Source organism: Pseudomonas quasicaspiana (assembly GCF_021147825.1).
Classification (GTDB): domain Bacteria; phylum Pseudomonadota; class Gammaproteobacteria; order Pseudomonadales; family Pseudomonadaceae; genus Aquipseudomonas; species Aquipseudomonas quasicaspiana.
Window position 1 is genome coordinate 1 of record NZ_JAGTPI010000021.1, and the last position, 57,671, is coordinate 57,671.

A 57,671-nucleotide genomic window follows, 5' to 3' on the forward strand; every position below is an offset into this window, starting at 1 on the left:
GTCTGATGTACCGCTATCGCGGCCTCGCGGTGCTCGTGCGCTCCTACAGATTCATTATCAAATTACATCCCGACTCAGAAGAGAAAAAGAGAGATGACCAATAAACCACGCCTGCTTCTCCTCTGCGCCACCTTCACCAGCCTGACCGCCTGCGCAGTGACCCCCACGACTTCGCCCGCCCCTGCGGCGCTAGCACCTCTGATGGTAACCATCAGCGAACGCCTTGCCATCGCAGACCAGGTCGCGCTGACCAAATGGGACAGCGGAAAACCAATTCAGGACAGCGCCCGTGAAGCTCAGGTCATCGCAGCTGCCGCAACGCTCGCACCGACCTACAATCTGGATCCACAGGACGTCAGCCAATTCCTCGCTGCGCAGATCGAAGCGAACAAGCTGGTGCAGTACGCACTTCTCGCGAAGTGGTACGAAGCCGGTAAGGCGCCAGACACCCCACGGCCGGATCTGGTCGGGCAGATTCGCCCACAACTGGATCAGCTACAGACCCGATTACTGCGCGAATACTCAGCCTTTGCGCCGTACCGTCAGGACCCGCAATGCCCAAACTGGCTGATTCAACAGTCCCGACTGCAAGCCAAAGACCCGATTCATGATATTGCACTGACTCGCGCAGTCGGCGAGTTGTGCGTTATCCGTAAATGATCACGAGCCGCTTAAGCTGATTTATGTTCTATGCTGCGCCCATTACACCGCCAACTGCATCAACGCCACGGAGCCTGCATGCACCGAAGCCTCATCTGTCTGCTGCTGTTGATCGCATTGCCCGCAGCGGCGCAGATCTACAAATACACGGACGCCAACGGCAACGCCGCGTTCAGCAATCAGCCGCCTGATGGTGTGAAGGCCAAGGTTGTCGAACTGCCGCCGCTCAATAGCGTTGATACCCAGAAAATGGCGACCCCGGTGACACCACCGCAAAATCCGCAACCCCAGGCTCAGGCGCAAGCGGGCTACGAAACGCTGGAGTTGGCCGATCTTCCGACCGACGAGGCGTTACGCGCCAACAACGGCACCTTCACCGTTGGCGTATCGATCAAACCAAGATTGATGCAGGGGCATTTGCTGCAACTGGTGGTCGACGGCGACCTCTATGGCCAACCGGGCAACGTGCCGCGCCTGCAGGTCGTCAATATTGATCGTGGAGAGCACAGCTTTGCAGTGGCTGTGCTGGATAACGGCCGCATCATCCAGCAAAGCCCAACCATCACTCTGACGGTGCAGCGCGTTCATGTCGGCAAACCTTGAATCCCGGCTGAGTATCAGCATGCTCGCCTGGCTGCTGATTACCCTGCCCACATCAGCGCTTGCGGAGGTGTATACCTATACGGACGCACAAGGTAACCGGGTCTTCACCGATCAGCCTCACAAGAACGCGAAGCGCGTGGAGATCCTGCCCAGCAATAACACCACCGGATCGCCCCCCAAACGCACCGTCCAGCAAAGCGCGCCGCCCAAGGCAAAACCCAAAGCGATGTTTCGTTACGACCTGCTACGGATTCTGGTGCCAGAACCGGACGCAACGGTGCGCAGCGCCCAGGGCGAACTCATTGTCACCGTCACCAGCGACCCCGCCTTGCAGCCGGGTCATAGCTATCGGCTCCTGGTTGATGGTCAGCCTTACGCCCAAGCCGGACGAAGCCCTGTCTTCCCGTTGAAGAATGTTGATCGAGGCACCCACCAGCTCGCGGTGGAGATTCTCGATGAGACAGGACGCGTGCTGGAAAAAACGCCGAATCAGCCCTTTCACCTGCTGCGTATTTCACTGGCGCAAAAGCGTCTCGCCAATCCCTGCAAAACCGCCGAATACGGCATCCGGCCTGAGTGCCCCATAAAGGACAAACCAGAAGAAGAGAGCAGCATCCTGCCTTTCTTTTGATTCAGATTCCCCTCCCCAAACACCAAAGCCCTAAATTGGTGCAAGATATTGCAAGCCAGCGGACCCACCACCCCATTTTGGTTCGAAAATGGTCCGCACCAATGAACCATTCAAACGCACTGTCCAAAAAAAGCCCGATTTTGCAGATTAAACGCTTCTTTTCGGAGCCTTGGTTTGGTTTTTGCAACTTGGCTATAACAGCACCTTTATCTGCACTGGATACAAACGTATCAGTGGCGTTACCCACGCTGGAGAAGACCAACCAGCGCCTGCGACCCGAGGCTCGCCTGGAATCGCAATGAGCCAAAAGAGGTCAACGACTTTAATGACTATCAGCGACGCGCTGCACCGTTTGTTACTCGACAACCTGACCACTGCCACCATTCTGCTCAATGCCGACCTGCGCCTTGAGTACATGAACCCGGCAGCGGAGATGCTGCTGGCCATCAGCGGTCAGCGCAGCCATGGGCAATTCATCAGCGAGCTGTTCACTGAATCTGCAGAAGCCCTGAGCTCCCTGCGCCAGGCGGTGGAACAAGCGCACCCGTTTACCAAACGCGAAGCCATGCTCACCGCCCTTACCGGCCAGACACTGACGGTTGATTACGCGGTAACGCCAATCCTCAGCCAGGGCGAGACCTTGTTGCTGCTGGAGGTCCATCCGCGTGACCGTCTGCTGCGCATCACCAAAGAAGAAGCGCAGCTGTCCAAGCAGGAAACCACCAAAATGTTGGTGCGTGGCCTGGCTCACGAAATCAAGAATCCACTCGGCGGTATTCGCGGCGCAGCGCAATTACTCGCCCGTGAGCTGCCTGAAGAGAGTTTGAAGGACTACACCAACGTCATCATCGAGGAAGCCGACCGCCTGAGAAACCTGGTGGATCGCATGCTCGGATCGAACAAGTTGCCTTCGCTGGCCATGACCAACGTGCACGAAGTGCTCGAACGCGTCTGCAGCCTGGTCGAAGCAGAAAGCCAAGGGTGCATCACGCTGGTGCGCGACTATGATCCAAGTATTCCCGACGTATTGATCGACCGCGAACAGATGATTCAGGCCGTGCTCAATATCGTGCGAAATGCGATGCAGGCCATCAGTAGTCAGAACGAGCTGCGTCTGGGCCGGATCAGCCTGCGCACCCGTGCGATGCGTCAGTTCACCATCGGCCATGTGCGTCACCGGCTGGTCAGCAAAATCGAAATTATCGACAACGGTCCTGGAATCCCCGCGGAGCTTCAGGAAACCATTTTCTACCCGATGGTCAGTGGCCGCCCTGACGGCACTGGGCTCGGTCTTGCGATAACGCAGAACATCATTAGTCAGCACCAGGGGCTGATCGAGTGTGACAGCCATCCTGGCCACACCACCTTCTCGATCTTCCTGCCGCTGGAACAAGGAGCAGCTTCGACATGAGCCGTAGTGAAACTGTCTGGATCGTAGATGACGATCGTTCCATTCGTTGGGTTCTGGAAAAAGCCTTGCAGCAAGAAGGCATGACCACACAAAGCTTCGACAGCGCCGACGGCGTGATGAGTCGCCTGGCTCGTCAACAACCGGATGTGATCATCTCCGACATCCGCATGCCGGGTGCCAGTGGCCTGGACCTGTTGGCGCGCATTCGCGAGCAACACCCACGCCTGCCGGTCATCATCATGACCGCCCATTCAGACCTCGACAGCGCTGTTGCCTCTTATCAAGGCGGCGCGTTCGAGTACCTGCCAAAACCATTCGACGTCGATGAAGCCGTTTCTCTGGTCAAGCGTGCCAACCTGCATGCCCAGGAACAGCAAGGCATGGACGTTGCGCCGACACTGACCCGCACCCCTGAAATCATTGGCGAAGCGCCAGCGATGCAGGAAGTGTTTCGGGCCATCGGCCGTCTGAGCCACTCCAACATCACCGTGTTGATCAACGGCGAGTCAGGGACCGGTAAAGAACTGGTTGCCCACGCCTTGCATCGCCACAGCCCACGCTCGGCCTCGCCGTTCATTGCGCTGAACATGGCTGCGATTCCAAAAGACTTGATGGAATCGGAACTGTTCGGCCACGAAAAAGGCGCGTTTACCGGCGCAGCAAACCTGCGTCGCGGCCGTTTCGAACAAGCGGATGGCGGCACGCTGTTCCTCGATGAAATCGGCGACATGCCTGCTGACACTCAAACCCGTTTGCTACGGGTTCTGGCTGACGGCGAGTTCTATCGCGTGGGCGGCCACACGCCGGTCAAAGTTGACGTGCGCATCATTGCGGCGACTCACCAGAACCTGGAAACACTGGTGCAGGCTGGCAAATTCCGGGAAGACTTGTTTCACCGTCTGAACGTGATTCGTATCCACATCCCGCGCATGTCGGATCGTCGCGAAGACATCCCGACTCTGGCCAAACACTTCCTTAGCCGTGCGGCGCAGGAACTGGCGGTCGAACCGAAACTGCTCAAGGCGGAAACCGAGGAATACCTCAAACACCTGCCTTGGCCAGGTAACGTGCGTCAGCTGGAAAATACCTGCCGCTGGATCACCGTCATGGCCTCGGGCCGTGAAGTGCACATCAGCGACCTGCCACCCGAGCTGCTGAGCCTGCCGCAAGATGCAGCGCCGGTGACCAACTGGGAACAGGCATTGCGTCAATGGGCCGATCAGGCTTTGGCCCGCGGCCAATCCAGCCTGCTGGACAGCGCCGTGCCGACCTTCGAGCGCATCATGATCGAAACCGCCCTCAAGCATACCGCTGGCCGTCGTCGCGACGCCGCCGTGCTGCTGGGCTGGGGCCGCAACACCTTGACTCGCAAGATCAAGGAACTGGGCATGAAGATTGATGGTGGTGACGATGACGAGGGTGATGAAGGCTGATTAAAGCCCTCACCCAAAAAGCCCGGGGTTGCGTATGCAGCTCTGGGCTTTTTTGCTTTTGCACGCTGCTGGATGCAGACACCGCGTTGTCTCGCATCAACCATGGGCGCCTGTAGGAGTGAGCTTGCTCGCGATTGCGATCTCACCGTCATAACCGGATTGTCTGCTACAACGCTTCACGAGCAAGCTAATCTCTCATCAAAAATGCAAAACAACTGGATTGAAATGCACTCTCTGAGCCGCCCCGGTGTCACTGACACCGTGCTGTCACACAGCAAACAGATATCAATGTGGGAGCGGTGTTTGCCCGCGATAAGGGCGACGCGATTTAAATGGGAATTGCGGTGTTCTTATCGCGGGCAAGAACCGCTTCCACAAAAAACCGCATCTACTCAGTGATTTATCTTGTTTGACGAGAGCTGCCTAAGGCAGCGAAGCATTTATCCTGACACGCCGCGATCGCAGCCTTCGGCAGCTCCTACAGGTCCTGTGTTTTGCTCAGGTTTACCCAACATCAATGCCAATCCATGCCTGTTTATAACTGCGTACAGCATGTAAAAGTATCGGCACATTCAAAATGGAGGTGGACCATGAATCAGAACAATCCTCGCAAAGTCGCCATTGTCACTGGAGCGTCTCGCGGCATCGGTGCAGAGATCGCCAAACGCTTGTCAGCCGATGGTTTTGCAGTGGTCGTCAACTACGCCAACAGCGCCAGCGAAGCTGACTCACTGGTGGCAGAGTTGATCGCCGATGGCGGTCAGGCCATCGCGGTCAAAGCCAACGTGGCCGACACAAACGAAGTCCGCGCCATGTTTGACCTGACCGAGCAAAAACTGGGCAAGATCGACGTGCTGGTCAACAACGCCGGGATCATGAAAACCATGCCCATTGCCGAGACCAGCGACGAACTGTTCGAACAGACCTTCGCCATCAACACACGCGGCACCTTCAACACATTGCGTGAAGCCAGTGCTCGAATGAACGACGGCGGGCGGATCATCAACTTCTCCAGCTCGGCGCTGGCGCTGAACATTCCTGGCTACGCGATCTACAACGCGACCAAAGCCGCGGTTGAATCATTCACCCATGTGTTCGCCAAAGAACTGCGCGGACGCAACATCACCGTCAACGCAGTAGCACCCGGTCCCGTAGCTACCGAGCTGTTCCTGAATGGCAAAACCGAAGAGCAAATCAAGAACTTCGCAAACATGCCGCCCCTGCAACGCCTGGGTCAGCCAGAAGACATCGCCAATGTCGTGTCCTTTCTCGCCGGGCCGGAATCGGGCTGGGTCAACGGGCAGATCCTGCGTGCCAACGGTGGGTTGGCGTAGATCGGTGTGAGCCGAGTTGCTAACTCTAAGCCCTGAAGGAGACTCTATGTTGGCCTGCAGAATGAATTCGGTCCCACAGGCTCATCATGAACCTGAAGCCGCACACAAATCCGTGGGAGCGAATTCATTCGCGAAGGGGCCGGTACATTCGATGTATCTGTGCTGTCAGGAATACCGCTTTCACGAATGAAGTGGAGCGCCACCCCGGTCGGTCCCACAGGCCCACCATGAACCTGAAGCCGCACACAAATCCGTGGGAGCGAATTCATTCGCGAAAGGGCAGGTACATTCGATGTATCTGTGCAGTCAGGAATACCGCCTTCACGAATGAAGCCCACCTATAAGCGGTGCTTGCCCGCAATGAACGGAGACACGGTTTGACTGGCAACCGCGTCCAAACTTATCGCGAGCAAGCTCGGCTCCCACAGAATCTACGCAACTCTGTGGGACCGAGGTTTGATGGCCTCACTGGCCTACCGCACCAAATGCAGGAACTGCATATGGCGTTCGTACTGGTCAAGGATGTCGTTGATGACCTGCTCTTTGGTGTAACCCACCAGGTCATAATCCTGACTGCCCTCGCTCAGATGCACTTCGGCGCGGTAATAGCGGCGATTGTTCAACTGCTTGGAGCCCATCCCGCCACGCGCAAACGACGGCGTGAAGAAGCCCTTCATCATTACCTGATAAATGAACGGCCGCTCTTCGCCATGGCCGATTTCCAGGCTGACGCTGTCGTTGGCCGGATCAGGCTGAGTGACAACGTTCAGGCCTTTCTCGACAAACACGGCAGTCACGTCTTCGATAGCCGGGCGCACGGTTTGGTCGAGGAAGCGGTACACCTCGTCTCGCGACGGATAATGCACGGCCTGGCTCAAACGCTGACGCCAACCGCCACGTCGAGCGCCTGACACCGGAGCCAACGAATACAACTGTGCGATCTGACGCTGGGACTCCATGAAGAACGCCTTGTGCAGCCCCCACATCATCAAAAGCAGAATCAGCGAGAACGGCAACGACGTCAGCACCACCGCTGATTTCAACGCATCGATGCTGCCAGAGAACAGCAAGCCACTGGTCACCAGCGCAGTCGCCACACCCCAGAACACACGGAGCCACTTCGGACCGTCTTCATCCGCGTTACCGCCTTTGGCCGACAGCGTCGAAAGCACCACTGTGCCCGAGTCTGCCGAGGTGACGAAGAATACAAAGCTGATGAACACCGTCACCGCAATAACGGTTTTGCTCCATGGATAGGTTTCCAGTAGCAAGTAGAGCGTGCGCGACGGATCATCAATGGCCGACTGGCCCAGCGCGACCATGCCGTGATTGAGCACCTGATCGATGGCGCTGTTACCGAAAATCGACATCCACGCCAACGTGAAGCCCAACGGAATCAGCAGTACACCGAACACGAACTCACGAATGGTCCGACCACGGGAAATACGCGCAATGAACAGGCCTACAAACGGCGACCAGGCAATCCACCAGGCCCAGTAAAACACTGTCCAGCCGCCCAGCCATTCACTGGGCTTGTCGTAGGCATACACATCAAAACTCTTGGTGGTGATCGCCCCGAGGTAATCACCGATGTTCTGCACCAGCGTGTTAAGCAAATGCTGCGTCGGCCCGGCAAACAACACAAACAGCAGCAGCGCACAGGCCAGCAGCATGTTGATGTCGGACATGACGCGCACGCCCTTGTCGACACCGGCTATCGCCACCAGGATCGCCGCGCCCATCATCAGCGTGATCAGCCCGACCTGAATCCATTGGGTATGGGGAATATCAAACAGATAATCCAGCCCGGAATTGAGGTGCAAGACCCCAAAGCCCATATCAGCACCGAGACCAAAAATGGTCGCGATGATACCGAAGCCATCCACCGCATAACCGATGGGGCCATTGATGCGCTTACCGATCAGCGGGTACAGCGCGGAGCGCAGCGCCAACGGCAGATTATGGCGATACGCAAAATACGCCAGCGCCATGCCGACAAACGCAAACACACCCCAGCCATGCAGGCCCCAGTGCAGAAACAGCAACTGCATCGCCTGACGCGCCGCCTCAGTCGTGCCACCCTCGCCTTGCGGCGGCTGCAGCATGTGAGTCAGCGGTTCAGAGACGCAGAAGAAGAACAGCGTGATGCTGATCCCGGCAGCGAACAGCATGCCCGCCCAGGACAGATAACTGAATTCGGGTTCGTCGTGGTCGGCACCGAGCTTGATCTTGCCGTAACCAGACAAGGCGGTGACCACCACGAAGACCAGATAGATCGTCATCGCCAGCATGTAATACCAGCCGACCGTATTGGCCGCCCAGTTCTGCGCCGCCAGCAACCACTGACCAGCAGTCTCAGGGAAGGAAATGACCAGCACACCGAACAGCAAAATAACCGTCGCCGCGAAATAAAACACCGGCGGATTCATACGAACCATACCGCTGGATTGGCTAGCAGGTGCACTCATGAGCCATGCACCTCAAGGTCGTAGGCAAAGACAGCAACAAACGGATTAAGCAAGGGTAAGCCTCCTGTTATGAGCGGGCAGCGAACCACCGGTTTTAATTGAACGAGCGTTCAATTAAAACATGGAAGCCCCGCGACGGCTAATCGCGAGGCCGATGGAGGCTGGCTCAAGGGAGGTTATGACGCCCGGTTCACGGGAATCGTTCCGTGGTGGGACCGCTTGTCGGGTTGGGTAATTCCAGGTGGCTGAGGGGTTACCACTTCCACTCGGCTTCGCAAAATTCAGCGTGTGGCATAACGGTCTTCAGGAAGGCAACGAAGTCATCGATTCTGGCCTTTTCGAGGTGGACTTCGAAGCCTGCCAAGGGATCGGCATGAAAGCTGGGGACGACCATTTTTCGCTTGCGATCGATGAAGACGAGGTCATAGCGCGCCCAGTCAGTGGCATGGTGCTCAACGGGGTTTTCCCAGTTGAGAAGCTTAACTGCCGCAGCGATGGAAATACCCGCTGGCCCCGCAGCGATCCAAATCAGGCTTGGATCTATTGAGATCATGGAGAGGATGGCAATGAAGGCGAAGATGGCGAGGCCTTTGAAGAATACAGATCCAGACTTGGGGAAGTTCAGCCAGTACTCGACTTCGCAGCCGGATTCGGTAAAGCGGTAGCTGTAAACTGTTTTTTGCCGAACAACAGTAATCCAAAAAAATATCGTGATGGCTAAACCCACCCAACCTGTCAGCGACATCACATGCCTTGTACTTTCCTCGGAGTAGAAAAAACCCTCGCATACCAAAAAACCGCAGAAAAAAAATCCCAAAGCTGCCATTCCTATATCCATCGGCAACGTCGGGTGTGGATAGGCTTTTATTTCCCAAGCCACAAACGTTCTGCGGAGACCAATTCCATCCTCAACAACTGCACTTGAATTTGACATATAGGTATCCAATAGCATATTTAGACAGACTACTACGACCATACCTTTCCCCTTCCATTGGCCTCCAAAATATGCGGAGTAATGGGCTAATACCCAGCATCACCCTCTTCAAAATCTACGGTGGAAGGGGCGTAATGCTTGCAAGCTCTAATAAACTCATCAAACCGCTGCTTGGGCAAAAAAACCTCGAAATACATGTAGTTTTGTTCAAAAGGAATATCGGGATCGTATCTTCGTTGAAGGACCACGAGACTTCTCTTTCGATCCGCCACTATCAACTGCACTCTACCCCACTCAAAACTGCCGCTATCAATCTCATTCTCCCAGGCCAGCAACTTCAACGCAGCCGGGATGGTAATAGCGCCGACGCCGACCAAAGCAAAAATCATCATTGGCATGATTGAGATTATGGCCAGCACGGTGACCAATACAAAAACCGCAATGCCTTTGAATATCCAACCGGCGCACTTTGGAAAGTACAGCCAATAGTCGACTTCTCCACCCTTCTCAGAAATACGGTAGGAATAGAAGGTCTTTTGTCGAACGATTACAATCCAGATGAAAAAAACCAGCGCCATGCCAAACGCACCTGAATTTATAAATGAGTGCCTTGTATTTTCGTTCTCATGAAAAAAACACCGTAGAGAAAAAACATAAACGGAAATGCGCCAAGCGCAATCATGGGTACGTCCCCATATAACGTAGGATGTGCATGGGCCTTTATCTCCCAGCGCATGAAAATCGAGCTGGCTTCAGTCTCCAGCGGTACATCTGTGCCGATCGACGCTTCACGTACTTGTGCATTATCTTTCGCACTCATTTACTTAACTACTCTCATATAAGAAAACTTTAGTATTCGAGCTCCCCCCAAGTGGGGCAGGCCTGACCAGCCATCAAGCTTTGTGAAAGACAGGGTGCTTTCCGCGAGCAAGTTTTTGCTCGCTCCTAGTACGCACTCGCAGTCACTACAGCGGAACGGGTAGCTGCAAAGCGTCCGCGCGACCGCCTAATGATTCAACCGTCAGAGAGTTTTTACTTGAACCCACCACTCGACTTTCACTGCCATCACTCTCTCCCTCTGGGGTCAGTTCAATCTGATAGCGATAACCTTGGTCGCCTTCTCGAATGGTCAAAATGTGTTCCGGGTACCAAACTTGCAGTTCCAGGTATTTTGCGCTTTCAGTCAGCGGAACCCAGGTTTGCCAGATAACGTCTTCGTCTGCTGGCGGCGAAATGGTTTGCGGCGGCTCGTTGAAGCGAGCCTGAGTTTTGAGCGGCGAGACTCTTCGCCACTGAGCAACGGCCTCAACTGTGCCGTAGCCACTAAAGCAGTCCTTCAAACTATCGCCAACTCTCTCTACCGGAAAGCCAGGAAGCGGTCGGCCGCTTGCAGTCAAATTCACATGCGCCAATTCGCCTCGAGTAGCGCCAGGCAGTCGCAATTGCACCCAGGCGCCGTTTTGGGTCTCAGTTGGTAGATAACCAATATCAGGGAAGTAATGTTGGCTGGCATGGAATGTTGGCTTTATGAAAAGCGCCGGAGCGAGTTGAATTTCAAGGAACGTTTGATTCTCCTCATTTTGGTCTTTAAACCGCTCATCCGGGTAGCGAGACCACCGGCACTTGTGAAGCCAATGTCCGACTACGTCACGCTTCAAATAGTTGAGAGCTAGCGTCGACAACAAGTAGACCAGCCCTACTACTACCGCAAATGCCAAGGACACCGGATGCATGGCGACAGCAGCGAGCCCTCCATAGCCTGCAGTGGCCAATCCGCCGGCCAAAACCTGTCCAACTCCAATTGCAAAAAAACCAATAACCGCGGTGATTTTTATATTCATGATTTTTTTTTCGATAACTGCATCATTATGGGTGGAGTCATCTTTTAGGTCCCACCACTCTAATGACGCGGCCACAACCGCAAAGCCGCCGAGCCCAACCATCCGTGCGCCGAACCCACGAATCAACTTTCCCCAAGACGCAGTCTTTCCTGTCGTAGCGGCCCAATAGCTAGCCGACTGCTGTGTGATTTTCACGGTCTTGCTGTTGATTTGGGTCTCCAGCCCCTTCATCGCCCCCCATCCAGTCTCGACAAACACCGCCATCAACGCATTCCCGGTATACGCCGCCGCCGACGCTACCTTCGCCCAATCCTTCTTATTCAACTCACCATCCCGGCTGGCCGTCTCGTAGGTAACGAAGGTGTTAAGCAGGTTGATGGCTGCAATACCCCAGGTGATAGCACCTGCATTAAGCCCATGTTCGGCGCTCCAGGCTTTGGCCTGTTTGCTCCATTCCTGGGTGAGCTGGCCGTGTTTGGCGAAGAAATTCGAGATCTTGGTCTGCATGACCTGACCGTAGCGCTTGCTGCGATAGTCAAACAGCAGCGGCTCGTTGAGCCTGTGCTGTGTCAACCGGTGCTGAATGTCTTGCATGATCGAAGCAAGAGCACGGCGGTCGTATTGTTTGGCCTGATAGAGCCAGCGATATTGAGCGGTTTTGTAAAGATCACGCCCCTTGTTGAGCTCGGTCTTCCAGGCAGCGTGTTGTTTGGTGAAGTCCTCGTCGATTTGCAGTTTCTCGGGGTGGTTGAGCAGTACATGCCCCATGAGCAGATTGCGCAGCATAAAGGCAGCGTTTTGATTGATGGCACCGCCGGCCAAACGACTGTCGACCGGAAAGAACGCCAGCTGGATATTTTCCAGGGTCGCCTTGCCTGCACCTTTTGCCAGATCAACCAAGGCATTCAGGGTCATTTGCGCCGGTTCGCTCAGCGCCTTGATCCACGGTTTTTCTGCCAAGGCATCGTGGGTGAGGAATCCGTTCAGTTCTCCTGCCCGCCCTACCAATGCCGTGACATCGGAAATGCCCTGCATCACGCGATTGGCTTCATTGGTCATGGCATCTTTGATCACATGGGAGAAGCCGAAACGAGCATGGCCGAACAGGGTTTTGCTGTTCTCTTCCTCCGCTTGCAGCCAGCGAGAGAACGTGAGGTCCTGACTCAGGTTGCAAAGCAGGTCGGACACCACTTCCAGCAAACACAACAGCGAGGTTGAATGAGTGGTGTCGATGAACAGCCGAATCGGATCGGTGCCGACATAGCCGACTAATGCCTTGATGTCATTCTGGGTTTCAGTGACGTGAGCACGAAAGATCTTCAGTTGCGCGTTCTGGGTGTCGGAGTATTCCCGCGCCGCTTCCAGATCGACCTCTCGACGCCACTTGCTGCGGTCCTGCCAGCTTTTGCGCAACGCTGGATCAGGCAAATCGCCGTACTTCCCCTTTATATCCTCGCCCAAATGCTGCGACGGGCGTTCGGCAAGACCATAAGTCAGCGTGTCCTGCCCTTCGGCGGCATCATCCTCGGCCTGAAGCTGTTCAAAGTATGCTTCCACATCTCGGATGTACTGCCGCGCTTTCGCCTCGTCATTAAGCACCGAAGCGGGCAGTAGAGACTTGTCCCCCGCTGCACCGCATAGTTTTTCTACGACGCACGCAATGTTCAGCGCGTGCTCATGCTCCAGCTGAAACGCATGAAGCGCGGCTTGATCAGTCGCGAGCTGCATGCCTAGGTCTTCGAGCATGGCAAGGGGGTCGTCCAGCGCGATCAATACCGAACTGGATTTGTCCTCGACGCTGCCGGTCCAGACAACATCGGCGGCAAGGGGAACAGAAGGGTATTTGCCCTCGTCGTTTGCCTTAGGGGGATGGGCGGAATCAGCAAAGCGCCCGTCGTGTTTGACGGGATGGGGATCTACGTCTGCCACTACCCCTTTGCTCAGGCGGGTCAAAGGCAGCGTATGCCATGCGCTCATCTGTCTGCTGTAGTCGCGTAAGTCCAGCTCCCGCAGCCACGATGCACGCTTCACGCCGCTGGCACTCATCAACTGGCACATGCGCCAGGTCCATTGAAACGGCGAGAAGGCCATGCGCAACTTGTGAGTGCGGGGATAAAGAAGGTGGCTGCGGCTTTCACCTGAGGCAGACCGGATATCTTGCTCGACTTCGCCCCAGACAATCCGAGTCAGACTCGCGTCATGCGCCTGAAAGCGGTACTCGTGCAGCACTTCATCCGTCTCGTCGTAGACGTACACAAAACCATCGCGCAGCTGTCGCAAGGTGTAGCCGCGGCTTTGCAGTTTGGGAGGGCATTTCCATTTGCCTTCTGCACTCAGTGGCGTGAGCTGACTCGGATCGACGTCATAGCGGGAGCGATCCAGCGCATAGCGCATGGGCACAATGGCGATGTCCGGACCTTTGAACGGGCAGACGCCCGGATTAGCCATGGGCTTATCGGAGAACTGAGCGTTGCGACACTGCTGAGGGTTGCCGTTTTTATCAGCCATGAGCGTTATCCTTTTGCGCATAGCGGTGCGCGTCGAAAGCTTTGATTCGTGCTTCGGGAGACAGGCGGGCGTGTGCCGGATCGAGGGTCAGCCAGTTTTGGTAATGGCCATGCGGGCGAGTGGCGAAGTCCTGACCATCGTCGGCGCAGGCCTCGATCCAGATAACCAACCCTCGCTCGCTTAAAAGTCCCCATTCCAGGCCTGCTGCCAGGCTTGAGTCCAACCAGTCAGTGATCTGCGGGCTACTCATGTCGAGAAAGAACGAAGGGGTTCGCTCACTGATCCAGGCGTGGACACGCCCAAGAAAACGCCAGTGTTGGGTTCGCTCAAGCGCGAGTATCTGGTCAGGGCCCAAGAGTGCGCAGCGGTTGTCCCAAGGCAATCCGGTATGGCGTCCGCTGAATGTCTGCCACGGCAACTGCGAACGCGGCGCCCAAGTCTGCTTTGGCGTGGCTACCCACCAATGCTGGATGGGTCCCAGATGCAGGTTTTCCGATCCAGAAAAACTCGACAGCCAAAAGTGCGCCACCAGCGGATCGGCGAAGCGCAGTAAACCGCTCCCACCGTTACAGTCGAGCGGGCTGATGAGCCGACGAAGGTGAGTGGCGACTTCCTGAATCGAAGCCTCGCTAAAAATCAGCGTGGAGTCTGCCCATAGCGCCTCATCAACGAGCCACTCCGACAGAAGCGTACTGCCCGACATAGGCTTGACCAGAATCGGCCCGAGGTCGTAAAGGTCTTTCCAGCGAGTCCCCAAATACAGCGGGTCGATTTCAAACATTTCATGACGCTGATAAAGGCTGGCCAGTGCGCCGGGCCTTAACGCGCCGTCGATCAATAGGTAATTGGCAAAGGAGGGGGCGTTGTTCATGACTAACCTCCCTGCGCCAGATCTTCTGCTTTGGCGGCTTCGCAGGCCTCGCAGCGGGCAGGAAGAACTTCGAACTCGTCACGGAGGGCTTGAACCGAGACGTCCATCACCGGTGTGGACGGACCGCCCGGAACCGCCACTCTTTTTTCGAGAGGCACCGGCGGGAGCGGAACCGCAGGCATGCCCAGAAAAGGAACCCCACCCAACAAAATCGGCACGCTGGTAAAAATCCCTGCTGGCGTAATCGATATCCAGTGACCGCCCGCCTTGATCGTCGTACTCAACGTGGCGTCTATGACCATGTTCTGCCCGGCGGACAGGTGTATTTCCTGCGCAGTGCTGACCAGATGATTAGCCGCGCTGATGTGCTGATTACCGACCACCGTCAATGAGTCATCGGCCAGCACCTGGGTTTTGCGTGCCCCATGGGTAAGGTGGTGTTCTTCGCCATGCAGCTCGTGGCTGGACAGCCCGGTGACGTTGACCTTGCGCTGGTTATCTACCTGGATCGACTGATCGTTCAGTACATGCTCAGACCAGTTGCGTTGAGCGCGGATGGAAATGGATTCGGCACCTTTGCGGTCTTCGATGCGCAGTTCGTTGAAGCCTGCGCCGCCTGGGCTGCTTTGGGTTTTGAGCACGGTCTGGGTGTTCTGCATAGGCAGGTTCAGCGGCGCTCGGGTACCGGCATTGGGCAGGCAGGCCTGCACGTAAGGCTGGTCGGGATCGGCTTCGAAGTAACCCACGATCACTTCCATGCCGACTCGAGGAATCATCACCGTGCCGTATTGCTCATGGGCCCAACCGGTGGCGACCCGCAGCCAGCAGCTGGAATGCTCGTTACGCGAGCCTTCACGATCCCAGAAGAACTTGACCTTGATCCGCCCGTATTCGTCGCAGTAGATCTCTTCGCCGGGCGGACCTGTAACTACCGCATGCTGGCTGCCTAAAACCCTTGGTTTGCGGTGCCTGAGCGGTGGACGAAACGGCACCTTCCCGGGGATGGCTTCAAAACGATTGCGATAGCCTTGAGTAAACGCTCCCGATGTCCGAGGCATCGACTCCTCCAGCACCTGCGGCTGTTTACCCTCATGGAACACCGACGTCAGCAACCACTGCTGGCTCCACGCCGGATTGGGATGTGTCAGTTCAAACAAGTGGCCACTGACCAGCGCACTTTGGTCACTCGAACCACTGGCTAACCGGACATCACTGCGGTTTCGCTCAAATGCCTTTTGCGCCTGACGCGTACCGACGCTGAGATCCGTGAACGGAGCCGGATACTGATAATCCTCCAGTTCCTTACGACCATCGCCGCCCGCACTGCTGAGCAGATCAACCTGAGGCAACTGAAAGTGATAGGTCTGATGGCTGGCCTTGCCCGAGCGCGTGGCGAGTCGCACGTTGAATCTGTTGATAACCGACGCGGCTGCAACCTGTCCGCTGCTTTGCACATAGGCGACTGCTGGCTTTAGCACCGGCAACTGAATAGGGTCGTCTGCAAACACCAGCAAATGCTCGTCAGGGCTGTGCTGGAAGTGAAAGTGGATGCCCTCTTCTTCGCACAGCCTGCGCACAAAATGCAGGTCGGTTTCCTGATACTGGGTGCAGTAATCACGGTGTTTGGAGGGCTCGCGCAATCTGAACGCAAACCCGTTGCTGAAAACGGCGTGATCCTTGAGGACCAGCGCGATGATTTCAGGAACGGTCTTGCCCTGAAAGATCCGATGATTGCTGCGGTATTCCAGACGCTTGAGGCTGGGCACCAGTTGCATGAAATAGTGGGTAAAGCGCTTGCCGGAATCACCCTGAGCGATTTCGCCGATCTGTCCGTGGAGACCATTACCGTCAGCGTCGAACCTCAGAAACGCCAGTCGGTGCAGCACGTCTTCCAGCTTGAGATTGGCCCGCTCGCTGACCAGCTCGATGCGCACACTGAACGGACGGCTGATGGATTCCTTTGCCGTAAAGGCCAGCACTCGAAAGTCATGCTCAAGCCCGGCAATTTCCAGCGTGAACGAAGCGCGGTTGGCGGGGTTGAACATGGGCAAGTCCTTGGCCTGAATAAAAGGCGGGACTTTGCACTAACGCTCAATAACAAGAAGTCGGATGCTGCGAACAGCATCCGTAGGATTTATCCCTATTAACAGGCGACAAAACATCAGAGGCCGACAGCTACTTCTGACTCCCATCATCCTGCTGCAACAAATTCGCCTGCGTAAGGTTGCAACCCGCTGGCACGCTACGCGTCAGCCAGACGTTGCCGCCAATAGTCGAACCTTTACCAATCGTGATGCGGCCCAGAATCGTGGCACCCGCGTAAATAACAACGTCGTCTTCGACGATGGGGTGGCGGGCGTGGCCTTTTTGCAGTTGGCCGTCTTCGTCCGCCGGGAAGCGTTTGGCGCCCAGGGTGACGGCTTGGTAGATGCGCACGCCCTCGCCGATGATGGCGGTTTCGCCGATGACGACACCTGTGCCGTGGTCAATGAAGAAGCTCGGGCCGATCTGCGCGCCGGGGTGGATGTCGATGCCGGTGGCGGAGTGGGCAATTTCCGAACTGATCCGGGCCAGCAGCGGCAAGCCTGCGCGATACAGATGGTGGGCGATGCGGTGGTGGATGACGGCGAGGATGCCGGGATAGCACAGCAGCACTTCATCAACGCTGCGCGCCGCCGGATCACCGTGATAAGCGGCCAGCACGTCAGTGTCGAGCAGCTTGCGCATCTCCGGCAAGGCCCGAGCAAAGCCCTGAATCAGGTCCAGTGCCTGTTTATCGAGGGCACGAACATCTTCAGAGCGTTGATGCGCCACGTAGCGCAGTTCCAAGCGGGCTTGCGCCAACAGCGCATTAAGAGCGACGTCGAGGGTATGACCGACATAGAAGTCTTCACTCTCTTCGCGAAGATCCACTGGCCCAAGGCGCATCGGGAACAGCGCGCCGCAGAGCGCTTCAAGAATGTCGCGCATGGCGGCGCGGGAGGGCAGTTCGCGGCCGCCATGCTCACCGCTGACCCGCTTGTTACGTGCCCGCCAATCATCACGCGCGGAGCGCAGTTCACTGACGATCTGCTGCAACTGCCAGTGACTGGATCGGCCTTCGGCGGATGCCTCTGGGGTATCACTCACGCTGACTCTCCTCGATTCGGGATACGGCTTTCTAGTGGTGGCCGCTGATACGGCCACTCTACGGCAAAGATTTCAGGCGAAAAAATAACAATTTGAGTAGGCCTTCTCCTCTGAGGGCATAAGCAGTGAGAAGTTGCCCTGTAGGAAGTGTCTGCTTATAGTCCTGCGACTCTCTGTACGGCTTACTTATCCTCATGATCAAACAACAGCTCGCTCAATTTAATCGCCTGGACTTGATCGGTGCTCCAACGGCACTGGAAAAACTGGAGCGCCTGTCGGTCTGGGCGGGCCGCGACATCTATATCAAGCGCGATGACACCACCACATTGGCTCTAGGTGGCAACAAGGTCCGCAAACTGGAATACCTTGCCGCCGATGCGTTGGCGCAGGGCGCTGACACGCTGATCACCGCGGGCGCGATTCAGTCCAACCATGTGCGTCAGACCGCTGCCCTGGCCGCCCGCTTGGGTCTGAGCTGCGTGGCTCTACTGGAAAACCCCATCGCTACCGAAGACAGCAGTTATCTGCACAACGGTAATCGCCTGCTGCTGGATCTGTTCGACGCCAAGGTCGAGATGGTGGAAAACCTCGACAATGCTGACGAACAGTTGCACGCACTCGCCGCCCGCCTGCGTAACAGCGGCAAAAAGCCTTATCTGGTGCCTATTGGTGGCTCCAGCCCGGTTGGAGCACTGGGTTATGTGAAGGCAGGCTTTGAACTGGCCGAGCAGATCAAGCAGACCGGGCTGGATTTCGCCGCGGTCGTGCTGGCCTCCGGTAGTGCCGGTACTCATAGCGGTCTGGCCCTTGCCTTGGCCGAAGCCTTGCCGCAGTTGCCCGTCATTGGTGTAACGGTGTCGCGCCCTGAAGAGACTCAGCGGCCGAAAGTGCAAGGCCTCGCCGAGCGCACTGCCGAGTTGATGGGCGTCACGTTGCCCGACGCTTTTAAAGTGGAGCTATGGGACGAGTATTTCGGCCCGCGCTATGGCGAACCCAATGCCGGCACTCTGTCAGCTATAAAACTTGTGGCCAGTCATGAAGGTCTGTTGCTGGACCCGGTCTACACCGGTAAAGCCATGGCCGGGCTACTGGATGGCATCGGCCGTGGACGTTTTGACGACGGCCCGCTGATTTTCCTGCACACCGGTGGTGCGCCTGCGCTGTTTGCTTACCCGGATGTGTTTGCGTAAAGGCTCAATACCTGACGCTACTTTTGTAGGAGCTGCCGAAGGCTGCGATAGCGGAGTGTCAGACATTGAGCTTCGCAGCCTTCGGCAGCTCCTACAAGAACGCGATTGATTATTCAAAAATCGAATATTAATCAGGTTTTTAGTTATTTTGAACCATAACCAGCTGCTTCTATGATCGCCGCCAGCACGGATCAAAGCGCTGAAAAAGCTGGATAAACATCCGCTGCCAACGTAGCGTTCGTCAGGTCCGATTCTTGCCTGAAACCAAACAACTTAAATGGGGCTCGTCATGATTATTTCTGCCATTCGGCGCACCGTTCTGCTTTCCACCCTGGGCCTGGTGCTCGGCTCCGCCTTGATGGGTCAAGCGGTTGCGGGTGAGCAACTGGATCAAATCAAAAAGGCTGGCACGATCAAAGTCGGCCTTGAAGGCACCTACCCTCCGTTCAGCTTCCAGGATGAAAGTGGCAAGCTGACCGGTTTCGAGGTCGAGTTCTCCGAAGCGCTGGCCAAAGAGCTGGGCGTCAAAGTGCAACTGCAAGCGACCCCATGGGCGGGCATCCTCGCGGCGCTGGAGTCCAAGCGTCTGGACGTAGTGATCAACCAGGTGACCATCTCCGAAGAGCGCAAGAAGAAGTATGACTTCTCCGAGCCGTACACCATCTCCGGTATTCAGGCGCTGGTGCAGAAGAAAGATGCAGACAAGTTCAAAACCGCAGCCGACCTCAAAGGCGCCAAAGTGGGCGTAGGTCTGGGCACCAACTACGAGCAATGGCTCAAGGAAAACGTGCCAGCCGCCATCGTCAAAACCTACGACGATGACCCAACCAAATATCAGGACCTGCGTGTCGGTCGTATCGACGCCATTCTGGTCGACCGTCTGGCCGCACTGGAGCTGATCGCCAAAACCAAGGACAGCCTGGCTGTTTCCGGCGAACCCTTCTCCCGCCAAGAGTCCGGCATTGCCATCCGTAAAGGCGAGCCTGAACTGGTTGCGGCCATCAACAAGGCCATCGAAAAACTGCGCGCTGACGGCACGCTCGCCAAGCTGTCGCAGAAGTACTTCCAGGCTGACGTGACCAAATGATTGAAGAGGGTCTGAAGCTTGCGCTGGACTCCGCGCCCTTTCTTATAAAGGGCGCGTACTACACGATATTCCTGAGCCTGGGCGGCATGTTTTTCGGCCTGCTGCTGGGCTTCGGGCTGGCGCTCATGCGCCTGTCACCGCTGATGCTGCTGCGCGGCATCGCTCGGGTTTACGTGTCGTTCTTCCGCGGCACGCCGCTGCTGGTTCAACTGTTCATGATCTATTACGGCTTGCCGGAGTTGGGCATTGAACTGGACCCGCTGACCGCAGCGCTGATCGGCTTCTCGCTGAACATGGGTGCTTATGCCTGTGAAATCCTGCGTGCCGCGATTGCCTCGGTGGATCGTGGTCAATGGGAGGCTGGGGCAAGTATTGGCATGACCCGCGCGCAGATCATGCGCCGGGCCATTCTGCCTCAGGCCGCCCGCACTGCCTTGCCGCCACTGGGCAACAGCTTTATCTCGCTGGTCAAAGACACCGCGCTGGCGGCCACTATTCAGGTGCCGGAATTGTTCCGTCAGGCACAACTGATCACCGCCCGCACCTTCGAAATTTTCACCATGTACCTGGCCGCCGCCTTGATCTACTGGATCCTCGCCACGGCGCTTTCGTACCTGCAGAATCGTCTGGAAGAGAGAGTCAACCGCCATGATGTGGAGTCTTGAACATGATCGTGGTTGAAAAGCTCACCAAGGAATTCAAGGGTCAACAAGTGCTCAAAGGTATCGACCTGAAGGTCGAGGCCGGCGAAGTCGTAGCGATCATCGGCCCTAGCGGTTCGGGTAAAACCACCCTGCTGCGCTGCCTGAATTTTCTCGAAGAACCCACCAGCGGCAAGATCATCGTGGGCAACATCGAAATAGACGGCAACCGCCCGCTCAGCAAGCAGCAAAGCCTGATTCGAGAACTTCGTCAGCACGTGGGTTTTGTGTTCCAGAACTTCAATCTGTTCCCGCACCGCACCGCGCTGGAAAACGTCATCGAAGGCCCGGTTGTGGTCAAGAAGATACCGCGTGAAAAGGCGTCCGAACTGGGTCGCAAACTACTGGCAAAAGTCGGACTGGCAGGCAAGGAAGACGCCTACCCGCGGCGTTTGTCGGGCGGTCAGCAGCAACGCGTGGCCATTGCTCGCGCCCTGGCCATGGAGCCGGAAGTGATTCTGTTCGACGAACCCACTTCTGCGCTGGACCCTGAGTTGGTAGGTGAAGTGCTGACGGCTATTCGCGCCCTGGCTGAAGAAAACCGCACCATGGTCATCGTCACACACGAAATGAATTTCGCCCGGGACGTCGCTAACCGTGTGGTGTTTATCGACAAGGGGGTGATTGTCGAGCAAGGCGACGCGAAGGAGCTGTTCGCCAACCCGCGCGAAGAACGGACACGGCAATTTCTGGAGCGAAGCAGGAACTGATCCTACAAAGCACAGACCAGAAACCTGCGCCTTCTGGCGCTGTTCCTGCTGGCTTTACATTTGTACATCAATCAATCGATCAAACCCGTCGTTGATGCACTTTCAGAATCGCTGAAAAATCATCTAAAAACCTGAACAGACGCCCTGCTCTGATCCCACTCAATGAAATAGAGTGGGCAGCGGCCGTAGGAGCAGTTCTTCTACCTGCCCGGTCGGCTAGCAGGTTTTCATCCTTCGTAAACATAACTGTTTATTTCCTCAAGTAGGACGGACCAAGCCGATACGGTCAACAGTTCGACGAAACCTTGTAGGAAGTATCTTATTTATTCGTACACGCCTAGGTCAATCCATTAGCGCCTTGACAGTTAAGCGCAAACGACATTAGCTCAAGAACAACAGAAACTTCTAACGCCCTCGAATAGTTGCAAGCGGCATTTACCGACACTTTGTAATGCTTCCCATAAGCTCGAACTATACGTTAACTATCCACAGGTTGAACTCGAGGTGCACAGCAATGATTCCAGCAATAAATTTGTTACAACTACCAATGATCAACTTAATGACGACGGGCATTCAGACATGACTTACACACTTGGCAAAACAGGCGGTCTAAAACTGTTCCCACCTTACGTCCCACAGGCCCACAGGCATGGTGTCGGCATTCGCGCCGCTGCCCATTTGCTGGTCAACATCGACCCTTATCCGGACATGGACGCAGGCGACCTGATCGAGTTGTATTGGGGCGGTTGTTACGTCGCGTCGAAAGTTCTGGATGAGTCCGATATTGGCTACACCATGGTCCTGCGAGTACCGGAAAGCTTTCTGCAAAGCGGCACTGTCAAGACCTACTACCGGCTGATGAAGATCGGCGGCGCGCCCATTACCTCGCCCTGCCGCAGGCTGAGAGTGAAGCTGGACATGCCCGGCGGGCTGTTGATCAATGACAGTTGCGAAGAAAACCAGGGGCTTGCACCGGTCTGCCTGCCGGACGCTGTGATCAGAAACGGGCTGGTTACCAGTGACGTCAAAAAAGGCCTGCCACTGTCCATCGAGCCCTACCTGAACATGGCCCCTTGCGATGAAATTACTCTGCGCTGGGGTGATCTGCGCATGGATCTGGAACCCCTGGATGCCGATAACGTTGGTAAACCCGTCAAGCTGATTGTGCCCGCCACCTTGATTCGCGAGGCGGGTGATGAGCCGCAACTGGAGGTGACGTATTGCGTTATTGATCGAGTCGGTAATAACTCTCGCTGGGCACCGCCACGGGAAATTAGCGTCAGTACTCTGGATAATCGCCCCGGGTATGATTGAACACTTTTTAATACCAGCCAATATGCGAAGTTTTCAAAGCTTCGTGTATTGGCCTACTCGCTCTGCAAGCGCGAACTGCCTCACAAACCTACTATTCCCAAGACAATTCCTACAGCCAACTGCATATTCCCCTACAAGCATACTCATAACATATACAAACAACTGACTAGGCTTTTCTGAACGACCTGTCGTCATTAGGGACATACGTTCATGAAAGTCAGTAACCCCGTAAAATTATGCATCCTTATTGTGCTGCTTGGCTCATGCCTGACTTACGCACAAACCGTCTGAGAAGGCATGATTTAGTCTTCTATGCTTATTCCAAAAAATTCGTATATTTAATTTTTTAGTCGCCTTAGGGTATATGCACCGGACCACCGGACATCGTGTTTTTTCTTCGCCTTCTTTGGAGGGCGTTTTTGCGAGGTTCGAATGGTCGCTTCAACGTCTCACACCCCCTTGGCTGAGCACGGCTCGGATATCGCGCCGCCATTGCACCCTGCGCGGATATTACAAAATGACGCCCAGGCAATCGAAGCCGCCTATGTATTGGCTGCACAAGCCCGCTTGCAGGCTGCCGAGCGCGATGCTCAGCGCTCGCTCCCCTGGCAGCAGATCGAAGCATTCACCCGCAGCGGCCTGGGCAGTATTTCTATCCCGCGTGCGTATGGCGGGCCGCAAGTCTCGTTCGTGACCATCGCTGAAGTCTTCAAAATTATCTCCGCAGCAGACCCGGCGTTGGGCCAAATCCCACAGAACCAGTTCGGCATCATTCATCTGCTGTTGGGCAGTGCCTACGAGCAGCAGAAAAGAGCCTTGCTCAAAAGCGTGCTGGACGGCTGGCGGATCGGTAATGCCGGGCCTGAGCGCGGCACTAAAAATACCCTGGAGCTGAAGGCTCGTATCACTAATCACAAAGGACGTCTGGTCCTGAACGGCCAGAAGTTCTACTCCACCGGCGCCCTGTTCGCGCATTGGGTCGCGGTCAAAGCATTGAACGACCAAGGTCAGCAAATCATGGCCTTTGTGCCGCGCGGCAGCTCAGGCTTGAGCATCGTCGATGACTGGTCGGGCTTCGGCCAACGCACCACCGCCAGCGGCACGGTCCTGCTGGAAAACGTAGAGGTGCAAAGCGAACTGGTGGTCGAAAACTGGCGCCTGGCACTGACCCCCAATATTCAGGGCGCAGTCTCGCAATTGATCCAGGCGGCCATCGATGCAGGCATTGCCCGTGGCGCCATCGACGACACCATCGAGTTTGTGCGCGAGCGTTCGCGCCCTTGGGTTGACGCTCAGGTAGAGCGAGCCAGCGATGACCTGTATGTGATCGCCGACATCGGCAAACTCAAGCTGGAACTGCATGCAGCAGAAGCACTGCTGCGCGAAGCGGCGAAAGTCCTGGATGAGGTCAACGCCGGTCCCATCGATGAATTCTCGGCAGCACGCGCATCAATCGCAGTGGCCCGCGCCAAAGTCCTGACCACTGAAGTGTCACTGCTGGCCAGCGAGAAACTGTTCGAACTGGCTGGCAGCCGCGCCACCCTGGCCGAGTTCAACCTGGACCGGCACTGGCGCAACGCTCGCGTCCACACCCTCCATGATCCCGTGCGCTGGAAATACCACGCCGTCGGCGCATGGCACCTGAACGGCACCCTGCCCGCCCGCCATTCGTGGATTTAAACCAGACCACTGGAGTACAGCGTTATGAGTTTGCATTCCCCACTGCGGGACCGTGCGGCCCTGATCGAAAACGATCAACAGGCCCTGCACATTGCTCAGGAACTGGCCGCCCACTTCAAACGTGAGAGCGCGGCACGTGATCAGGAGCGTCGGCTACCCCATGCAGAACTGGATCTTTTCAGCGCCTCCGGTCTGTGGGGCATCAGCGTGCCCAAGGCATTTGGCGGCGCGGGCGTGTCAAACGTCACGCTGGCAAAAGTCATCCGCCTGATCGCCGAGGCGGATGGGTCTTTGGGGCAGATCCCGCAGAACCATTTCTACGCACTGGAAGTACTGCGCGTTAACGGCAATGCCGATCAACAGAAGCGCCTGTATGCCGAAGCGTTGGCCGGGTTGCGTTTCGGTAATGCACTCGCAGAGTTGGGCACAAAGACAGCCCACGATCGCACCACTCGCCTGACTCGAGACGGCGAAGGCTATCGCATCAACGGCCGCAAGTTTTACTCCACTGGCGCACTGTATGCGCAGCGTATTCCCACTTCAGTGATCGACGAAAATGGCGTCCAGCAGTTGGCATTCGTGCCCGCTGACAGTGAAGGCCTGACCGTCATCGACGATTGGAGCGGCTTCGGTCAGCGCACCACCGGCAGCGGCTCAGTAGTGTTTGAAAACGTCTATGTGGATGCCCGCGACGTCGTGGCATTCCAGAGCGCTTTCGAGCGCCCGACCACCGTTGGGCCATTGGCACAGATTCTTCACGCAGCCATCGACACCGGTATCGCCCGCGCCGCCTTCGAAGATGCCCTGCATTTCGTTCGTACCCGCACGCGCCCATGGATCGATTCCGGCATCGAAAAAGCCGTGGACGACCCACTGACCCTCAGCAGCTTTGGCAAACTCAGCATTCGCTTATTCGCCGCCGAAGCATTACTGGATCGCGCCGGAGAAATCCTTGATATCGCTCAGGCCGACAGCAATGCCGATAACGTCGCAGCCGCATCGATTGCCGTCGCCGAAGCCCGCGCGATCAGCACTGAAATCTCGCTCGCTGCTGGTAGCACGCTGTTTGAACTGGCGGGCAGCCAGGCAACTCTGGCCGAACATGGCCTTGATCGGCATTGGCGCAACGCGCGCGTCCACACGCTGCACGACCCGGTACGCTGGAAGTACCACGCCATCGGTAATTACTACCTCAATGACAAGAATCCTCCGCTGCGGGGGACGATTTGATGGCGAAGAAAAAGATCCTGCTCAACGCCTTCAACATGAACTGCATTGGCCACATCAATCATGGTTTGTGGACTCACCCACGGGATAACTCGAGCCAATACAACACACTCGAATACTGGACCGAACTGGCACAGCTGCTGGAGCGCGGCCTTTTCGACGGCCTGTTCATCGCCGATATCGTCGGCGTGTATGACGTCTATCAGAACTCGGTGGATGTGACGCTCAAAGAGTCCATCCAGTTGCCGGTCAACGACCCGTTGTTGCTAGTGTCGGCGATGGCTGCGGTCACTAAAAATCTCGGCTTCGGCCTTACCGCCAACCTGACCTACGAAGCGCCTTATCTGTTCGCCCGACGCATGTCGACGCTGGATCATCTGAGTCGTGGTCGGGTGGGCTGGAACATCGTCACCGGTTATCTGGACAGCGCTGCGCGGGCCATGGGCCTGACCGAGCAAGTTGAGCATGACCGTCGCTACGATCAGGCCGATGAATACCTGCAAGTGCTCTACAAACTCTGGGAAGGTAGTTGGGAAGACGACGCGGTCATCAACGACCGCGAGCAGCGGGTTTATGCCCGCCCGGACAAGGTGCACAAGGTTCAACACAAGGGCGAGTTCTATCAGGTCGAGGGATATCACCTGTGTGAACCCTCTGCTCAACGTACGCCGGTCCTGTTTCAGGCAGGCAGTTCGGAGCGCGGCCTGCAGTTCGCCGGGCAACATGCCGAGTGCGTGTTTATCAGCGGCCAGAACAAGGCCGCGACCCGGGAACAAGTGAACAAAGTCCGCGCCAGCGCCGTAGCGGCTGGCCGTAATCCTGAAGACATCAAAGTGTTCATGGGCCTGAACGTGATCGTCGGCAAAACCGAAACCGAGGCGCAGGCCAAGCTTGCGGAGTATCGCGAATTCGCCAGCGCCGAGGCCGGTGTCGCGCATTTTGCCGCTTCAACCGGCATCGACTTCTCTCAGTACGAGCTGGATGAGCCCATTCAGTACGTGAAGAGCAACGCCATTCAATCAGCTACCAAAAACCTCAAAAACAACGACTGGACGCGGCAAAAACTGCTCGACCAACACGCCTTGGGCGGACGCTACATCACCCTGGTTGGCTCGCCTGAACACGTCGCGGACGAGCTGGAGTCGTGGATCGCCGAAACCGGCCTGGACGGCTTCAACCTGACCCGCATTGTCACCCCGGAAAGCTACGTGGATTTCATCGATTTGGTGATCCCCGAACTGCAAAAACGCGGCTCATACAAAACCGCTTACGACACCGGCAGCCTGCGCGAGAAGCTGTTTCCAGAAGGCGGCGCGCGATTGCCAGAGCGGCATGTCGGAGCCAGTTACAGATCCCGCTGATGGCGTAGATCCTGTGGGAGCGAGGCTTGCCCGCGATGGCCTGAAAACCCAATCGCAGGCAAGCCTGGCTCCCACAATGGAATGCGTTCAAACCAAACATACAACACAACTAACCCCTGCAACACACCGGACATCCGCCATGAAAAAAATCATCAGCACCCTGGCCCTGAGCCTGTTAGCCCTCACCGCCCATGCCGCCGACGCGCCGCTAAAAGTCGGCACCACCGCGGCGTTCGCCATTCCCCTCGAAGCCGCTGTTCAGGAAGCCGCCAAGCAAGGCCTTAAGGTCGAGCTGGTGGAATTCACCGACTGGATTGCACCCAACGTCAGCCTAGCGGCGGGCGATATCGACGTGAACTACTTCCAGCACATTCCGTTTCTGACCAATGCCAAAGAAGCCGCCGGGTTTGATCTGGTGCCGTACGCGCCGGGGATCATCAACAACGTCGGCCTGTACTCCAAGAAGTACAAAAGCTTCGATGAACTGCCAACCGGCGCCACCGTGGCCATCGCAAACGATCCGATCAACAGCGGTCGCGGTCTGCAACTGCTGGCCAAGGCTGGCTTGATCACCCTCAAGCAAGGCGTGGGTTACAAGGCCACCGAAGAAGACATCGTCGCCAACCCGAAAAAAATAAAGATCATTCAGGTAGAGGCCGTACAACTGGTTCGCGCCTATGACGACGCTGATCTGGTCCAAGGCTACCCAGCGTATATTCGCCTGTCGAAAACCTTCGATGCAGAATCGGCGATTCTCTTTGATGGTCTTGATCACCCGGAATACGTCATCCAGTTCGTGATCAAGCCGCAAAGCAAAGACGATCCACGCCTGGCTAAATTCATCGACATCTATCAGCACTCGCCAGTCGTGCGCGCCACCCTGGACAAGGTCAATGGCAAGCTCTACCAAGCCGGTTGGGAAGGTTGACATGAATGCATCCGTGCAACGCCAACTGCCACTCGAAACCACGGGCGCAGCGCATTCGGCAGCCAAGGCCGAACTGCACGCCGAACTAAATCGCGCGCACGTGCGATTCATCAATCTGGGTAAAACCTATCAGGGTCAGCAAGGCCCCGTCGATGCGCTGCAAAACATCGATCTGGCGATTCAGAAGGGTGAAATCTTCGGCATCATCGGCCGCAGCGGTGCCGGCAAATCCTCGCTGATCCGCACTATTAATCGCCTGGAACAACCCAGCAGCGGGCGGGTGCTGATCGAACAGACTGACATCGGCGAGCTCAACGAAGACAAGCTGGTGGAGCTGCGCCGTCGCATCGGCATGATCTTCCAGCACTTCAACCTGATGTCAGCCAAAACCGTGTGGCAAAACGTCGAGCTGCCCCTCAAGGTGGCAGGCGTACCCAAGGAACAGCGCCAGCGCAAAGTCACCGAGCTGCTGGAACTGGTGGGCCTGCAGGACAAGCACAAGGCATACCCGGCGCAATTGTCTGGCGGCCAGAAACAGCGTGTCGGCATTGCCCGCTCACTGGTGCATGACCCAGCTATTCTGCTCTGCGATGAAGCCACTTCAGCGCTGGACCCTGAGACAACTCAATCGATCCTCGGTCTGCTGCGCGAGATCAACCAGCGCCTCGGCCTGACGATCATTTTGATCACCCACGAAATGGCCGTGATCCGCGATATCTGCGACCGCGTTGTGGTCCTTGAGCAGGGCCGCGTTGTCGAGCAAGGCCCGGTTTGGCAAGTGTTCGGCAACCCGCAGCATGAGGTGAGTAAAACCCTGCTAGCACCTCTGCAACACGGCTTGCCGGAAGACTTGCGGGCACGACTTGCTGCCGAACCGCAAACGCCAGACGCCAAAGTCGTGCTGGATCTGCACTTCACCGGTGACAGCGGCGAAGAGCCTGATCTGGCTGCACTGTTTGCGGCCCTGGGTGGCCGCGTCAGTTTGCTACAAGGCGGCGTTGAACGGATTCAGGGACATGCGCTGGGCCACCTGCTGCTGTCGGTGACAGGCTCGCCGCACAGCATCGACACACTGTTGAGCCAGGCGCGCAAACAGGCGCAACACGCGGAGGTACTGGGCTATGTGGTTTGATCGCTTGCTGCAAGGCGCCATCGATACCTTCCTGATGGTCGGCGTCTCGTCGTTCATCGCACTGGTGCTGGGCATTCCGCTGGCAGTCATTCTGGTCACCAGCGGCAAAGGCGGGATTTATGAAGCGCCCGCACTGAATCAGGTACTGGGCGGCTTCGTGAACCTGTTCCGCTCCATTCCGTTTCTGATCCTGATGGTGGCGCTGATTCCGTTCACCCGGATGATCGTCGGCACCACGTATGGCGTCTGGGCTGCCGTGGTGCCTCTGACCATTGCTGCCACGCCATTCTTTGCGCGCATCGCGGAAGTCAGCTTGCGTGAAGTCGATCACGGGCTGATCGAAGCCGCGCAAGCCATGGGCTGCCGCCGCTGGCACATCATCTGGCACGTGCTGCTGCCTGAAGCGCTACCGGGCATTGTCGGTGGTTTCACCATCACGCTGGTGACCATGATCAACTCCTCGGCCATGGCCGGTGCGATTGGCGCGGGCGGGTTGGGGGACATCGCTTACCGTTATGGCTATCAGCGCTTCGATACCCAGATCATGCTGACCGTGATCGTGCTGCTGGTGATTCTGGTCGCCGTCATTCAACTGGGCGGCGATCGTCTGGCCAGAGGTCTGAACAAGCGCTGAGTGAGTTATATTTGGCGCCTCACTGCTCAGACAGACTCGCCATGAAGCTCCAAGCGCAAGACCTCGCACAGATCACCGACCAAACTCTCGGCCACTACAACCAGGTGGCCGAGGACTTCCGCGAAGGCACCCGCGACCACGACGTCAGCCAGAACATTGCCGCACTGCTGCGCCATATTGAAGGCCAGGCACCGTGGCAGATCCTGGATTTCGGCTGCGGGCCAGGGCGCGACTTGAAGACCTTTAGCGCCATGGGTCATGTCCCGGTGGGCCTGGACGGCTCCGAACGCTTCGCTGAAATGGCTCGGGCTGAAACGGGCTGCGAAGTCTGGCAACAAAACTTCCTTGAGCTGGACCTGCCTGCTAAGCGCTTCGATAGCATCTTCGCCAACGCCGTGCTGTTTCACATCCCCAAGCAGGAACTGCCCCGTGTGCTGGGTGAACTTCATGCCACGCTAAAACCGGGCGGAGTGCTGTTCAGCTCTAACCCACGTGGAGACAACCAGGAAGGCTGGAACGGCCCACGGTATGGCTCGTATCACGACCTGGAATCCTGGCGCGAATTGCTCAGCGCAGCGGGGTTTGTCGAGCTCGAACACTACTACCGCCCAGCAGGGTTGCCGAGAGAACAACAGCCTTGGTTGGCGAGTGTTTGGCGTAAGGTTTGATACTAATTAGCCTGGGTCGAAGGATAAGACAGCAGCGTGGCGACCTGCGTCGGGTAAATTTAATCTGCACCGCAACCTTTATTAATAGCAAACAGTGATTTAATAAAAATTAACCATTCCAACAACGTATAACCCCCCCTCAGCAACTTCAGGCGACTCAACTAACCTGATTGATAGCAGTTAATTAAATCCATCAGGCATTGATCATGGCTAACCTCATACAAAACGGAACCTTTCAAAACGCCCAATTGCATCCTTGGACGTTCCGCAACTCCAATCCGTCATTCAAATTCATTCTTGACCCCGATAGCACCACGGGCGGATTTTGCATTGAGCTCAGGCCCGAGGGGCAGCCCATATGGCTTGAACAGATAATACCGATGACCGGGCCAGGTACATTTGAGTTCGAAGCTAAACGTGTGGTGGAGAGCGGGGAACCGGCTGAATTCCTGTTGGGCGTTTCTCACACAAATTCAAACGGCGGTGGAGGCTTAGATTTTGAACAACGGACTGTTGCCTCGGAGTGGGAACGTTTTTCAATTAGCGTGACTGAGTCCGAATACCCAATTATTTCAGGTTATGTAATGGTAGATGTTTATGACATGTCCAAGGAAGATGGTGAGAGGGCGATGAAAAAAATAGGTGTTATCACACCTGTACTCTTCAGAAATTTTTCTTTTGAGCAGGACGACTCATAACAGCACATGAAATTATTGAGTACGCTGCACCTATTCAGTGTGAATATCAGCGTTAGCTATTGTTTAACGTAAGACTTGAGACCGAGTCGCCCTTATCGCGGGCAAGCCCGGCTCCCACAGCAACCGCATTCCAGCCAGATAAACGCGATTCCTGTGGGAGCAGAGCTTGCTCGCGATAGCTTCGGCTCGATCTACGAAATCCTGAACTCTGGCAAAACCACTCACTGCTTCGGGGGGTTGTTGAGCTGGAACACTATTACCACCCTGCTGGACTACTCGGGAACCACAGCCCTGGTTGGCCAGTGTTTAACGTAAGACTTAATACCGAGTCGCCCTTATCGCGGGCAAGCCCAGCTCCCACAGCAACCGCATTCCAGCCAGATAAACGCGATTCCTGTGGGAGCAAGCTTGCTCGCGATACAGGCGACTCGACCTACGAATTCCTGAACTCTGGTATGAATCACTCACTGCTTCGGGGTTTGTTGAACTGGAACACTATTACCGCCCTGCTGGACTACCTCGGGAACAACAGCTCAGGTTAGCGAGTGTTTGGCGTAAGACTTAACACCGAGTCGCCCTTATACCGGGCAAACCCAGCTCCCAAAGCAACCGCATTCCAGCCAGATAAACGCGATTCCTGTGGGAACAGAGCTTGCTCGCGATAGCCTCGACTCGATCTAAGGCCAGGTTAAATCCACGCAGCATCCCAAAGCGGATAGTCACCCACCCGGTCGGCCAGTCCCGCTCTTACAGGATTGAGGATCAGATACCGGGCCAAGCCCTTCAAATCGTCCTCTTGCCGAACCGCATGATCATGAAAGCCGCGCTGCCAGATACTTTCGGTTCGGCCTTGGGCAGCATTCACAACGACGCAGGCGCGTGATTTGGTACGCGCAACCATTCGGCTCAGCGAACCACTCTTGAGCTCCAGCAACCAGTGAAAGTGATCAGGCATCACTACCCAGGCCAAAGAACGAGCCAAGCCATCACGCTCGGCCAACACGAACTGCTTTGCAGCAATACGACCTACTCGCCAGTCACCAAAGATCGGTTGACGGTCTTTAGTGTTGCAAGTGATTAGATAGATCCGGCCCTTTTCACTGTGGCGACCAATGCGCAACTGTCGAGATTGATGAAGAGATCGCATTCCATTGCCTTTGAGCTTTAGGGGAACTCAAAAGGTAGGTCACGCGGGGTGATCTGCTGCTCTGGATTAATTGGCTGGATGTGTCTGACTCAACAATGAGTCGCCTGTATCGCGGGCAAGCCCAGCTCCCACATTCACAGTGCTTTCCAGCCTGAGAATGCAACTTCCTGTGGGAGTCGCCCCGGTGTCCCTGACACCACGCTGTCGCGCAGCAAACACGGACCCTGTAGGAGTGAGCTTGCTCGCGATTCGGCCTTTCAGTCGATGAATATATTGCCTGTACTGGAGCTATCGCGAGCAAGCTCACTCCTACAGTAAAAAGCATTCCAAATCAGATAGTTATATTTTGTTTGATAGGAGCTGGGCTTGCCCGCGAAGAATTTAACTCGAAGGCGCTGGTTCACCACCCTTCTCAGCCTGCTCCCGCTCCGCATCACTCGGCTCCTTAATCCGATACCACGCCACATACAGCGCTGGCAAAAACAGCAGCGTCAGCAAGGTCGCGATGATGATGCCGCCGATCATGGCGTAGGCCATCGGGCCCCAGAATACTTCGCGGGCGATGGGGATCATGCCCAGGCTGGCGGCTGCTGCGGTCAGCAGGATTGGGCGACGGCGATGCTGGGTGGCTTCGGCTACGGCATCCCATGGCAGGTAGCCGTCGCGTTCATACGCGTCGATCTGCGTCACCAGAATCACCGAGTTACGGATGATGATCCCGATCAGCGCCAGTATTCCGAGAATCGCCACAAAGCCCATGGGCGTACCCGTCGGGATCAGCGCCAACACCACGCCAATCAAGCCCAAAGGTGCAACGCTGGCGACCAGGAACATCTTCTGCACACTGTGCAGTTGAATCATCAGGAACGTCGCCATCAGGAAGATCATCAGCGGCACGACACTGGCAATGGGGCCTTGAGCCTTGCCACTCTCTTCAACGGTGCCGCCAGTAGCAACCTTGTAGCCCGCCGGTAAACCTGCAGCGAACTTGTCGATCTCAGGTTTGAGCTGCTTGACCAGATCCGTTGGCTGCATGTCATCCGCTACCGCTGCTTTAACCGTGATAGTCGGCTTGCGGTCACGACGCCATACCAACGGCTGCTCCAGTTCATAACGCACCGTCGCAAACGCCAGCAATGGGATGGACGTGCCGCCCGGCGTCACAATCTGCAGATTCTGCAGGGTTTCCGGCGACCCACGCTCCGCGTCCTCAGCACGGCCCACGACATCAATCAGGTAAATGTCATCACGCACCTGCGTCACCGGCGAGCCGCTGACGATGCTGTTCATCAGCTTGGCCACGTCCTCAGACGACAAGCCCAACTGACGCGCCTTGTCCTGGTTGATGTCGATGCGCAGGACCTTGCCCGGCTCGTTCCAGTCGTAAATCAACTCGCCAACATGTGGATTGGCGTCCAACAGTGTGGCCAGTTCGATGGCGTGCTGGCGCACCTTGTCGATGTTTTCACCGCTCACCCGATACTGCAGCGGACGCCCCACCGGCGGCCCCATTTCCAGCGGCTGAACAAAGCTGCCAATACCGACAAACTCTTCGCGCAGACGCTTGTTGAGACGGTCGGTCAGATCGGCGCGCTGCTCAAGGCTTTTGCTGACGATCACCAACTGCGCGTAGTACGGATTTTCCAGTTGCTGGTCCAGCGGCAGATAGAAGCGCAGAGCACCCTGACCGATATACGTGCTCCAGCGCTCAATGTCCGGATCGTCCTTAAGCGTCGCTTCAAAGCGGTCCACCACCTTGCGGGTTTCGTTAATCGAAGCGTTTTGCGGCAGGTTCAGGTCGACGAGAACCTCCGGCCGGTCTGAAGACGGGAAGAACTGGTTCTGCACGAACTGCATGGAGAACACCGCCGCCACAAACATCAGGATGGTGAAAATGAGGGTGATCCAGCGATGCCGCATCGCCCAGAACATGCTGTTGTTGAAACCGCGGGCAATGCGCCCTTCCTTCTCTTTTTCGTCTTTCTTTTTGATGTTGGCGCTCAGGATATGCACGCCGATCACCGGCGCAAACAGCACCGCCACCACCCAAGACACCAGCATCGCCACGGCAATCACCGCAAACAGCGTGAAGGTGTATTCCCCCGCCGAGCTGGCATTGAGACCAATGGGCACGAACCCGGCGACAGTCACCAGCGTACCGGTGAGCATCGGGAAGGCCGTCGAGGTATAAGCGTAAGTCGCGGCCTGCTCCTTGGTTTCGCCCATTTCCAGACGAGTAACCATCATCTCCACCGTGATCATCGCGTCGTCCACCAGCAAGCCGAGGGCGATGATCAAAGCGCCGAGGGAAATCCGCTGCATGGTGATGCCGCTGTATTCCATGAACACAAAGACCATGGCCAGCACCAACGGGATCGAGCAAGCGACCACCAATCCAGCACGTACACCCAGGCTGACGAAGCTGACGATCAACACAATCACCACCGCCTCGAACAGCGCGCTCGTGAAGCCGCCGACCGCCTTCTCAACCACTTCGGCCTGATCCGAGACGTTGTGCACGCCGACGCCCACCGGCAGATTGGCCGTCGCCGCGTCCATGCGCTCATGCAGCGCCTTGCCGAATGACTGAATGTTGCCGCCCTTCTTCATCGCAATGGCCAGACCTATGGCGGGCTTGCCGTTGAAGCGGAACATCGGTTTCGGTGGGTCGACATAGCCGCGCGTGATGTCGGCGATATCACTCAAACGATAGAAGCGATCATTGAGACGCAGGTTGACCTCAGCCAGATCTTTTTCCGACGCAAACTGCCCCGAGGTCCGCACCGAAATCCGCTCCGGCCCGGCTTCGATCACGCCCGCTGGCGTGACCGCGTTTTGCGATTGCAGGCTTTGCACCACCTGGCTTTGATCCAGGCCCAGTGCCGCGAGCTTGCGGGTAGAAAAATTCAGGTACACCACTTCGTCCTGCTGGCCGATCATTTCGACCTTGCCCAGCCCAGGCACTTCGCGGATTTCCGTACGGACTTGCTCTACGTAATCACGCAACTGACGCATGGAAAAACCATCCGCCGTAAATGCGTAAATCGACCCGTAAACATCACCGAATTCGTCGTTGTAAAACGGCCCTTGGGTGCCTTGCGGGAATTGCGCGCGGATGTCATCGATCTTCTTGCGCACCTGATACCAGATCTCCGGAATGTCCTTCGCAGAGGTGGTGTCGTGCAGGAAAATCATGATCGTGGACTCACCGGGACGCGTATAGCTTTTCACGTAGTCCAGCGAGTCCAGTTCTTCGAGTTTCTTCTCGATGCGGTCGGTGACTTGCTCAAGGGTTTCATCCACCGTCGCACCCGGCCAGCGGGTTTGTACGACCATGGTTTTGATCGTGAAGGACGGATCCTCCTCACGGCCAAGATTCATGTAGGAAAAGACGCCCATCAACAGCGCAACGAACATCAGGTACCAGACAAAAGACTGATGCTTGATGGCCCATTCGGACAGGTTAAAACTCCCTTTCATCGCGGGCTTTCCTCATCGACTTTAACTTTCTGGCCCGGCTTGAGGCTGTTGACCCCGGCACTCACCACCCACTCGCCGGGTTTGATCCCGTTATTCAATACAAAACTGTCGCCCGTACGGCTGATGACGTTCACAGCGCGAGGATTAACCGTCTGGTTTTGCCTGTCGATGATCCACACCTGCGCCTTGCCATCCACTTCCTGCAGCGCATTGATCGGTAGCTCAGTGCGCGAAGCAATAGCTGAACTCAGGCTGACGCTGATAGCGGTACCCAGCCTGAACGCTTCCGGCGTCTCTTTCAGGGTCAGTCGAGCACGGCGGGTGCGGGTGGTGCGCTCGGCTTGCGGTTCAATCTCGCGCAGCGTCGCGGTGGTATTGATCTGCGGATCAAGCTGGCTGGCGACCTTGAACTCGACACCTTGGGGCAACTGGTCAGCAAGGGAACCAGGCAAATCGATTACCGCTTCTTTGACGTCCGGGCGAGCCAGGGTCACGACCTCTTGCCCGGCGGTGACAACCTGACCGGCTTCAACCTGCCAGCGGGTAACGACGGCAGCGTGATCGGAGCGCAACTCGCTGTACCCCAACTGATCCTGGGCCTGGCTCAGTGCCGCGCGTGCCTGTTCGAGTGATGAGTTGGTGGTTTTCAGATCGGTCTGAGCGATGTCCAGTTGTGCCTGGGCACCCACGCCCCGGTCAAACAACTCCTGTTGGCGACGGGCATTGGCTTGGGCGTTGATCCACTGCGCTTGAATGCGCGCCAGATCACCTTGGCGAGCTCGCACATTATTCTGCTGGTCGGTAGGGTCCAGCGTGGCAAGCAATGCGCCTTGGGCGACTTCACTGCCGACGTCGACACTGCGTTGAGCGATTCGCCCAGCGACCCGGAAACCGAGGGTGCTTTCATAACGCGCTTCAATGTTGCCAGCAAACCGGCCGAGGCTTTCCTCAGAAATCGCCTTCGCTTCGACATGCAGCACGGGGCGCACTGGCTCCGGCGCGGGCTCTTCCTGACTGCACGCGCTCAACAGCGGCAGCAATAACAACCACGACAAACGCTTCATGGCTGCACCTTCGCGGGTTTCTGCTGTTCACTGGCGGCGATTTCCACGTGCATGTCGGGGTGCAACAACTGCCCCCCGGCGACCACCACTTTCTCACCAGACTTCAAGCCATCGGTGATGATGACTTTGGCGGTCAGGTAACGGCCTACCGTGACAGCGCGCAAATTGGCTTTGCCTTGATCGTCCACTACCCACACTGCTGGCTTGCCCAGTTGATCGCCCAACCCCTTGGTCAGCGCAGCCCATGGCAGTTCGACGCTGGCCTTGCCCGGCGTGGTCAACGCCCCGCTGACCACCGAGCCGAGGTCCATGCCAGCGGGTAATTTCTGGAGGCCGATTTTTACTTGTACGGTGCCGGTTTCGGCTGACACGGCGGGGGTCACTTCACGGACTTTGCCGACCGTTTTGATTTGCGGGTTATCGAGCAGCGTCACCACCACCGGTTCATCACCGGATGCCTGGGCGAACAGTGACTCATAGACGTTGAATACCGCGTCACGCTCCCCATCCCGGGCCAGGCTGAAAATCGGCACGGTGGCCTGTACCACTTGCCCGACTTCCGCCTGACGCTCAGTAATCACCCCAGGCGCGTCGGCGACCAAGGCGGTGTAACTCAATTGCTCACGGGCACTGGCCAGCTGAGCTTGCGCAGCATTGAGCGCGCTCTGGCTGCTGCGCAATGCGGCCTGTGCGGAATCGTATTCGCTGCGGCTGGTATAGCCCTTGGGCAGCAGTTTTTCCTGTCGCACGAACGCAGCACGGGTCTGCGTCACCCGCGCTTGCTCGGCGGCGACAGCCGCCACGGCGGAATCGACGTTGGTCTGCAAGTCTTTGGGATCAAGTCGCGCCAGCACTTGCCTGGCCGTGACCCGATCACCCACATCCACCATTCGCTGAATGATCTTGCCGCCCACGCGGAATGAAAGCTGAGTCTGCACCCGGGCCTGAACGTCACCGGTCAATGCAACCTGAGCGGCGTAATCGATGCTTGCGACTTCTTGTACATAGACACGTGGCAGGTTGGCGTCAGCAGGTTTTTCCTCGCCGCAGCCGGTCAGAATCGCCAGCGACAATGTCAGGCCAAACAACGCCAATCTTGGGGGGAAAGCGGGCATGCAGACTCCTTATGCGGATGCCGTGCGCGTGCCTCGCTGTAAACAGTGGGTGGCGCCGTGACTATGCGACTCTAAGCGTAGATCAGGGTTCCTTGAGGTGCGTGATTGGTTGCAGGTGAGTGGGCATTCAGCGGGGCATGCAAAAGATGAAATAGCGTTTGCCGAATTCAAATAGACATATGTACCGCTGTTTTCACGGGTATATCCGTAGCATGTCGTTCCTGCCCGCAACGATTTCATCAAAGCCTTGCAAAACTGGTCGATGCTCCATAACCTTTCCAGTAACACACCCGCCATGCCTATGGCTGCCTCTGCAGCCAAGCACAAATCGAGCGGGTTTTTTATGCCCGCCAGTTTCTCACCGTGAGGCTCTTTAGCAAGGCCGCCATCACTGTGGACGAGCAATTGTCCCTGCTGAAAATGCGCGGATTACTGATTCAGGACGAAAGCGAGGCACGCTGCTTTCTGGCGTCTGTGAGCTTTTTCCGCTTTTCCCCTTATATGCGTCCCTTCCAGGTCACTGATGACGTGGAACACGGCTTTCGGCCCGGCGCCAGCTTGCGGGATCTCACTCGTCTGTATGAATTTGATCGCAGGCTACGCCTATTGGTAATTGATGCCATCGAGCGGATCGAAGTCGCTATCCGCTCAGTCATCAGTAACCACATGGGGCCACGCTACGGGTCCCATTGGTATCTGAACCCGCTTTTTTTCCAGCGTGGATATCGTCACAGCGCCCTACTCGACAACATCAGACGCAAACAGACCGAAGCTAGACGTGACTACGAGCGTGAATGCCAGCGCATTGATCGGTCCAACGCATCCAAGTCGCGTAAGAGCCACTTAAAGAAATTGCGCAGCAAAGAAAGCTACCCGCGTCACTACGCCCTTACTTACTGTGAGCCAGACCTGATGCCTGCATGGGCGGCCATGGAAGAAATAACCTTTGGCGATCTGTCGCACCTTTTTAAAGGCTTGGCTCGTGACTCGGACAAGAAAGCCATCGCCCGAAATCTGGCGCTACCAAGCCCGTTGCTGCAGTCCTGGCTGCACAGTTTGACCGCTATCCGCAACGTCTGCGCTCACCATGCAAGACTTTGGAATCGTGAACTTGGTATCCGGCCCGAGCTCCCCAAAACGGCCATGTTTTTATGGCCCCAGCACCTGCAGCAAACGGGGTCACATGCCCGAGTGTTTATGATCCTGTGCATCATTAATATTTTGATGTTTCAAGTTAGTCCTCATACGAACTGGGACAGACGGTTGCACGAGCTAATGGATGCGCACCCTGAAATTGATCTCTATGCAATGGGTTTCCCGATTGACTGGTTTCAGGATCCGTTTTGGGGAGGGAGACAATGACTGCGCTGGATTCAGGTATCCGTGCATGCCGCTTGGCTCATCATTCGCCAAGCGATCTGGTTAAACTCCCTTCTTCTCACCGGCAAGGAAGCAGCCATGCTTAAAACTCTCGCGGTCGCTAATTACCGGTCGATCAACAACCTGATCGTGCCGCTTGAGCGTCTTAATGTCATTACCGGCCCCAATGGCAGCGGTAAGTCCAATCTTTACCGGGCCCTTCGGTTGTTGGCTGAAACTGCGCAAGGCGCTGTAACCAATGCCCTGGCCCGTGAGGGCGGCCTGGACTCCACGTTTTGGGCCGGGCCCGAGAAAATCTCGAGGCGCATGCTCAATGGCGAGGTAGACGTGCAAGGCGGGCCAAAGGAAAAGGTCACTCGACTGCGCCTGGGTTTTGCCGCAGAGGATTTCAGTTATGCGATTTCGCTAGGGCTGCCTGAACCCCCTCCACGTCTGAATCCCTCGGCGTTTGCCCTTGATCCAGAGATAAAGCGCGAATGCATCTGGGCCGGGGACGTCTATCGGCCGGCAAGCCTGCTGGTGGACCGTGCAGGCCCGATGATTCGAGCACGTGACGGTCGAAACTGGGACGTTCTGGCGCAACATACGCCGACCTTTGACAGCCTGTTCGATCAGATTGGCAGCCTGCGGTCGTCACCCGAAGTGTTGCACCTACGGGAAAGTATCCGTGGCTGGCGCTTTTATGATCACTTTCGCACCGACTCAGAAGCCCCGGCACGCCGCGCGCATTTAGGTACGCGCACGCCAGTGCTGCATCACGATGGCCGGGATCTGGCCGCAGCACTGCAAACCATTCTGGAAATCGGCGAGCCCGAGGCGCTTCATGCCGCCATCAGTGATGCCTTCCCCGGTGCCAGCCTGAAAATCAATGTCGTGCGCGGCGGGCTGTTCGCGGTGGAGTTTTATCAGGAAGGTTTGTTGCGCCCGTTGTCGGCATCAGAATTGTCCGACGGCACGCTGCGCTACCTGCTGCTGATCGCCGCCCTGCTCACCCCGCGACCGCCCACCATGATGGTGCTCAACGAACCGGAAACCAGCCTGCACCCTGACCTGCTGCCCGCGCTGGCGCGTTTGATTATCAAAGCTTCGCAACACTGTCAGGTTTGGGTGGTATCCCATGCCAGCCGATTGATCGCCGCACTGGAGCAAAGCCCGGAATGCAATGCGATCGAGCTTGAAAAGGTGTTGGGGCAAACCGGGATCGTCGGGCAAGGGATGCTGGATGCACCGGCGTGGCATTGGCCGGATTGAGACAGCGGGGCTTGCGGTCTAGACGTGGGAGATAGGCATGACTGATCTCTGTGGCGCTCGTATCGCAAGCAAGCTCGACTGTCACAGAGTGCATGCGTGTCGCGGGATCCGCAGAACTTGTGGGAGCTGGGCTTGGCGGCGATAAGGCTGGACGCGGTTGACCTGATAACTGCGGTGCCTGTATCGCGGGCAAGCCCAGCTCCCACAGAGATAGCGTTCGGCCTCAGGATTGAGTTGTTATGCGGGCTTCAGCGGGGTTCGACGCGTTCCAGTGAGCGGTCAAGTTCGGCTTTGGCCATGGCGATCAGGTGCACGACCGAGAAGGCCAGGTCGCGTTTGGGGCCGTTGAGTGTGTCGCCGGTTTCATAGGCGGTGGCGGCTGCGCAGCGTAGTAGGTCGCTGACATGGAGCAGCGATTCTTCAAGGGTTGGCAGCGGTGGATCTGGTGTTAATTTTTTCATCGTTGATTCCTTGTGTTGAAGGAGCCACCGAATGTTCGCTGCTAAACAAATAGAAGGTGGCGGCTTTGTCGCGGGTTAGCAGACCGGTGGAATCAACAAGACCGGCGCACCCGAAGATGCCCCACGCAAAGCCGCCATAACGCGGTACTTGCGCTGTCAATTCACGAAGCAGGCTGCTAAACCCGATCACTGATGAGTCAGTGACGGACGCAGCCTAGTGTCCGAAATTGGCACGCGCAAGGGCTCAGGATTTTCTAGGAAAGTTCGCACAGAAGAAAGGGAAACGGCCGCAGGAAAGGGCCTTCAAAGGTGGGTTTTTCGTGAGTTGAAGTTACAAAATTGTCCAGCCGGAACGAGTTTCCTTGTGGGAGCTGGGCTTGCCCGCGATAAGGTATCGGTGATGTATCTGCAAACCGAGGTGTTCTTATCGCGGGCAAGCCCAGCTCCCACAGGATCAGCGCATACCGGTAGATGTGCTATTCCATCAGCTACCCGCACCACCATGGGCTTCTTCGAAGAAGTAATCCTTCCAGCTCGCCGCCTTGTTTTTCAGCACGCCCAGCTCTTGCAGTTTTTCAGCATAAATAAAGGTGCGCTGCGGAGTGATGGTGAAGTCGATTTCCGGATCGGAAACAATCTTCTCTACAAATGGCAGTGCCAGCTTGGATTGCTCTACGCGGATGTAGGTCTGGGCAGCAGCAGGCTTGTCGGCCTTGATGATTTTCTCGGCTTCAGCCAGTGCGTCGTAGAACGCTTTGTAGGTTTTCGGGTTTTCGTCGTGGAATTTCTCGGTGGTGTACAGCACGTTGAACGTTGCCTGACCGCCCAGCACGTCGTACGAACTCAGCACTTTATGCACGTTCTTGTTTTCCAGCGCCTGATACTGGAACGGCGGGCTGGAGAAGTGCGAGTTGATTTCGGAGCCGCCCGAGATCAACGCAGAGGTCGCGTCCGGGTGCGGCAGGCTTACCGAGATGTTGTCGAATTTCTTGAAGTTCTCGTTACCGAACTCTTTGGCAGTTTCGATCTGCAAGGTGCGCGACTGGAAACCCACGCCTGCGGCTGGCACGGCGATGCGGTCTTTGTCGGTGAAGTCCTTGAGGGTTTTCACGTTCGGGTTGTTGGTCAGCAGGTAATTGGGCATTGAGCCCAGCGACGCGATGGCTTTGACGTTCTGTTTGCCCTTGGTGCGGTCCCAGATGGTCAGCATCGGCGGTACGCCTGCGGACACCACGTCCAGCGCGCCAGCCAGCAACGCTTCGTTCATGGCGGTCGCGCCGGAAATGCTGTTCCAGTCGACCTTGATGTCGATGCCCTGCTCTTTACCGTGCTTTTCGATCAGTTTTTGATCACGGACCACGTCCAGAATCAGGTAACCGATCCCGAATTGCTGAGCGATGCTGATCTTGCCTTCGGCCTGTGCGCCGCCGCTGAGCAGGCCGATGGTTGCGGCGAGCGCGATGATGGCTGAGCGCTTGAAAGGAATTACCATTTGAAACCCCACATCAAAAATGTTGTTGATATCAGTGGGAGCAGAGCTTGCTCGCGATAAGGCTGGACGCGGTTCAATTTAGATCGCGTGGACCTTATCGCGGGCAAGCCCAGCTCCCACAGAAGCAATGTTCCAACTCATCTATCGCTGCATACCCCAGCGCTTGACGGTCAGGCGCTCGACGTTGGCGAACAGCAGGTTTTCCACCAGCAGGCCGATCAGGATGACGGCAGCCAGGCCAGCAAAAACTTTGTCGGTGTACAGCTCGTTGCGGTTCTGGAAGATGTACCAGCCCAGGCCGCCTTTGCCGGACGATGCGCCGAAGACCAGTTCGGCCGCGATCAGGGTCCGCCAGGCGAACGCCCAGCCGATTTTCAGGCCTGCCAGAATTGACGGCAGTGCCGCAGGAATCAGGATGTGCCAGACAAAGCGCAAGCCCTTGAGGCCATAGTTGCGACCGGCCATGCGCTGGGTTTCCGAGACACCCAAGAAGCCCGCATAAGTATTGAGCGCCAGCGCCCACAGCACCGAGTGCACCAGTACGAAAATCAGGCTGTTCTGCCCCAGCCCAAACCAAAGCAGTGCCAGTGGCAGCAGCGCAATGGCAGGCAATGGGTTGAACATGGCGGTCAACGTGCCGAGCAGGTCCCGACCCAACTGCGTCGATACCGCCAGCGTGGTCAGGGCGAAGGCCAGGACGATACCAATCAGGTAGCCCTGAATGAGCACGGTCAGGGAAATCCAGACCTTGCTGATCAGTTCGCCAGACAGAATTCCTTCGTAAAAAGCAGCAGCGGTCTGCAGGAAGCTGGGCAGCAACAGGTCGTTGTTCTGAATCCGCGCGGCGACTTCCCAAAGGATGGCCAGCACGATCAGGATCACAGTTTTACGCACCCAGCTCACTTGCCAGATGCGTTGCACCAACGGGATGTCACGGGCCAGGTCTTCCTGTGTGAAAGGCTCCAGCGTGACTTCGTATTCTTCACGGATTGGGGGGGACAGGCTCATGGGTGTGTTCTCTTGGTATCTGCTGGCCCTGTTCTCCTGTGGGAGCTGGGCTTGCCCGCGATAAGGTCCACGCGATCTAAAATAAACCGCATCCAGCCTTATCGCGGGCAAGCCCGGCTCCCACAGGGAACAGCGCCAGCAAGCAGAAGTTAATAAGCGATCCGGATGTCCTGGAAATTCAGCTCGCGGTCGACCGCCTGCTCTTCGCCTTCATCGAAGAGCAGCCGGTGAATACGCTGGGCGGTGTGCTGGAAACCAACGCCGCCGAGGCTTTTCAGGTCGTATTGATGGCTGTTGATTTCAGCGCGAACGCGGCCCGGATGCGGCGACAGCAAAAGGATGCGGTTGCCCACAACCAGTGCTTCTTCAATGGAGTGCGTGACGAACAGCAGGGTGAAGCGCACTTCTTCCCACAGCTCCAGCAGCTCTTCCTGCATCTTGCGACGGGTCAAAGCGTCAAGAGCAGCGAACGGCTCATCCATGAGCAGGATTTTCGGTTGCATCGCCAAGGCGCGGGCAATCGCCACACGGGCTTTCATGCCACCCGACAAGGTGTGCGGATAAGCATCTGCGAACGCGCTCAAACCGACTTTCGCCAGGTAGTAATGCGCGCGCTCCAGTGCTTCCTTGCGCTTCAACGTGCGAGAGGCCAGCAGCGGGAAAATCACGTTTTCGATGACGGTTTTCCAGGGCGGCAGTTGGTCGAACTCCTGGAACACCACGATCCGGTCCGGGCCCGGCTCATGCACTTCAGTACCCGCCAGACGAATCTGCCCTTCGCTGGGTTTGATGAAACCGGCCACAGCCTTGAGCAAGGTTGATTTGCCGCATCCCGAAGGGCCGAGCAATACGAAGCGATCCGCCGGATCCACTTCAAAGCTGACTTGATGAGTCGCCCGCACCACACGCTCGGGCGTGCGGTATTCGAGGCTTACATTCTGGACTTGCAGCAGGGCTTCAGCAGCGGGCTGATCGACCTGTTGCGCAAGCGAATTTGCGCTAGCCGTGTGGCTTTGCAGAACAGTCATTAAAAGCTCCCGGTATTAGAACGGCGCATCGCCCTGGATGGTCGTGCGATGCAGGCGGCGACGCAGATGGTCAGGCGTGCCGCCCGCCAGGTGGATCAGCGAGCGGTTGTCCCAGAAGACCATGTCGTTGGGTGCCCACTTGTGGCGATAAACCCCTTCTGGCCGAACGCTGTGCGCGTACAGTTCGTTGAGAATCTGCTGACTCTCGTCTTCCGGCAGACCGACGATATGCGTGGTGAAGCCTTCGCTGACAAACAATGCTTTGCGACCGTTTTCAGGGTGTGTGCGCACGATCGGATGGCTGACCACAACGACTTGCGCCAGTTGCTCGGGAGTCAGGGTTGGCCGCCAGTTTTGAGCGTTGTGCCCGTCGCGGTAGCGCGAGGTGTAGCTGTGCACGGCAGAGCGGCCTTCAACAGCTTTGCGCAAATGCTCAGGCAAGGTGTCCCAGGCCAGGTGCATGTTGGCGAACAAGGTGTCGCCACCTTCGCTTGGCAGTTCTTGCGCGTAGAGCATCGAGCCGAGGCTTGGCAGCTCCTTGTAGGAAAGATCGGAGTGCCAATACTTGCCCGCGTCGCCCAGGCCCAGCGGCTGACCGTTTTCCACAATGTTGGAAACGATGAGGATTTCCGGGTGGTTGGCGAGCAGGAACTGTTTGAGCACGTGGATCTGCAACACGCCAAAACGGCGGCTGAAGTCGATCTGCTGTTGCGGGGTGATCTGCTGATCGCGGAACACCACGACGTGGTAATCCAGATGCGCGCGATGTACGCGAGCGAAGTCGGCGTCATTCAGCGGTCGGGACAGGTCGAGCCCGAGGATCTCTGCGCCCACGTTAGCGGCGAACGGACGCACTTCAAACTGTTGAGATGCAGCTTGAACGGGTGATGACGCGAGAGACGCTGACGACATGGCTCGGACTCCAGAAGACTGGTGGTAATGAGCCACGACTTTATAGGTATAAGAATCGAAATTTAAATATCGTTATTGCATATGGATAGTCCGGATTGAGCTAGGGGTATTTGAGACGCAGGGTTTGGCGCCAATCCCTGTGGAAGCGAGGCTTGCCCGCGATAAGGCTGAACGCGGTAGACCTGATATCTGCGGTGCCTTTATCGCGGGCAAGCCTCGCTCCCACAGGGATTTGTGCCCGGCGCGATAACCCACGCACAAAAACGCCGACGCTGTTGCCAGCGTCGGCGTTGGGTATTTCGTGTTCAGCTTGGCAATCAGAACGCTGGCAGTACCGCGCCTTCGTACTTCTTGTTGATGAAGTCTTTTACTTTCTGGCTGGTCAGGGCCTTGGACAGTTTCTCGATAGCGTCGGTGTGAGCGTTATCGGAACGGGTCACCAGGAAGTTCACGTAAGGCGAATCAGCGCCTTCGATGATCAACGCGTCTTTTTTCGGGTTCAGCTTCGCTTCCAGCGCGTAGTTGGTGTTGATCAGCGCCAGATCAACCTGGCCCAGTGCGCGTGGCAGTACGGCCGATTCCAGCTCGCGGAACTTGAGCTTCTTCGGGTTGGTGGCGATGTCTTTCGGAGTCGCCAGTGCGTCGGTCGGGTTTTTCAGTGTGATCAGGCCATTTTTCTGCAACAGCAGCAGGGCACGACCGGCGTTGCTGCCTTCGTTAGGGATGGCGACGGTTGCGCCTTCTGGCAGGTCAGCGATGTTCTTGTACTTGTTGGAGTAGCCACCGAACGGTTCAACGTGTACGCCAACACCGGTCACCAGCGTTGCGCCTTTGCCTTTGTTGAAGCCATCGAGGTAAGGCTTGGTCTGGAAGTAGTTGGCGTCCAGACGCTTTTCATTGAGTTGTACGTTTGGCTGCACGTAGTCGGTGAACACTTTGATTTCCAGATCCACGCCTTCTTTAGCGAGGTCAGGCTTGATCAGTTCGAGAATTTCCGCGTGAGGAACCGGCGTAGCACCGACCACCAGTTTCTCGGCTGCTTGAGCCACGCTTACCGAAAATACGGCCGCCAGAGCGGTCAACAGCAATGTCTTTTTCATGCAATGTCCTTAGAGAAAATCGAGGTCGGTCTGTACGACAGCTCTTCAATGAGTTGCCCCCGACTGCTGGCGCGGTCGGGGGCGTGGAGCGGACATTACCGATATTTTTTATTCCAATACAATACTTTTTTATCAAGTAGTTATGCCTTTTGTAGCTATCCGACTGGAGCGCTCCAGCCGTCGAGCACAAATCAAAACTCTCGTAGCGCCTGCATCCGATCCTGATCAGCAGTCAGGAAGTCGCCTGGTTTGATATTGGTTTGCCCTAGCCCTGAAGCGCTTTGCTCCGGATCGCCGCGCAAGAATGAGTCAAGGGTGGTGGAACGCTGGGGATCACCTGCGCCAGCGGGGTCGTTATTACCGCCGGCCAGATCATCGATGAAGTCGATAGCTTCAAATGAGTAATCCGCGATGTTCAGATACCCGGACAACTTCGTGGCCATCTGAAAACGGTTCTGGAGCGCTACAGTATTCCTTGCACCTTTACCCAGTCGTGCAGCGCCGCCAAAGCCTTGGATCGCCTTCGCGTTATTCACTCTAATCGCTCCTTGACGCGCAGTTGCAGCGGCACCGGCTCCTTTACTGACAAAACGCGCCGCAGTTTGGCTACCTCGTCTGGCCGCAAAACTCGCCACTGAAGAACCTGAAAGGCCTGCCAGCCCCAAGCCAAGTCCCACATAACCTAAAATATCTCCAGCTTTGGAATCAGATGCAGCCAGAGACACCAGCTCGCCAGTAATCTGGATAACGTCAGCAGCAACACTAAGCGTCGCCATGAATATCACCGGCCCGGTCAACGGTGCACTGGCTCCAAGTGTCGCGGCAGTGAGAGCGATGGCGGCAACGGAGATCGCGATGCCCACAAAGGCTTTAAACAAACTCTTGAAAGAGAAGTGCCCAGTGGGGTCAGTCATGTTGACCGGATCGCCCACACAATAGGCATAAGGGTTTATGCCCCCTGAATCAAATGGGCTCATCGTGTCGGGGCTATGAAACCGCATCAGCACCGGGTTGTAAGCCCGATAACCATTGCCCAGCAAATAGCAACCGGTCACCGGGTCGGGTTGCTCACCGTTAAAGCCCAGCAAGCTTTGCAGCCCGCCTTCGACGGCACTGCCGCCATAAGGGGTGTAGACACTGCGCTTTATCTGATTGCCCGTGACTGACTGCAAAACGCTGCCCTGCTGATCGCAGCCCAGCAGGCTGTTGACTACCGTGCTACCTGAGTGGGTCGACTGCGCCAAAACATGGCCACCCGACTCCATCAGGCTATGCTGCTTTGCGCCCTCCAATTGCGTGGCAATGCGGCCATCCCGATAAACTCGCGTACTGGCGGGAGCGCCCGCTGGCTCTACGCCAATCAAGCGATCCAGGGCGTCGTAGCGATAACTGATCAACTGATTCATGCTTGTGCCTCCGAGACCGATTCCAGACGGCCCAGGCCGTCATAGCTCAGGCTACGACCGCGCTCATCATTGAGCTGGTTACCGTCTCGGTCGTAAGAAAATTTGGCCTGTTGCCCGGCATAGTCCGGATGGCTATGGCGAACGCGGCTTAATTGGGTTTTGTCGAAGTTTTCATATTCATAAGTAGCGATGTTCTCGCCACCTGTGAACACGGTTTTCAACTGGCGGACGTTATCCAGTTCGTCGAACAGGTAGTCCTGTACAAGAATCTCTTTACCCGCCGCATCCACCGGTAAATGCAGGCCGGTGCACTCGTAGTGTTCCAGACGACCGCGAGAGTCATAGGCAAATTGCTCATCACGCAGCACGGTGCTTCCGCGCTGCAAGATGCGTCTGACGAGCTTGTCTTTATTGTCGAATTGTTGGGACAGTTCTTCCGGCTGACTGGAGTCAACCGTCAGCACCCGACGCACCTCACGGCCAAAGTCGTCGTATTCAAGCTGCGTGACAAGTGTGCGTTTACTTTGGCTGTCGACCGTTTCGATTTTGCTGACACGCCCGAATGAGTCATAGCTGTAGTCCGCTGTGACAGCCCCCCTCACGACCTTGGCAATCCGACACAGCGCGTCATAGTGGGTGATCTGTTTAACGCCCGCTGCATCTACATATTCCAGTGGCAAGCCTTTAAGCGAGGTGCGATGCGTGGCATCCAGTGTGCCCTGAGCTTCAGTTATCTGGTCGTTTTGCAGCTTGCCGGACGGCAGGTAAATGCGCTGCTGCTCGTTACCCGGGCAGGAGGCCTGAATCAATTTCGCGTGAGCATTGTCGTAGCGGAAGCTGGCGGCGAGATTGCTGTCACCGGCAACGCTGCGCTCAGTCATCTGATTATTCAGTGACGGGTCATATTGATAGGAAATGACTTTACCGCTGGCTTTGACATGCGTAGCCGGGTTTGGCTGAGCACCCACGTATGTGAAGATTTCAGTGCGTCCACCGACCGTGATGCTGGTCACTCGCAACAGGCCGTCGTAGGTGCGCTCGCCTGCCAGATATTCATTGATCCAGATGTGGGTCGCCAGGTCTTCCGTACTACGTCGCAAGAATGCTTTTTTGATCCGTGTGCCATCGGGCAATTGCGTGATAACCAGGCGATCAGCAAAGTCATACACAAACCTGGTCGTACGTCCTTGAGGATCTATTTGCTGAACACATCGCCCGAGGCCATCGTAGAGATACTCTGTGGCGCCACACGAAACACCTTTGCGATCAAAGCGTTCGACCGTGTCGTTTTTACCAAACAAGTTTTTGGTGATGACCGTTTTACCAGCCTGATCAATACCCTGAGTCTGGACGAGCGTGACTGGATCGAGTCGATCGTGACTGATGACTCCATCCGGGCCGATGGTCGAGACGCGATTACCCCAATCGTCATAGGTGTAACGGGTCTTCAATTGAACAGCTTCGCCGTCGAGCCAGTCAGTGCTGGTTTCTTCAGCCAACTGGCCAAGTCCATCGTAGTTAGCGCTGTAAACGGCACGCATGGGTTGACCGACAGCGTCGACGTCCTGAACCTCAACGGCAATTTTTCGATTCAACCCGTCAAGCCGTGTCAGCGTTTGAGCACCGTTGGGAGCTGTGGTGAGGGTGGATACCTCGTCAGCCAACGTGTTTGCCAACTGGTAGCTGTGCGTTCTGGAAACCTGGCCGGGGGTTTCAGGTGCCAGCATTTCAGAGGTTTTGCGCCCGAACCGGTCATAGATCGTATCCAGGGCAACGCCCATCTGTTCGACTACTTTTACTTCTGCCCCGGTCAAAACGTTTTGCCAAACGGATTGGGTACTGACAGTGCGATCCTTGGCCATCAAGGTAGTTTGCGTACACAGAGTGCCGCCCTTTAACTCATAGCGATATTCCGTAATCGTACTGCTGCCTTCAACCGTCTCGATCCTGCGCTTGACGCGACCCAGGAATTTGCTTTTGGGGTCGGCTTCGTAGTGTCGGGCGATGGTCACCAGTGGCGTTACTTGACCGCCCTGGAATAACGACTCTTGCTCCAGTGTCAAAAAGCTTCCCCGCTCGGGGCTGGCTGATGGGAGTTCGGTGTAGCGGTATTGCGTGACAAGCGTGGGAGCGGGGGCACAATCAGGTGCGGGTATCAGGGTTTTGGACTTGAGCCAGCGCTCTCTTGCGAACGTATCTGCCGGGCATCCGTCGGATGCCCCTACAGGGTAATACTTGAAAACCTCTGTAATCCCGGATGGCGACTCTTTTCTGCGGATGTTGCCCATTTCATCGTAGTCAGTCAGCGTGGTTTCCTTGCGGATGACATCGGGTTTAGCAGTATCAAACCAGGACACCTCAACCTTTGCGGGCAATTGGAAATTTCCGGGTTGATTCTCAAAGCTCTCACCTGTCCTTGCGTGATATTCGGTAAGGGTGCGCACGGTTTTGCCGTTTTGATTGACCGTCTCCTCAACCTGCAAATGAAAGCGGTTGTAGACACGCTTGGTTCTGCGCACAACACGCGCAGCGGATCCGACCCCCAACATCAGGTGTTCGTTAACCTCGTACTCGTAATTACCCGGCGCCCGATAAAGGTTATCGCCGTCATTTCGCCAAGGAGCGCTGGACCCATTACCCAGATAATTACGGCTGGAGTAACTATAGTTTCTGGTTATCACGGGCTGGTTAGAGCGGGGATAAGTGACGTGAGAGGCTACCGCAGGTAAAGTCCTGACCGGGGCTCCGGCAGGCAACCGAAACTCCATAGCCCTATAAGTAATTTGCTCAGCGCCCCCAGTGGGCAACTCGAGCCTGCTGATTAGCCGCAGGCCACCAACAGGTTGATAAGTGAAACGCCATGACGCTGCTTTATCATTTTCCAGCGGCAGGGTGATTTTGGTAAGCTCGTTATTCTGAATCTGAAGAGTAAACACCAACTTGTCCGTTGGGCTGTCAGGCCATAGGGAGATACTGGAGACTCTCGATGAACCGTCAAGCACATCGACAGTTAATAACGTCTGGCTTTCATCTCGAATCTCACGCAGCATCCGCCGGCCGCCGACGACACGGTATGAGAAATTTAAAACCCGACCTTCCGGAGAATAGAGTTTAGAAACAATCCACTCATCCCAGTTAAGCGCCGGGTTAGACAATATCTCTACGACGCCTGATTTGTGCTCGATAATCAATTCATCACCGACACGACTGGTTTTCAAATCTTGAACTTTTTTGTCAGCGATGACGAATTGGCCTGGTGCTGTATTGGCAAGATAGGTTGCGCCGTTAAACACATTCAGTTGCCGTGTGGTACGGCTATATCGGGTAAAGGGCATCGACCATCCTGTACCAAAGCCCAGGTTAGCGTTGCTGAGCCCATTGAAAGAAATGGACACCGGAAGTGAGGGACCGCTTAATGAATTAGCCAGTAAGTTAGACAACGACAAATTGCAACTGTACGTGCCTGTTCTGGGGTCAACTCCAGCACTGATAAAGCTTAGAAAATTATACGCATTAGAATACACGTGAGGCCTACCTTATAATTATTGCCTATCGATTAACAAAACATGCGGCGCGCCCAGTTCACGGGGCGCGCCTAAAACTCAATACAGTTCTAAACGACCATCCACACGCTCTGGGTTTACAATACGAAACCGAAGAACATGAGAGTTACCATACATATCGATGGCGGTGATCGTCGCATTCTTTACTTTTCCAGGAGAAAGCCAGCGATCCCTAAATGTAATCAATGCAGGCTGGCCTCTGACGGGTGTTATACCGGTAACAGATGCCGGTGCACCCGGCGGACGCGGAGAGGGATATATAATCGAGTTGATCCCAGGCCCCATGTAGCCCGAGACCATGCCCACGCGGGTTACGGTGCTGCTACCTGCATGATATCCAACGCCAACGGGTGAGACACTGATGCTTCTAAATTCGATGTTCACACCATTATCATTAAGCACGAGAGGGATATAATCCAGCTTCCCCCACTGCCCCAACTCCATCGTATGAACAACCTCGAACCTGTACTTATCCACGGTGTAAGTCGTTGGACGAAGCGGCGTGATAGTCATATCGCCCTCGATAAGCCCCCGCGAATCAAACTGCTCACCATCGTCGCGATTAACGGTAAGGCTCACGGTTAACGGTTCTTGGCGAACAGTACGAACGAACAGATCTACATAATATGTATATCTATCCTTTACCGAGGCCTCTTCATTCGCCAGCTGTTGCGAGGAGGTAGGAACATAGTCGTAACCGTAGGGATTGACATGAGACCAATCCCAGCCGTGTTGCGAGCTAACCGGCCTGGGCAGGCCTGGTAATGGAATTTGATAATGTATCGCCGCCCCGCCATGATGATTGACTAACTTGATGGAGTCTAACTCTGTCTGAGTCAAAGCAACCGGTTCCAGATTTACGTCAAGGGCTTTGATAGCGACTCGTAACTTTACAGCCTGGAGACCGTTCCAAAACAAACGCCCTCCACCAGCTGCGCTGACGACCTTAAATGTTTCCAATGAAACCCATCTTTCAGTCATGAGAACTCCTTGTAGACCCTATAAAGGGAACTTCTTGAATTTATAATCAACACCAACGACTCCAGCGTTAAAGCTAACAACATCAACTGGAGTCCGGCACGAGAAAAGAGCAACTAGACAGCTCTTCAACACCAGACTGATTTAAATAATTTTTAGTGTCTAGCGTACGAAATAGAAAGTAATAAACAGCACCTCCAAAGCGGCAATTACTGCAACTTCAATGGCTATATAACAACCCTGGACCGGGAATAAAGCGCCACACAATGTAGGACCCATCCATTACTAGTGACAGACAACTCATAATCGATTTTTCGCCCACAAAAAAAACGCCGCACCCTTGCCAAGGGTGCAGCGCTGAAAAAACGGGGGTTGTGGGTTAGCGAGTGAGTTCGTTCAACCGGGAATCAACCGTTTCGAGCACCCGTCGCAGTGCAAAGAGTTGCTCAACCTTTGCGTCAAGGAGAAGCTTTCCTACAAGCTGCTCCACTTGCACAAGCGGGTCGACGCTGGCAGGCAGGTTCAGGTGCTCCGGCAAGATTTCGTCGCCACTGCTGACCAGCAGCGCAAAGTGGATGACGTTCTCCAGCTCACGGGTGTTACCTGACCAGTGATGGGCTTCCAGTACTTGCTGCGCTGCGTCGCTGATCAGCGGCACGGCCAGATTCAGGCGCTGGCTATAGATGCCGAGGAAATACTCGGCCAGTGGCAGAATGTTGCCCGGCTGCTCGCGCAAAGGCGGCAGTTCCAGGTGGCCTTCGCTGAGGTAGTGAAAAAGCCGCTCGTGGAATTTGCCAGCAGCAACGGCCTGAGCCAGATCGATGCTGGTGGCGGCGACCAGCCGCACGTCTACCGGGCTGGGTTGTTGCGCACCGACGCGGGTGACTTCGTGATTTTCCAGAGCGGCCAGCAGCTTGATCTGGATTGGTAACGGCAGGTCACCTATCTCATCCAGATAGAGCGTGCCGCCATTGGCTGAACCAAACCACCCTGCGCGGCTGCTGGCCGAACCACTGTGGGCACCGGCGGCATAGCCAAACAGTTCGGCGTCGGCATAGGTCGGGCTGATCGCGCCGCAGTTGACCGAGACGAACAAACCCGTGCGGTCGCTGCCGCGATGTATGTGCCGCGCCAGCAGTTCTTTACCGGTGCCGGACTCGCCACGAATCAGCACTGGCAAAGCGCGAGGTGCCAGTTGCTCCATTTCTTCACGTAGTTGGCGCGAACGCGGATCAATGAACACCAACGCCTTGGCGCGAATGCTAAGCGGGCTTTTTTCGGCATCGGGGAAGGTCAACAACGGCTGACCGAAGGTTTCGTTAAGGCTCATGGCAGACTCCCGCCCGAGCCTTGCGACGGCTCAAGCGTTAAAAAACAAAGTGGATCGGTGAGGCAAGCGCGATACGTCTCGCGCTGCGTAAGCTCATGCGCGACGCCGTGCGTGTTGTTCCATTCGGCTCTGCAGGCGGTACAGGTAAGCGAAGCCTTGTTCCCAGCGGCGATGTCCTGACTTGGTATTGATATGCCCGGCCTGGCTGAGAATGCCGGTTTCGGCGCCCCAATCGCGCGCCATCTCAAGGGCGCGCTGAGTGCTGACCGCCGCGTCGTTATCCGATGTAACGATCTGAGTCGGGAATGGCAGCAGGTCCTTCGGGATTGGCGCGAAGTTACGCAACGCAGGCGAGCAGGCAGGCCGCTCGACGTCAGCAGGCGCGACCAGCAAAGCGCCCTGCACCTGACGCAGCGACTCCAGCGGAGCCAGTCGCGCCCAATGCGCAACGGTGATGCACCCTAGGCTGTGAGCAATCAGAATCACGGGCGTACTGTCGGCTGCGATACTGCGTTGCAACTCGCCCACCCAGTCTTCGCGACGCGGCTTGAGCCAATCGGCTTGTTCAACGCGCGTGCTGTTTGGCAGGCTGTTCTGCCAATGGGTTTGCCAATGCTCATCGCCTGACCCTTGCCAGCCTGGCACGATCAAATAGCGGATCGACTCGTTATGCATGGGGTCAGCCTCCTGCAGGGGTGCATTCATTGAGCGCAGTATAAGGAGGCGACATATATTCGTTAAGGAATAAGAAGCTATCAACCAATAACCAAAAAGAATATGCAAAGCAAAAAAAAGGGATTGTCCCCTGCCTAAGGAACAACCCCGATAAAAACTGCTATATGCGTGCCCGCCATCAGTGGGCACGGTTGAAGGTACTCAAGATTTGTTACAGATAGACGACGTTAACAGTCCGATCCCATGAATGCTTGCGTGAAAGACGCGCTCCCACAGGCTGGCCTTTATCTCAAATTGATAATGAATCCGTGGGACCGAATTCATTCGGGAAGGCAGTATTTCTAGAGATACATAAGCTGAGGATGTACCGGTCTCTTCGCGAATGAATTCGCTCCCACCTGGATCAGCTCGCAGTGCAAACACAGGATCTGCCACAGGACCGCGTTCCAGTCAGATAATCAGGAGTGCCTCACCGCAAATCAAAGGCCTCATCGTCCAGCAACGCCAGTTGATAGCCGTCATCGCCCACCGCGTGAATCAGCTTGGGCAGGTAGCGTTCGTCGATTTTGGAGCGCAGGCGCTGGAGGGCGACGGTAACCGGACGAGGATCGTCATCATAAATCTCTGCCGCGATTTGCTTGCGGGTAAGGACTTCGCCCTGGCGGCTCGCAAGTAGCTGCAACAAGGCAAACTCCCTCTCCCCCATGGAAATCCGCTGGCCGCCGCGGCTGACACGCTGCAAGGTCATGTCTATTTCCAGATCAGCAATGCTGATGCTCGCCGCGTCGCCTGTCGGGCCACGACGCAGCAACTTGTGCACGCGGGCCAGCAAGTCTTCGTAACTGAAGGGCTTGAGCAGGTAGTCATCAACGCCAAGCTCCAGACCGCGCAGACGGTCTTCGATGGCATCCGGAGCGGTCAGGAACAACACCGGCGTTTCGCCGCGCTGACGGATCAGTTGCAACAGTTGCCAGCCATTGAGGCCGGGCAGCATGACGTCGAGAATGATCAGGTCGTAGTGTTGCTCTTCAACGAAATGGCGACCGTCCAGGCCGTTGAGCGCCACGTCCAGGGTAAAACCCGACTCGGCAAAGCCTTCGGCCAGCTCGTTCGCCGTGCTGGCATCGTATTCCACTAACAGCAGCCGCATGCATCACCTCGATTGTTCAGGCCTTCAGCATAACGATTTGGCGCGCAGGGCGTTGGCCGCTTTACGTAATTTGACCACATCGAAGATTTCCACCTGCTCGTCCACCAGACGCAGAATCTTGCGTTGATGCAGGTCCTGCAATACTTCAAGCAGCTCTTGTGGCGAGAGGTCCGCGGTGCGCTGCGCATCAATTTCGGCAAAGCTCATCAAACGTCGCGCATGACTGAGGTGACCATAACCTTCAGCCAGCATCAACAAACGCCAAGCCACGCGAGCCTTGGCGGGCAGCAATTTTATGCGCTCCGGGCGCAGCAGGTTGATGCCCATTTTCTGACTGAGCAGGTCAGCGAGAGGGCGCCAGTGAGCAGGGTTTTTCTCCAGCAGTTCGTTGACCACTGGCTGTGAAACGTGAAGAAAGATGCTCTGTTCCATGGAGTAGACATCAAATCGACGAGGCATGCCGTCGAACAACGAGACTTCACCGAACCAGTAAGGCATGCGGATGCGCTCAAGACGCGGCACCAGACGTTGATCGGCAGCACCGCCGAAGCGAACAGAACCTTCTACCAGCGCATACAGCCCACAAGGCTCGTCCCCTTTTTCGAACAGGAATTTACCCGGTGTCTTGCGCGTCTGGCGAGCAGCGTCCAACAAGCTATCCTGCAAGGCGGCAGGCAGATGACTGAACCATGGGTCGTTCATTAATCGCGAGCGCCATCCAGCTCCATTTGTCATGTATTGCTCCCTGTTACTGCTGATCACATCGCGTTAAAAACGAAACCGTAGCAGAATCGTTTATCGCTCAAAGAGGAATAATAATGAAAACCCTCACCGACCACCTCAGTCAATACGCGGCCTACCACCGCGACTCGCGGAATATCGCGACACACTTTGTAGGAATTCCACTGATCGTCGTCGCCGTCACGGTGCTGCTGTCTCGCCCGGGCTGGATAATGGGCGGTTTTTGGCTCTCCCCGGCAGCCGTGGTCGCGGCAGCCTCGGTGATCTTCTATTTACGCCTTGACCGGCAGTTCGGCGTGTTGATGGGCGTGCTGCTGGGCCTTTGCCTGTGGGCAGGCGCCGTCCTCGCGCAACAGGCGACCATGGTCTGGCTCAGCGCCGGAGTGGCTTTGTTTGTGGTGGGCTGGATCATTCAGTTCGTCGGCCATTATTACGAAGGCCGCAAACCGGCATTTATCGATGACATCAGCGGGCTGATTATCGGGCCGTTGTTTGTAGTGGCGGAACTGGCTTTTCTGATGGGGCTGCGCAAGCCGTTGCAGCATGCGATTGAAGAAAGATCAGGGCCCGTGCGCAAGCGGGATTTGAAGCCGGTGGTGTGAAGGCAAATCCAATCCGACGGCATCGCGCCATTCGGTGGAATTGCATAGAACCTGTGCAGACTGTGTGGGAGCGAGGCTTGCCCGCGATAAGATCAACTCGGTCTCAAATACCGTACCGACCTTATCGCGGGCAAGCCTCGCTCCCACATAAATGTTTCGGCAGGCTTTAAATATGCGCAACCTTCTGCCAGACCTTCGGCTTGAAGAACAGCGTTTCGCCCCGCGCCAGGCCGGTCAGGCTGTCGTGGTCTTTCACCACTTCGGCTTCGATCAGTTCGCTCTGGCCTTCGACCTTCAGGGTGATCCGGGTGGTCGCGCCCAGTGGACGGATGTCGCGCACTTCAGCCGCATGGTGGTCTTCAAGCTCCGAACGTGACAGCGACACTTCATGCGGACGGAACAGCACCTGCTCTTCGCCTACATGCAGGCGGTTGGAGTCGCCCAGGAAGTGGTAAACGAAATCGCTGGCCGGGTTTTCGTAAACCTCGCCCGGCGAACCAATCTGCTCGATTACCCCTTTGTTCATAACCACAATGCGATCAGCCACTTCCATGGCTTCTTCCTGGTCGTGTGTTACGAAAACCGAGGTCAGGTTGATGTCTTCGTGCAGACGCGCCAACCAGCGACGCAGCTCT

Annotated in this window: 48 protein-coding genes and 3 pseudogenes (1 of these 51 running past the window's edge); 25 read left to right on the plus strand and 26 right to left on the minus strand. The window is 56.3% G+C overall.

Annotated elements, in window-relative coordinates:
* Positions 1-93: 93 nt before the first annotated feature.
* The 7 genes from KDX30_RS14280 to KDX30_RS14310 all read left to right on the plus strand — a co-directional run bounded on the left by KDX30_RS14280 (position 94) and on the right by KDX30_RS14310 (position 6,072).
* Positions 94-660, plus strand: a complete 567-nt coding sequence (locus tag KDX30_RS14280) for a chorismate mutase (RefSeq protein ID WP_231676445.1) — start codon at positions 94-96, stop codon at positions 658-660.
* A 78-nt stretch (positions 661-738) separates the two neighbouring features.
* Positions 739-1,263, plus strand: a complete 525-nt coding sequence (locus KDX30_RS14285) for a DUF4124 domain-containing protein (protein WP_231676448.1) — start codon at positions 739-741, stop codon at positions 1,261-1,263.
* Positions 1,264-1,282: 19 nt separating this feature from the next.
* A complete protein-coding gene (locus KDX30_RS14290; protein ID WP_231676451.1) occupies positions 1,283-1,894 on the plus strand; it encodes a DUF4124 domain-containing protein in 612 nt (203 codons plus the stop codon).
* A 101-nt stretch (positions 1,895-1,995) separates the two neighbouring features.
* On the plus strand, positions 1,996-2,196 hold the full coding sequence (locus KDX30_RS14295; RefSeq protein ID WP_161628614.1) for a hypothetical protein: 201 nt from the start codon (positions 1,996-1,998) through the stop codon (positions 2,194-2,196).
* A gap of 23 nt (positions 2,197-2,219) precedes the next feature.
* Positions 2,220-3,305 carry a nitrogen regulation protein NR(II) gene (gene glnL / locus KDX30_RS14300; RefSeq protein ID WP_027902132.1) on the plus strand — a complete coding sequence of 362 codons (1,086 nt, stop codon included), beginning with the start codon at positions 2,220-2,222 and terminating at the stop codon, positions 3,303-3,305.
* Entirely contained in the window at positions 3,302-4,738 is a 1,437-nt protein-coding gene (ntrC, locus tag KDX30_RS14305; protein WP_027902131.1) for a nitrogen regulation protein NR(I), read from the plus strand. Before glnL ends, ntrC begins: the two co-directional genes overlap by 4 nt.
* 590 nt (positions 4,739-5,328) lie before the next feature.
* Positions 5,329-6,072 (plus strand): SDR family oxidoreductase, encoded by a 744-nt coding sequence (locus KDX30_RS14310; protein WP_122705892.1) that lies wholly within the window; start codon positions 5,329-5,331, stop codon positions 6,070-6,072.
* 473 nt (positions 6,073-6,545) lie between these two features.
* Here KDX30_RS14310 and betT read toward each other — a convergent pair whose 3' ends face one another.
* The 8 genes from betT to epsC all read right to left on the minus strand — a co-directional run bounded on the left by betT (position 6,546) and on the right by epsC (position 17,823).
* The gene (betT, locus tag KDX30_RS14315; RefSeq protein ID WP_231676595.1) at positions 6,546-8,501 is read right to left on the minus strand and encodes a choline transporter BetT; all 1,956 of its coding nucleotides are present in this window, start codon (positions 8,499-8,501) and stop codon (positions 6,546-6,548) included.
* Between the two features lie 292 nt (positions 8,502-8,793).
* Positions 8,794-9,516, minus strand: a complete 723-nt coding sequence (locus tag KDX30_RS14320) for a hypothetical protein (RefSeq protein WP_231676452.1) — start codon at positions 9,514-9,516, stop codon at positions 8,794-8,796.
* Between the two features lie 44 nt (positions 9,517-9,560).
* Entirely contained in the window at positions 9,561-10,052 is a 492-nt protein-coding gene (locus KDX30_RS14325) for a hypothetical protein (RefSeq protein ID WP_231676454.1), read from the minus strand.
* A 17-nt stretch (positions 10,053-10,069) separates the two neighbouring features.
* Positions 10,070-10,294, minus strand: a complete 225-nt coding sequence (locus tag KDX30_RS14330) for a hypothetical protein (RefSeq protein ID WP_231676456.1) — start codon at positions 10,292-10,294, stop codon at positions 10,070-10,072.
* A gap of 145 nt (positions 10,295-10,439) precedes the next feature.
* Positions 10,440-13,823, minus strand: coding sequence for a toxin VasX (locus tag KDX30_RS14335; protein WP_231676458.1), 3,384 nt, complete (start codon positions 13,821-13,823; stop codon positions 10,440-10,442).
* The gene (locus KDX30_RS14340) at positions 13,816-14,694 is read right to left on the minus strand and encodes a DUF4123 domain-containing protein (protein ID WP_231676460.1); all 879 of its coding nucleotides are present in this window, start codon (positions 14,692-14,694) and stop codon (positions 13,816-13,818) included. The genes KDX30_RS14335 and KDX30_RS14340 overlap by 8 nt, the downstream gene beginning before the upstream one ends.
* A gap of 2 nt (positions 14,695-14,696) precedes the next feature.
* Complete coding sequence (gene tssI, locus KDX30_RS14345) at positions 14,697-16,739, minus strand: type VI secretion system tip protein TssI/VgrG (RefSeq protein ID WP_231676462.1); 2,043 nt, start codon at positions 16,737-16,739, stop codon at positions 14,697-14,699.
* Between the two features lie 130 nt (positions 16,740-16,869).
* Positions 16,870-17,823 (minus strand): serine O-acetyltransferase EpsC, encoded by a 954-nt coding sequence (gene epsC, locus KDX30_RS14350; protein WP_099269177.1) that lies wholly within the window; start codon positions 17,821-17,823, stop codon positions 16,870-16,872.
* Positions 17,824-18,017: 194 nt separating this feature from the next.
* On the opposite strand from epsC, the gene KDX30_RS14355 reads away from it, so the two are divergent.
* The 15 genes and pseudogenes from KDX30_RS14355 to KDX30_RS14420 all read left to right on the plus strand — a co-directional run.
* Entirely contained in the window at positions 18,018-19,013 is a 996-nt protein-coding gene (locus KDX30_RS14355) for a D-cysteine desulfhydrase (RefSeq protein ID WP_099269178.1), read from the plus strand.
* Between the two features lie 289 nt (positions 19,014-19,302).
* Positions 19,303-20,100, plus strand: a complete 798-nt coding sequence (tcyJ, locus tag KDX30_RS14360; protein WP_099269179.1) for a cystine ABC transporter substrate-binding protein — start codon at positions 19,303-19,305, stop codon at positions 20,098-20,100.
* Positions 20,097-20,765 carry a cystine ABC transporter permease gene (tcyL, locus tag KDX30_RS14365; RefSeq protein WP_027899902.1) on the plus strand — a complete coding sequence of 223 codons (669 nt, stop codon included), beginning with the start codon at positions 20,097-20,099 and terminating at the stop codon, positions 20,763-20,765. The genes tcyJ and tcyL overlap by 4 nt, the downstream gene beginning before the upstream one ends.
* Before the next feature lie 2 nt (positions 20,766-20,767).
* Positions 20,768-21,511 (plus strand): L-cystine ABC transporter ATP-binding protein TcyN, encoded by a 744-nt coding sequence (gene tcyN, locus KDX30_RS14370; RefSeq protein ID WP_231676463.1) that lies wholly within the window; start codon positions 20,768-20,770, stop codon positions 21,509-21,511.
* Between the two features lie 579 nt (positions 21,512-22,090).
* The gene (locus KDX30_RS14375) at positions 22,091-22,825 is read left to right on the plus strand and encodes a hypothetical protein (RefSeq protein ID WP_099269203.1); all 735 of its coding nucleotides are present in this window, start codon (positions 22,091-22,093) and stop codon (positions 22,823-22,825) included.
* A gap of 432 nt (positions 22,826-23,257) precedes the next feature.
* Positions 23,258-24,505: an SfnB family sulfur acquisition oxidoreductase gene (locus tag KDX30_RS14380; RefSeq protein ID WP_122396366.1), complete on the plus strand. Its 1,248-nt coding sequence runs from the start codon at positions 23,258-23,260 to the stop codon at positions 24,503-24,505.
* Positions 24,506-24,529: 24 nt separating this feature from the next.
* A complete protein-coding gene (locus KDX30_RS14385; RefSeq protein WP_231676466.1) occupies positions 24,530-25,735 on the plus strand; it encodes an SfnB family sulfur acquisition oxidoreductase in 1,206 nt (401 codons plus the stop codon).
* Positions 25,735-27,093, plus strand: a complete 1,359-nt coding sequence (locus tag KDX30_RS14390; protein WP_231676468.1) for an LLM class flavin-dependent oxidoreductase — start codon at positions 25,735-25,737, stop codon at positions 27,091-27,093. The genes KDX30_RS14385 and KDX30_RS14390 overlap by 1 nt, the downstream gene beginning before the upstream one ends.
* Before the next feature lie 190 nt (positions 27,094-27,283).
* Positions 27,284-28,021 (plus strand): annotated as a pseudogene (locus KDX30_RS14395) (MetQ/NlpA family ABC transporter substrate-binding protein); the annotation flags it as partial.
* A 1-nt stretch (position 28,022) separates the two neighbouring features.
* On the plus strand, positions 28,023-29,153 hold the full coding sequence (locus KDX30_RS14400; protein ID WP_231676470.1) for a methionine ABC transporter ATP-binding protein: 1,131 nt from the start codon (positions 28,023-28,025) through the stop codon (positions 29,151-29,153).
* The gene (locus KDX30_RS14405; protein ID WP_027899910.1) at positions 29,143-29,787 is read left to right on the plus strand and encodes a methionine ABC transporter permease; all 645 of its coding nucleotides are present in this window, start codon (positions 29,143-29,145) and stop codon (positions 29,785-29,787) included. Before KDX30_RS14400 ends, KDX30_RS14405 begins: the two co-directional genes overlap by 11 nt.
* A gap of 41 nt (positions 29,788-29,828) precedes the next feature.
* On the plus strand, positions 29,829-30,455 hold the full coding sequence (locus KDX30_RS14410; RefSeq protein ID WP_231676473.1) for a class I SAM-dependent DNA methyltransferase: 627 nt from the start codon (positions 29,829-29,831) through the stop codon (positions 30,453-30,455).
* Between the two features lie 206 nt (positions 30,456-30,661).
* Complete coding sequence (locus KDX30_RS14415) at positions 30,662-31,153, plus strand: carbohydrate binding domain-containing protein (protein WP_231676476.1); 492 nt, start codon at positions 30,662-30,664, stop codon at positions 31,151-31,153.
* 233 nt (positions 31,154-31,386) lie between these two features.
* Positions 31,387-31,463 (plus strand): annotated as a pseudogene (locus tag KDX30_RS29760) (SAM-dependent methyltransferase); the annotation flags it as partial.
* Positions 31,464-31,598: 135 nt separating this feature from the next.
* Positions 31,599-31,718 (plus strand): annotated as a pseudogene (locus tag KDX30_RS14420) (SAM-dependent methyltransferase); the annotation flags it as partial.
* Between the two features lie 123 nt (positions 31,719-31,841).
* On the opposite strand, the gene KDX30_RS14425 reads toward KDX30_RS14420, so the two are convergent.
* The 4 genes from KDX30_RS14425 to KDX30_RS14440 form a co-directional block, all read right to left on the minus strand.
* Positions 31,842-32,300 (minus strand): REP-associated tyrosine transposase, encoded by a 459-nt coding sequence (locus KDX30_RS14425; RefSeq protein ID WP_231676492.1) that lies wholly within the window; start codon positions 32,298-32,300, stop codon positions 31,842-31,844.
* A 381-nt stretch (positions 32,301-32,681) separates the two neighbouring features.
* Positions 32,682-35,780 carry an efflux RND transporter permease subunit gene (locus KDX30_RS14430; RefSeq protein WP_231676495.1) on the minus strand — a complete coding sequence of 1,033 codons (3,099 nt, stop codon included), beginning with the start codon at positions 35,778-35,780 and terminating at the stop codon, positions 32,682-32,684.
* Complete coding sequence (locus KDX30_RS14435) at positions 35,777-36,844, minus strand: efflux RND transporter periplasmic adaptor subunit (protein WP_122397552.1); 1,068 nt, start codon at positions 36,842-36,844, stop codon at positions 35,777-35,779. Before KDX30_RS14435 ends, KDX30_RS14430 begins: the two co-directional genes overlap by 4 nt.
* Complete coding sequence (locus tag KDX30_RS14440) at positions 36,841-37,959, minus strand: efflux RND transporter periplasmic adaptor subunit (RefSeq protein ID WP_027899914.1); 1,119 nt, start codon at positions 37,957-37,959, stop codon at positions 36,841-36,843. The genes KDX30_RS14435 and KDX30_RS14440 overlap by 4 nt, the downstream gene beginning before the upstream one ends.
* Before the next feature lie 363 nt (positions 37,960-38,322).
* On the opposite strand from KDX30_RS14440, the gene KDX30_RS14445 reads away from it, so the two are divergent.
* Positions 38,323-39,321 (plus strand): Abi family protein, encoded by a 999-nt coding sequence (locus KDX30_RS14445; RefSeq protein ID WP_122397553.1) that lies wholly within the window; start codon positions 38,323-38,325, stop codon positions 39,319-39,321.
* Between the two features lie 96 nt (positions 39,322-39,417).
* Positions 39,418-40,590 carry an AAA family ATPase gene (locus KDX30_RS14450; RefSeq protein ID WP_122397554.1) on the plus strand — a complete coding sequence of 391 codons (1,173 nt, stop codon included), beginning with the start codon at positions 39,418-39,420 and terminating at the stop codon, positions 40,588-40,590.
* 248 nt (positions 40,591-40,838) lie between these two features.
* On the opposite strand, the gene KDX30_RS14455 is transcribed toward KDX30_RS14450, so the two are convergent.
* The 13 genes from KDX30_RS14455 to KDX30_RS14515 all read right to left on the minus strand — a co-directional run bounded on the left by KDX30_RS14455 (position 40,839) and on the right by KDX30_RS14515 (position 56,428).
* Entirely contained in the window at positions 40,839-41,051 is a 213-nt protein-coding gene (locus tag KDX30_RS14455) for a DUF6124 family protein (protein ID WP_095092925.1), read from the minus strand.
* Positions 41,052-41,535: 484 nt separating this feature from the next.
* Entirely contained in the window at positions 41,536-42,543 is a 1,008-nt protein-coding gene (locus tag KDX30_RS14460) for an ABC transporter substrate-binding protein (RefSeq protein ID WP_231676498.1), read from the minus strand.
* A 141-nt stretch (positions 42,544-42,684) separates the two neighbouring features.
* Complete coding sequence (locus tag KDX30_RS14465) at positions 42,685-43,551, minus strand: ABC transporter permease (RefSeq protein WP_231676513.1); 867 nt, start codon at positions 43,549-43,551, stop codon at positions 42,685-42,687.
* A gap of 149 nt (positions 43,552-43,700) precedes the next feature.
* Positions 43,701-44,579: an ABC transporter ATP-binding protein gene (locus KDX30_RS14470; protein ID WP_027898470.1), complete on the minus strand. Its 879-nt coding sequence runs from the start codon at positions 44,577-44,579 to the stop codon at positions 43,701-43,703.
* A gap of 15 nt (positions 44,580-44,594) precedes the next feature.
* The gene (locus tag KDX30_RS14475) at positions 44,595-45,491 is read right to left on the minus strand and encodes a TauD/TfdA dioxygenase family protein (RefSeq protein ID WP_122705931.1); all 897 of its coding nucleotides are present in this window, start codon (positions 45,489-45,491) and stop codon (positions 44,595-44,597) included.
* A gap of 317 nt (positions 45,492-45,808) precedes the next feature.
* Positions 45,809-46,591 carry a MetQ/NlpA family ABC transporter substrate-binding protein gene (locus KDX30_RS14480; RefSeq protein WP_231676515.1) on the minus strand — a complete coding sequence of 261 codons (783 nt, stop codon included), beginning with the start codon at positions 46,589-46,591 and terminating at the stop codon, positions 45,809-45,811.
* A 191-nt stretch (positions 46,592-46,782) separates the two neighbouring features.
* Positions 46,783-47,997: an RHS repeat-associated core domain-containing protein gene (locus KDX30_RS14485; RefSeq protein ID WP_231676518.1), complete on the minus strand. Its 1,215-nt coding sequence runs from the start codon at positions 47,995-47,997 to the stop codon at positions 46,783-46,785.
* Entirely contained in the window at positions 47,994-51,332 is a 3,339-nt protein-coding gene (locus KDX30_RS14490; protein ID WP_231676521.1) for an RHS repeat domain-containing protein, read from the minus strand. Before KDX30_RS14490 ends, KDX30_RS14485 begins: the two co-directional genes overlap by 4 nt.
* A 267-nt stretch (positions 51,333-51,599) precedes the next feature.
* Positions 51,600-52,541, minus strand: a complete 942-nt coding sequence (locus tag KDX30_RS14495) for a hypothetical protein (RefSeq protein WP_231676524.1) — start codon at positions 52,539-52,541, stop codon at positions 51,600-51,602.
* A gap of 376 nt (positions 52,542-52,917) precedes the next feature.
* Positions 52,918-53,868 (minus strand): sigma 54-interacting transcriptional regulator, encoded by a 951-nt coding sequence (locus tag KDX30_RS14500; protein WP_231676526.1) that lies wholly within the window; start codon positions 53,866-53,868, stop codon positions 52,918-52,920.
* Between the two features lie 93 nt (positions 53,869-53,961).
* A complete protein-coding gene (locus KDX30_RS14505) occupies positions 53,962-54,543 on the minus strand; it encodes an alpha/beta hydrolase (RefSeq protein WP_027901115.1) in 582 nt (193 codons plus the stop codon).
* A 469-nt stretch (positions 54,544-55,012) separates the two neighbouring features.
* Positions 55,013-55,693 (minus strand): response regulator, encoded by a 681-nt coding sequence (locus KDX30_RS14510; RefSeq protein ID WP_231676528.1) that lies wholly within the window; start codon positions 55,691-55,693, stop codon positions 55,013-55,015.
* Between the two features lie 24 nt (positions 55,694-55,717).
* A complete protein-coding gene (locus KDX30_RS14515; RefSeq protein WP_231676531.1) occupies positions 55,718-56,428 on the minus strand; it encodes a Crp/Fnr family transcriptional regulator in 711 nt (236 codons plus the stop codon).
* A gap of 83 nt (positions 56,429-56,511) precedes the next feature.
* Between KDX30_RS14515 and KDX30_RS14520 the strand changes: the two genes are divergently transcribed.
* Positions 56,512-57,036 (plus strand): Mpo1 family 2-hydroxy fatty acid dioxygenase, encoded by a 525-nt coding sequence (locus tag KDX30_RS14520; protein ID WP_231676534.1) that lies wholly within the window; start codon positions 56,512-56,514, stop codon positions 57,034-57,036.
* Positions 57,037-57,202: 166 nt separating this feature from the next.
* Here the strand turns inward: KDX30_RS14520 and KDX30_RS14525 are convergent, their stop codons facing one another.
* On the minus strand, positions 57,203-57,671 hold the end of the coding sequence (locus tag KDX30_RS14525; RefSeq protein ID WP_231676537.1) for a sulfate/molybdate ABC transporter ATP-binding protein. It continues 518 nt past the right edge of the window; the window shows 469 of its 987 coding nt (coding positions 519-987); the start codon falls outside the window, past its right edge; it ends in the stop codon at positions 57,203-57,205.

Excerpts from the sequence above, each read along its gene's own strand:
- KDX30_RS14450 (WP_122397554.1), top strand. The coding sequence starts at position 39,418 with ATGCTTAAAACTCTCGCGGTCGCTAATTACCGGTCGATCAACAACCTG.
- KDX30_RS14335 (WP_231676458.1), bottom strand. The coding sequence starts at position 13,823 with ATGGCTGATAAAAACGGCAACCCTCAGCAGTGTCGCAACGCTCAGTTC.
- KDX30_RS14465 (WP_231676513.1), bottom strand. The coding sequence starts at position 43,551 with ATGAGCCTGTCCCCCCCAATCCGTGAAGAATACGAAGTCACGCTGGAG.
- tssI (WP_231676462.1), bottom strand. The coding sequence starts at position 16,739 with ATGTTCAACCCCGCCAACCGCGCTTCGTTCACGCTGGAAATTGCCGGG.
- KDX30_RS14455 (WP_095092925.1), bottom strand. The coding sequence starts at position 41,051 with ATGAAAAAATTAACACCAGATCCACCGCTGCCAACCCTTGAAGAATCG.
- KDX30_RS14460 (WP_231676498.1), bottom strand. The coding sequence starts at position 42,543 with ATGGTAATTCCTTTCAAGCGCTCAGCCATCATCGCGCTCGCCGCAACC.
- KDX30_RS14520 (WP_231676534.1), top strand. The coding sequence starts at position 56,512 with ATGAAAACCCTCACCGACCACCTCAGTCAATACGCGGCCTACCACCGC.
- KDX30_RS14435 (WP_122397552.1), bottom strand. The coding sequence starts at position 36,844 with ATGAAGCGTTTGTCGTGGTTGTTATTGCTGCCGCTGTTGAGCGCGTGC.
- KDX30_RS14325 (WP_231676454.1), bottom strand. The coding sequence starts at position 10,052 with ATGGCGCTGGTTTTTTTCATCTGGATTGTAATCGTTCGACAAAAGACC.
- KDX30_RS14440 (WP_027899914.1), bottom strand. The coding sequence starts at position 37,959 with ATGCCCGCTTTCCCCCCAAGATTGGCGTTGTTTGGCCTGACATTGTCG.
- KDX30_RS14295 (WP_161628614.1), top strand. The coding sequence starts at position 1,996 with ATGAACCATTCAAACGCACTGTCCAAAAAAAGCCCGATTTTGCAGATT.
- KDX30_RS14480 (WP_231676515.1), bottom strand. The coding sequence starts at position 46,591 with ATGAAAAAGACATTGCTGTTGACCGCTCTGGCGGCCGTATTTTCGGTA.
- KDX30_RS14310 (WP_122705892.1), top strand. The coding sequence starts at position 5,329 with ATGAATCAGAACAATCCTCGCAAAGTCGCCATTGTCACTGGAGCGTCT.
- KDX30_RS14475 (WP_122705931.1), bottom strand. The coding sequence starts at position 45,491 with ATGTCGTCAGCGTCTCTCGCGTCATCACCCGTTCAAGCTGCATCTCAA.
- KDX30_RS14280 (WP_231676445.1), top strand. The coding sequence starts at position 94 with ATGACCAATAAACCACGCCTGCTTCTCCTCTGCGCCACCTTCACCAGC.
- tcyL (WP_027899902.1), top strand. The coding sequence starts at position 20,097 with ATGATTGAAGAGGGTCTGAAGCTTGCGCTGGACTCCGCGCCCTTTCTT.
- KDX30_RS14285 (WP_231676448.1), top strand. The coding sequence starts at position 739 with ATGCACCGAAGCCTCATCTGTCTGCTGCTGTTGATCGCATTGCCCGCA.
- tcyN (WP_231676463.1), top strand. The coding sequence starts at position 20,768 with ATGATCGTGGTTGAAAAGCTCACCAAGGAATTCAAGGGTCAACAAGTG.
- KDX30_RS14430 (WP_231676495.1), bottom strand. The coding sequence starts at position 35,780 with ATGAAAGGGAGTTTTAACCTGTCCGAATGGGCCATCAAGCATCAGTCT.
- KDX30_RS14380 (WP_122396366.1), top strand. The coding sequence starts at position 23,258 with ATGGTCGCTTCAACGTCTCACACCCCCTTGGCTGAGCACGGCTCGGAT.
- KDX30_RS14400 (WP_231676470.1), top strand. The coding sequence starts at position 28,023 with ATGAATGCATCCGTGCAACGCCAACTGCCACTCGAAACCACGGGCGCA.
- KDX30_RS14485 (WP_231676518.1), bottom strand. The coding sequence starts at position 47,997 with ATGAATCAGTTGATCAGTTATCGCTACGACGCCCTGGATCGCTTGATT.
- betT (WP_231676595.1), bottom strand. The coding sequence starts at position 8,501 with ATGAATCCGCCGGTGTTTTATTTCGCGGCGACGGTTATTTTGCTGTTC.
- KDX30_RS14320 (WP_231676452.1), bottom strand. The coding sequence starts at position 9,516 with ATGGTCGTAGTAGTCTGTCTAAATATGCTATTGGATACCTATATGTCA.
- KDX30_RS14495 (WP_231676524.1), bottom strand. The coding sequence starts at position 52,541 with ATGACTGAAAGATGGGTTTCATTGGAAACATTTAAGGTCGTCAGCGCA.
- KDX30_RS14510 (WP_231676528.1), bottom strand. The coding sequence starts at position 55,693 with ATGCGGCTGCTGTTAGTGGAATACGATGCCAGCACGGCGAACGAGCTG.
- KDX30_RS14390 (WP_231676468.1), top strand. The coding sequence starts at position 25,735 with ATGGCGAAGAAAAAGATCCTGCTCAACGCCTTCAACATGAACTGCATT.
- KDX30_RS14355 (WP_099269178.1), top strand. The coding sequence starts at position 18,018 with ATGATCAAACAACAGCTCGCTCAATTTAATCGCCTGGACTTGATCGGT.
- KDX30_RS14290 (WP_231676451.1), top strand. The coding sequence starts at position 1,283 with ATGCTCGCCTGGCTGCTGATTACCCTGCCCACATCAGCGCTTGCGGAG.
- KDX30_RS14410 (WP_231676473.1), top strand. The coding sequence starts at position 29,829 with ATGAAGCTCCAAGCGCAAGACCTCGCACAGATCACCGACCAAACTCTC.
- KDX30_RS14515 (WP_231676531.1), bottom strand. The coding sequence starts at position 56,428 with ATGACAAATGGAGCTGGATGGCGCTCGCGATTAATGAACGACCCATGG.
- KDX30_RS14330 (WP_231676456.1), bottom strand. The coding sequence starts at position 10,294 with ATGAGTGCGAAAGATAATGCACAAGTACGTGAAGCGTCGATCGGCACA.
- glnL (WP_027902132.1), top strand. The coding sequence starts at position 2,220 with ATGACTATCAGCGACGCGCTGCACCGTTTGTTACTCGACAACCTGACC.
- KDX30_RS14340 (WP_231676460.1), bottom strand. The coding sequence starts at position 14,694 with ATGAACAACGCCCCCTCCTTTGCCAATTACCTATTGATCGACGGCGCG.
- KDX30_RS14470 (WP_027898470.1), bottom strand. The coding sequence starts at position 44,579 with ATGACTGTTCTGCAAAGCCACACGGCTAGCGCAAATTCGCTTGCGCAA.
- KDX30_RS14415 (WP_231676476.1), top strand. The coding sequence starts at position 30,662 with ATGGCTAACCTCATACAAAACGGAACCTTTCAAAACGCCCAATTGCAT.
- KDX30_RS14500 (WP_231676526.1), bottom strand. The coding sequence starts at position 53,868 with ATGAGCCTTAACGAAACCTTCGGTCAGCCGTTGTTGACCTTCCCCGAT.
- ntrC (WP_027902131.1), top strand. The coding sequence starts at position 3,302 with ATGAGCCGTAGTGAAACTGTCTGGATCGTAGATGACGATCGTTCCATT.
- KDX30_RS14385 (WP_231676466.1), top strand. The coding sequence starts at position 24,530 with ATGAGTTTGCATTCCCCACTGCGGGACCGTGCGGCCCTGATCGAAAAC.
- KDX30_RS14505 (WP_027901115.1), bottom strand. The coding sequence starts at position 54,543 with ATGCATAACGAGTCGATCCGCTATTTGATCGTGCCAGGCTGGCAAGGG.
- KDX30_RS14405 (WP_027899910.1), top strand. The coding sequence starts at position 29,143 with ATGTGGTTTGATCGCTTGCTGCAAGGCGCCATCGATACCTTCCTGATG.
- KDX30_RS14490 (WP_231676521.1), bottom strand. The coding sequence starts at position 51,332 with ATGCCCTTTACCCGATATAGCCGTACCACACGGCAACTGAATGTGTTT.
- KDX30_RS14375 (WP_099269203.1), top strand. The coding sequence starts at position 22,091 with ATGACTTACACACTTGGCAAAACAGGCGGTCTAAAACTGTTCCCACCT.
- tcyJ (WP_099269179.1), top strand. The coding sequence starts at position 19,303 with ATGATTATTTCTGCCATTCGGCGCACCGTTCTGCTTTCCACCCTGGGC.
- KDX30_RS14425 (WP_231676492.1), bottom strand. The coding sequence starts at position 32,300 with ATGCGATCTCTTCATCAATCTCGACAGTTGCGCATTGGTCGCCACAGT.